Annotated in this window: 44 protein-coding genes and 3 pseudogenes (1 of these 47 running past the window's edge); 26 read left to right on the top strand and 21 right to left on the bottom strand. The window is 68.9% G+C overall.

Annotation, left to right across the window (positions count from 1 at the left end):
- Positions 1 to 36, bottom strand: the beginning of a protein-coding gene (locus Ato02nite_RS12710; protein WP_246606748.1) for a class F sortase. Its footprint begins 789 nt before the window's first position; only the first 36 of its 825 coding nucleotides appear in the window; its start codon is at positions 34 to 36; the stop codon falls past the left edge of the window.
- 8 nt (positions 37 to 44) lie between these two features.
- Positions 45 to 533, bottom strand: coding sequence for a hypothetical protein (locus Ato02nite_RS12705; protein WP_213006676.1), 489 nt, complete (start codon positions 531 to 533; stop codon positions 45 to 47).
- Between the two features lie 202 nt (positions 534 to 735).
- On the opposite strand from Ato02nite_RS12705, the gene ctaJ reads away from it, so the two are divergent.
- The 3 genes from ctaJ (at position 736) to Ato02nite_RS12690 (ending at position 2,185) form a co-directional block, all read left to right on the top strand.
- Positions 736 to 1,020 (top strand): aa3-type cytochrome oxidase subunit CtaJ, encoded by a 285-nt coding sequence (gene ctaJ, locus Ato02nite_RS12700; RefSeq protein ID WP_246606743.1) that lies wholly within the window; start codon positions 736 to 738, stop codon positions 1,018 to 1,020.
- Between the two features lie 64 nt (positions 1,021 to 1,084).
- Positions 1,085 to 1,492: a DUF5130 family protein gene (locus Ato02nite_RS12695; RefSeq protein ID WP_213006682.1), complete on the top strand. Its 408-nt coding sequence runs from the start codon at positions 1,085 to 1,087 to the stop codon at positions 1,490 to 1,492.
- A 126-nt stretch (positions 1,493 to 1,618) separates the two neighbouring features.
- A complete protein-coding gene (locus tag Ato02nite_RS12690; protein WP_213006675.1) occupies positions 1,619 to 2,185 on the top strand; it encodes a Uma2 family endonuclease in 567 nt (188 codons plus the stop codon).
- On the opposite strand, the gene pepN is transcribed toward Ato02nite_RS12690, so the two are convergent.
- Positions 2,182 to 4,740, bottom strand: coding sequence for an aminopeptidase N (gene pepN, locus Ato02nite_RS12685; RefSeq protein ID WP_213006674.1), 2,559 nt, complete (start codon positions 4,738 to 4,740; stop codon positions 2,182 to 2,184). The two genes, Ato02nite_RS12690 and pepN, sit on opposite strands and share 4 nt — an antisense overlap.
- A gap of 167 nt (positions 4,741 to 4,907) precedes the next feature.
- Between pepN and Ato02nite_RS12680 the strand changes: the two genes are divergently transcribed.
- Genes Ato02nite_RS12680 through Ato02nite_RS12665 form a run of 4 tightly spaced genes read left to right on the top strand, consistent with a single transcriptional unit; the run spans position 4,908 to position 7,712 of the window.
- Entirely contained in the window at positions 4,908 to 5,120 is a 213-nt protein-coding gene (locus tag Ato02nite_RS12680) for a hypothetical protein (protein WP_213006673.1), read from the top strand.
- A 10-nt stretch (positions 5,121 to 5,130) separates the two neighbouring features.
- The gene (locus tag Ato02nite_RS12675; RefSeq protein WP_213006672.1) at positions 5,131 to 6,327 is read left to right on the top strand and encodes a DUF1015 family protein; all 1,197 of its coding nucleotides are present in this window, start codon (positions 5,131 to 5,133) and stop codon (positions 6,325 to 6,327) included.
- A complete protein-coding gene (locus Ato02nite_RS12670; RefSeq protein WP_213006671.1) occupies positions 6,327 to 7,229 on the top strand; it encodes an alpha/beta hydrolase in 903 nt (300 codons plus the stop codon). Before Ato02nite_RS12675 ends, Ato02nite_RS12670 begins: the two co-directional genes overlap by 1 nt.
- Positions 7,230 to 7,241: 12 nt before the next feature.
- The gene (locus Ato02nite_RS12665) at positions 7,242 to 7,712 is read left to right on the top strand and encodes a ribose-5-phosphate isomerase (RefSeq protein ID WP_213006670.1); all 471 of its coding nucleotides are present in this window, start codon (positions 7,242 to 7,244) and stop codon (positions 7,710 to 7,712) included.
- 607 nt (positions 7,713 to 8,319) lie between these two features.
- Here Ato02nite_RS12665 and Ato02nite_RS12660 read toward each other — a convergent pair.
- Positions 8,320 to 8,559: pseudogene (locus tag Ato02nite_RS12660) on the bottom strand (hypothetical protein); the annotation flags it as partial.
- A gap of 503 nt (positions 8,560 to 9,062) precedes the next feature.
- Positions 9,063 to 10,286 carry a GNAT family N-acetyltransferase gene (locus Ato02nite_RS12655; RefSeq protein WP_213006669.1) on the bottom strand — a complete coding sequence of 408 codons (1,224 nt, stop codon included), beginning with the start codon at positions 10,284 to 10,286 and terminating at the stop codon, positions 9,063 to 9,065.
- A gap of 92 nt (positions 10,287 to 10,378) precedes the next feature.
- Here Ato02nite_RS12655 and Ato02nite_RS12650 point away from each other — a divergent pair, with 92 nt between their 5' ends.
- The gene (locus Ato02nite_RS12650; RefSeq protein ID WP_213006668.1) at positions 10,379 to 10,957 is read left to right on the top strand and encodes a DNA-directed RNA polymerase II; all 579 of its coding nucleotides are present in this window, start codon (positions 10,379 to 10,381) and stop codon (positions 10,955 to 10,957) included.
- Here the strand turns inward: Ato02nite_RS12650 and Ato02nite_RS12645 are convergent.
- The 11 genes and pseudogenes from Ato02nite_RS12645 to Ato02nite_RS12600 all read right to left on the bottom strand — a co-directional run bounded on the left by Ato02nite_RS12645 (position 10,954) and on the right by Ato02nite_RS12600 (position 19,209).
- Complete coding sequence (locus Ato02nite_RS12645; RefSeq protein WP_213006667.1) at positions 10,954 to 11,829, bottom strand: SDR family oxidoreductase; 876 nt, start codon at positions 11,827 to 11,829, stop codon at positions 10,954 to 10,956. The two genes, Ato02nite_RS12650 and Ato02nite_RS12645, sit on opposite strands and share 4 nt — an antisense overlap.
- 28 nt (positions 11,830 to 11,857) lie before the next feature.
- On the bottom strand, positions 11,858 to 12,229 hold the full coding sequence (locus Ato02nite_RS12640; RefSeq protein ID WP_213006666.1) for an AtzH-like domain-containing protein: 372 nt from the start codon (positions 12,227 to 12,229) through the stop codon (positions 11,858 to 11,860).
- Positions 12,230 to 12,286: 57 nt separating this feature from the next.
- On the bottom strand, positions 12,287 to 13,909 hold the full coding sequence (locus tag Ato02nite_RS12635; protein WP_213006665.1) for a SulP family inorganic anion transporter: 1,623 nt from the start codon (positions 13,907 to 13,909) through the stop codon (positions 12,287 to 12,289).
- Positions 13,910 to 13,912: 3 nt separating this feature from the next.
- Positions 13,913 to 14,578 (bottom strand): cysteine hydrolase family protein, encoded by a 666-nt coding sequence (locus Ato02nite_RS12630; protein WP_213006664.1) that lies wholly within the window; start codon positions 14,576 to 14,578, stop codon positions 13,913 to 13,915.
- Between the two features lie 2 nt (positions 14,579 to 14,580).
- Positions 14,581 to 15,273 (bottom strand): biuret amidohydrolase, encoded by a 693-nt coding sequence (gene biuH / locus Ato02nite_RS12625; protein WP_213006663.1) that lies wholly within the window; start codon positions 15,271 to 15,273, stop codon positions 14,581 to 14,583.
- A complete protein-coding gene (locus Ato02nite_RS53245; RefSeq protein WP_438873039.1) occupies positions 15,273 to 15,404 on the bottom strand; it encodes an allophanate hydrolase-related protein in 132 nt (43 codons plus the stop codon). The genes biuH and Ato02nite_RS53245 overlap by 1 nt, the downstream gene beginning before the upstream one ends.
- Positions 15,405 to 15,439: 35 nt before the next feature.
- Positions 15,440 to 16,576 (bottom strand): annotated as a pseudogene (locus Ato02nite_RS12620) (allophanate hydrolase); the annotation flags it as partial.
- A 149-nt stretch (positions 16,577 to 16,725) separates the two neighbouring features.
- Positions 16,726 to 17,361 (bottom strand): GntR family transcriptional regulator, encoded by a 636-nt coding sequence (locus tag Ato02nite_RS12615; RefSeq protein WP_213006662.1) that lies wholly within the window; start codon positions 17,359 to 17,361, stop codon positions 16,726 to 16,728.
- A 206-nt stretch (positions 17,362 to 17,567) separates the two neighbouring features.
- Positions 17,568 to 18,074: an SRPBCC domain-containing protein gene (locus Ato02nite_RS12610; protein ID WP_213006661.1), complete on the bottom strand. Its 507-nt coding sequence runs from the start codon at positions 18,072 to 18,074 to the stop codon at positions 17,568 to 17,570.
- Positions 18,071 to 18,394: an ArsR/SmtB family transcription factor gene (locus Ato02nite_RS12605; protein WP_213006660.1), complete on the bottom strand. Its 324-nt coding sequence runs from the start codon at positions 18,392 to 18,394 to the stop codon at positions 18,071 to 18,073. Before Ato02nite_RS12605 ends, Ato02nite_RS12610 begins: the two co-directional genes overlap by 4 nt.
- A 308-nt stretch (positions 18,395 to 18,702) precedes the next feature.
- Positions 18,703 to 19,209 (bottom strand): hypothetical protein, encoded by a 507-nt coding sequence (locus tag Ato02nite_RS12600; protein ID WP_213006659.1) that lies wholly within the window; start codon positions 19,207 to 19,209, stop codon positions 18,703 to 18,705.
- Positions 19,210 to 19,269: 60 nt separating this feature from the next.
- On the opposite strand from Ato02nite_RS12600, the gene Ato02nite_RS12595 reads away from it, so the two are divergent.
- Complete coding sequence (locus Ato02nite_RS12595) at positions 19,270 to 20,022, top strand: helix-turn-helix domain-containing protein (protein WP_213006658.1); 753 nt, start codon at positions 19,270 to 19,272, stop codon at positions 20,020 to 20,022.
- Here Ato02nite_RS12595 and Ato02nite_RS12590 read toward each other — a convergent pair.
- Positions 20,010 to 20,444: a MarR family winged helix-turn-helix transcriptional regulator gene (locus Ato02nite_RS12590; RefSeq protein ID WP_213006657.1), complete on the bottom strand. Its 435-nt coding sequence runs from the start codon at positions 20,442 to 20,444 to the stop codon at positions 20,010 to 20,012. The two genes, Ato02nite_RS12595 and Ato02nite_RS12590, sit on opposite strands and share 13 nt — an antisense overlap.
- Positions 20,445 to 20,521: 77 nt before the next feature.
- Between Ato02nite_RS12590 and wrbA the strand changes: the two genes are divergently transcribed.
- Both wrbA and Ato02nite_RS12580 read left to right on the top strand, forming a co-directional pair.
- Positions 20,522 to 21,121, top strand: coding sequence for an NAD(P)H:quinone oxidoreductase (wrbA, locus tag Ato02nite_RS12585; RefSeq protein ID WP_213006656.1), 600 nt, complete (start codon positions 20,522 to 20,524; stop codon positions 21,119 to 21,121).
- Positions 21,118 to 22,515 carry an MFS transporter gene (locus Ato02nite_RS12580; RefSeq protein ID WP_213006655.1) on the top strand — a complete coding sequence of 466 codons (1,398 nt, stop codon included), beginning with the start codon at positions 21,118 to 21,120 and terminating at the stop codon, positions 22,513 to 22,515. The genes wrbA and Ato02nite_RS12580 overlap by 4 nt, the downstream gene beginning before the upstream one ends.
- On the opposite strand, the gene Ato02nite_RS12575 is transcribed toward Ato02nite_RS12580, so the two are convergent.
- The gene (locus Ato02nite_RS12575) at positions 22,506 to 24,296 is read right to left on the bottom strand and encodes a GGDEF domain-containing protein (RefSeq protein ID WP_213006654.1); all 1,791 of its coding nucleotides are present in this window, start codon (positions 24,294 to 24,296) and stop codon (positions 22,506 to 22,508) included. The genes Ato02nite_RS12580 and Ato02nite_RS12575 overlap by 10 nt on opposite strands.
- Positions 24,297 to 24,567: 271 nt before the next feature.
- Here Ato02nite_RS12575 and Ato02nite_RS12570 point away from each other — a divergent pair, with 271 nt between their 5' ends.
- From Ato02nite_RS12570 to Ato02nite_RS12555, 4 genes are all read left to right on the top strand, one after another.
- Complete coding sequence (locus tag Ato02nite_RS12570) at positions 24,568 to 29,568, top strand: family 43 glycosylhydrolase (RefSeq protein ID WP_213006653.1); 5,001 nt, start codon at positions 24,568 to 24,570, stop codon at positions 29,566 to 29,568.
- Between the two features lie 247 nt (positions 29,569 to 29,815).
- Positions 29,816 to 30,082, top strand: a complete 267-nt coding sequence (locus Ato02nite_RS12565; RefSeq protein WP_213006652.1) for a hypothetical protein — start codon at positions 29,816 to 29,818, stop codon at positions 30,080 to 30,082.
- Positions 30,083 to 30,247: 165 nt separating this feature from the next.
- The gene (locus Ato02nite_RS12560; RefSeq protein WP_213006651.1) at positions 30,248 to 31,288 is read left to right on the top strand and encodes a YihY/virulence factor BrkB family protein; all 1,041 of its coding nucleotides are present in this window, start codon (positions 30,248 to 30,250) and stop codon (positions 31,286 to 31,288) included.
- A 182-nt stretch (positions 31,289 to 31,470) separates the two neighbouring features.
- Positions 31,471 to 32,706: a neutral/alkaline non-lysosomal ceramidase N-terminal domain-containing protein gene (locus Ato02nite_RS12555; RefSeq protein ID WP_213006650.1), complete on the top strand. Its 1,236-nt coding sequence runs from the start codon at positions 31,471 to 31,473 to the stop codon at positions 32,704 to 32,706.
- On the opposite strand, the gene Ato02nite_RS12550 is transcribed toward Ato02nite_RS12555, so the two are convergent.
- A complete protein-coding gene (locus tag Ato02nite_RS12550; RefSeq protein WP_213006649.1) occupies positions 32,677 to 33,828 on the bottom strand; it encodes a hypothetical protein in 1,152 nt (383 codons plus the stop codon). The two genes, Ato02nite_RS12555 and Ato02nite_RS12550, sit on opposite strands and share 30 nt — an antisense overlap.
- A gap of 149 nt (positions 33,829 to 33,977) precedes the next feature.
- Between Ato02nite_RS12550 and Ato02nite_RS12545 the strand changes: the two genes are divergently transcribed.
- The 6 genes from Ato02nite_RS12545 (at position 33,978) to Ato02nite_RS12520 (ending at position 40,056) form a co-directional block, all read left to right on the top strand.
- Positions 33,978 to 35,288 carry an ABC transporter substrate-binding protein gene (locus tag Ato02nite_RS12545; protein ID WP_213006648.1) on the top strand — a complete coding sequence of 437 codons (1,311 nt, stop codon included), beginning with the start codon at positions 33,978 to 33,980 and terminating at the stop codon, positions 35,286 to 35,288.
- Between the two features lies 1 nt (position 35,289).
- Complete coding sequence (locus Ato02nite_RS12540) at positions 35,290 to 36,186, top strand: carbohydrate ABC transporter permease (RefSeq protein ID WP_213006647.1); 897 nt, start codon at positions 35,290 to 35,292, stop codon at positions 36,184 to 36,186.
- Positions 36,186 to 37,004 (top strand): carbohydrate ABC transporter permease, encoded by an 819-nt coding sequence (locus Ato02nite_RS12535; protein WP_213006646.1) that lies wholly within the window; start codon positions 36,186 to 36,188, stop codon positions 37,002 to 37,004. Before Ato02nite_RS12540 ends, Ato02nite_RS12535 begins: the two co-directional genes overlap by 1 nt.
- A gap of 45 nt (positions 37,005 to 37,049) precedes the next feature.
- Entirely contained in the window at positions 37,050 to 38,054 is a 1,005-nt protein-coding gene (locus Ato02nite_RS12530) for a MarR family transcriptional regulator (protein WP_213006645.1), read from the top strand.
- A 665-nt stretch (positions 38,055 to 38,719) separates the two neighbouring features.
- On the top strand, positions 38,720 to 39,595 hold the full coding sequence (locus tag Ato02nite_RS12525; protein WP_213006644.1) for a DUF2637 domain-containing protein: 876 nt from the start codon (positions 38,720 to 38,722) through the stop codon (positions 39,593 to 39,595).
- 26 nt (positions 39,596 to 39,621) lie between these two features.
- Positions 39,622 to 40,056: a hypothetical protein gene (locus Ato02nite_RS12520; protein WP_213006643.1), complete on the top strand. Its 435-nt coding sequence runs from the start codon at positions 39,622 to 39,624 to the stop codon at positions 40,054 to 40,056.
- Between the two features lie 260 nt (positions 40,057 to 40,316).
- On the opposite strand, the gene Ato02nite_RS52965 is transcribed toward Ato02nite_RS12520, so the two are convergent.
- Entirely contained in the window at positions 40,317 to 40,799 is a 483-nt protein-coding gene (locus tag Ato02nite_RS52965) for a S1 RNA-binding domain-containing protein (RefSeq protein ID WP_369076918.1), read from the bottom strand.
- A gap of 528 nt (positions 40,800 to 41,327) precedes the next feature.
- Between Ato02nite_RS52965 and Ato02nite_RS12510 the strand changes: the two genes are divergently transcribed.
- From Ato02nite_RS12510 to Ato02nite_RS12490, 5 genes are all read left to right on the top strand, one after another.
- Positions 41,328 to 41,525 carry a hypothetical protein gene (locus Ato02nite_RS12510; protein WP_213006641.1) on the top strand — a complete coding sequence of 66 codons (198 nt, stop codon included), beginning with the start codon at positions 41,328 to 41,330 and terminating at the stop codon, positions 41,523 to 41,525.
- Positions 41,526 to 41,953: 428 nt separating this feature from the next.
- The gene (locus tag Ato02nite_RS12505) at positions 41,954 to 42,091 is read left to right on the top strand and encodes a hypothetical protein (protein ID WP_213006640.1); all 138 of its coding nucleotides are present in this window, start codon (positions 41,954 to 41,956) and stop codon (positions 42,089 to 42,091) included.
- A gap of 259 nt (positions 42,092 to 42,350) precedes the next feature.
- Positions 42,351 to 48,644 carry an NIDO-like domain-containing protein gene (locus Ato02nite_RS12500; protein WP_246606738.1) on the top strand — a complete coding sequence of 2,098 codons (6,294 nt, stop codon included), beginning with the start codon at positions 42,351 to 42,353 and terminating at the stop codon, positions 48,642 to 48,644.
- Between the two features lie 60 nt (positions 48,645 to 48,704).
- The gene (locus Ato02nite_RS12495; protein WP_213006639.1) at positions 48,705 to 55,400 is read left to right on the top strand and encodes an RHS repeat-associated core domain-containing protein; all 6,696 of its coding nucleotides are present in this window, start codon (positions 48,705 to 48,707) and stop codon (positions 55,398 to 55,400) included.
- Positions 55,401 to 55,406: 6 nt separating this feature from the next.
- Positions 55,407 to 56,033, top strand: a complete 627-nt coding sequence (locus tag Ato02nite_RS12490; protein ID WP_213006638.1) for a hypothetical protein — start codon at positions 55,407 to 55,409, stop codon at positions 56,031 to 56,033.
- A gap of 611 nt (positions 56,034 to 56,644) precedes the next feature.
- On the opposite strand, the pseudogene Ato02nite_RS12480 reads toward Ato02nite_RS12490, so the two are convergent.
- Positions 56,645 to 57,268 (bottom strand): annotated as a pseudogene (locus Ato02nite_RS12480) (helix-turn-helix domain-containing protein); the annotation flags it as partial.
- Between the last annotated feature and the right edge of the window lie 403 nt (positions 57,269 to 57,671).

Here is a 57,671-nt window from a genome sequence, read left to right as displayed (position 1 = left end):
GCGCGCGCCGGTCACCGGCGGCGGTCGGCGGGGCACGGGCGGCCTCAGCCGAAGCGACGGCGTCGCAGGGCCACGACCCAGAGGGCTAATCCGGCGCCGATGACGGCCAGCCCCGAACCGATCAGCATCGGCGCGCTGCGGCCGGGCGCCATGCCACCTCCGCCGGTGGCCGGGCCACGGGCCGGTTCGACCTTGGCGACCACGTGCAGCGTGGCCGAGGCGGTCTTGCCGTCCGGGCAGCGCAGGTCGACCTTGTAGTCACCGGGCCGGGTGCCGGACGGGATCCGCACCGTGGCCGTCAGCAGGCCGTACTGCGGCGTCACGGTGGCCGCGCCGAACAGCGCGGAGGAGACCGTCGCCGATTTGAGGTTGTCGTCACACGAGGCGCGCAGCCCGACCTGATCACCGGCCGGCACCGTGCTGGGGTTGATCTCGAGGTAGATGGCCGCGGCGCGGGCCGCGGGGGCGTCCACGAACAGGACGAACAGGCCCATGAGCAGCGCCGACAGGGCGGCGGGGACGGACAGGCGCATGAGATCCCCCTCCTGCCGTTCGTTGTCACGAGGGCACGAACGGCGCGTGAGGGTGATTTTCGCATCTCCATGCCATCTCCGCGTAGATCCCGACGGCGTGGAACATCGGTTTCGACACCCGACGGTCCGGCACGTCTCGCTCTCCGCTACCGTGACTCTTGTTCGGATCAACTGGGAATACAGGCGCCTGGGGGCGTTGAGGTTGTCGATATCAAGCACCGTTCTGGTCTTCGTGGTCATCCCGGCGGGTGTCATCCTCCTGGTGGCGGCGCTCGTGCTGTCCGGCGGCGACCGCGCCAAGCCCACCCGTCGCTACCGTCCGGGCCGGCCGTACGACTTCCAGCCGATCTGGTTCCTGGCCTCGCCGGAACAGGTCATCGGAGTGGCGCACCCCGACCGGGCCGCGATCGAGGCACCGTTCCTCGAGGACGCTTCGGGCGCTCGGGTCCTCCCCGGCCCTACAGGAGGCGCAAGTGACAGTTGGTGACATTCAGGCCGAGCAGGGGTCGCCGCAGGGTCAGACCGCGCTGGCGAAACCGGGCGGCGACACATTGTCGGCCGCGCCCGAGCAGACCCGGCCGGCCATCGGCGACCCGGCTGCCGACGGTCCCTTCACGACCCGGCAGCTGCTGCGTCTCGACGAGGCGCTGCGGGTGGCCGACCGGCAGACCGGTCTGACGTTCAGCGTCTACATCGGCGAGATGGAGACCCCGAGCCGGGCGTACGCCGAGAAGCTGCAGAAGCAGATCGAGGGCGCCGACCGCGCCGTACTCATCGCGGTGTCACCCAACCAGCGCAAGCTGGAGATCGTCACCGGCAACGAGGCGCGCAAGCGCATCTCGGACCGGGACGCCAAGCTGGCGGGTCTGTCGATGGCCGCCGCGTTCGCGGGCGGCGACCTGGCCGGGGGCGTCCTGGCCGGCATCGACCAGCTGGCCTCGCACGCCGGCCGGCACTGACCGACTTCTCGAAAAGGGGCCCCGCGTGGGCCCCTTTTTCATGTGCCAAATCAACCGGAAACCGGGCGGCAACAACCGACTGTTAGTAGGCTTGCACTCCGCGTACACCCCAATGACGGAGGTGTGATGACGACGCAGGCCGCTAGTCCGCCGGTCCGCTGGAGTGCTCCCGAGGGCGTCTGGACCGAGCCCGACCTCCATCTCTTCCCGCAGGACGGCCACCGCTACGAGATCGTCGACGGTTGCCTGCACGCCGGGCCGCCGCCGCCCGAGTCGCACGAGGCCATCGTCCGCGCCGTCGTCACCACGCTGCGCGCGGCCGCGCCGCCCGGCTGGTGGGTCTGCGACCGGCGCGGCATCGTGATCGGCGACAGCAACCTGGTTCCCGACGTCACCGTGCTGCGGCCGCGCTCGTCCGGTTCGATCTGGACCGATCCGGCCGATGTGGCGCTCGTGGTCGAGGTGGAGACCCCGGCCACCCGCCGCTACGACCGCATCCTCAAGCCCACGCTCTACGCCGAGGCGGGCATCCACGCGTACTGGCGGGTCGAACCGGGCCACGTCACGCCGGTGCTGCGCACCTACCTGCTCAGCGGCGGCCGCTACCGCAGCGACCACAGCATCGAGGGCGCCGAGCCGGTCAAGCTCGACGCCCCCTATCCGATTCGGATCGCCGCGGCGGCCTTGGCCTAGGAGGCGGCCCGGTCGCGGGCGCGTGCCTTGATCGCCCGCACCACCCCGTCGCGGCCCTCGGCCACGAGCCGGCGCAGCGAGGCCGGCTGCCCCTCGCGAGCCAGCCAGGCGTCGGTCAGCTCGATCGTCTCCGGGTTGATCTGCAGGTACGGGTAACCCATCATCACGAACTCCTGGGCCGGCTCCGAGTCCGAGCGGGCCCAGACGTCCCCGACCACGTCGAAGAACTTCGCGGCGTACGGCGCGGTCAGCTCCACCTGCTTGATGCTCTGGAAGCCGGACAGCAGCGAACGGTTGAGCCAGTTCGGGATCTCGGTCTCGCCGGTCAGCTCGGCCCACACCGCCGCCTTGTTCGCCGCGGTCGGGATCAGCGCGCGGGCGACCGCCGCTTCCCGCTCGCCGCTGGCGGTGCGGTCGCCGGTCAGCTCGTCCTCGATCTCCTCGACCGACACCGCGCCCAGCCCGGCCAGCGCCTGCAGCAGGCTCCAGCGCAGCTCGGTGTCGACGACCAGGCCCTCCGGCACGCCCTCGCCGTTCAGCCAGCCGCGCAGCACGGCCTGCTCGGCCTCGGTGCGGGTGGCGGAGATCAGCGCCCGGGCCCAGCTCAGCTGCCAGCCGCTGCCCGGTTCGGCGGCGGCCAGCGAGGTGCGGGCCAGCTGGGCCAGTTTCGCCCAGCCCTCCGGCTGCCAGGCCGGGTCGGCGTACTGCGCGACCGCGCTGGCGGCCTGCCGGGCCGTCCAGGTGGTCAGGTTGATGTCGGTCTCCCGGGGCAGGCCCGAGCAGACCAGGGTGACGTAGTCGCGGGCGGCCAGCTCGGAGTCGCGCAGCATGTCCCACGCCGCGTTCCAGACGAGCGCCCGGGCCAGCGACGAGTCGATGCCGCCGATGTGGGTGACCACCGCGCTCATCGACCGCTCGTCGAGGCGCAGCTTCGTGTACGACAGGTCGTCGTCGTTGAGCAGCAGCACGTCCGCGGCGCGCACCCCGGTCAAGGCGGGGATCTCGGTGTGCTCGCCGGTGACGTCGACCTCGAGCAGGTCGCGGCGGACCAGCCGGTTGCCCTCGACGTCGTAGAGCCCGATCCCGATGCGGTGGGTGCGCAGCGTCGGGTAATCGGCCGGGGCCTCCTGCTGCACGACCACGCTCGCGTAGGTGCCGTCGCCGGCCAGCGTGATCAGCGGGCGCAGGGTGTTGACCTGGGCGGTCTCCAGCCACTGGGCGGCGAACTTGCGCAACTCCCGGCCGGACGCGGCTTCCAGCTCGGTGAGCAGGTCGTCGAAGGTGGCGTTGCCCCACGCGTGCTTGGCGAAGTACGACTTGAGGCCGGTCAGGAACGAGTCGAGACCGACGTACGCGACCAGCTGCTTGATGACGCCGGCGCCCTTGGCGTACGTGATGCCGTCGAAGTTGACCTCGACGGCCTCCAGGTCGGGCATCTCGGTGTAGACCGGGTGCGTCGAGGACAGCTGGTCCTGCCGGTAACCCCAGCTCTTGCGCACCGACAGGAACGTCGTCCAGGCGTCGGTGAACCGGGTGGCCTCGGAGTTGCACCAGTGGCTGGCCCACTCGGCGAACGACTCGTTCAGCCACAGGTCGTTCCACCAGCGCATGGTGACCAGGTCGCCGAACCACATGTGCGCGAGCTCGTGCAGGATCGTGTTGGCCCGCTGCTCGTACTCGAAGTCGGTGACCTGCGAGCGGAAGATGTAGTGCGCCTCGGCGTGGGTGACGCAGCCGAAGTTCTCCATCGCGCCGGCGTTGAAGTCGGGCACCCACAGCTGGTCGTACTTCGGCAGCGGGTAGCGCACCCCGAACTGCTCCTGGAAGAAGTCGAAGCCCTGGGTGGTGACCAGGTGCAGGTCGTCCGCGTCCAGGTACTGCGACATCGAGGCGCGGCAGAAGTAGCCCATGTCGATGCCGTCGTGGGTCTGCCGAACCTCGTAGTACGGCCCCGCGCAGATCGCCGTGATGTAGGTGCTCATCGGCGGCGACGCCTGGAAGTGCACGGTCTTGGCGCCCGGCCCGGCCTCGGCCTCGGCGCCGGCCGGCATGTTGGACATGACCTTCCAGTGCTTCGGCACGGTCGCGTGCCAGGTGTAGACGCTCTTCAGGTCGGGCTGGTCGAAGCACGCGTAGACCCGCTGCGCGTCGGCCGTCTCGAACTGGCTGTAGAGGTAGATCTCCTTGTCCACCGGGTCGAGGCTGCGCTGCAGCCCCTGCCCGCTCGCCGAGTAGGCGAAGTCGGCGTCGACCACCAGCTCGTTCTCGGCGGCCAGGCCGGGCAGGGTCAGGCCCTTCTCGGCGGAGAAGCCGGCCAGGTCGAGCGGCGTGCCGTTCAGCGTGGCCGAGCGCACCGACTGGGCGGCGGCCTCGATGAAGGTCTCGGCCCCCGGCTCGGTGCACCGGAAGGTGACGGTGGTGATGGAGCGGAAGGTGCCGTCGCCCGGATTGCCGTACCCATCGGTCAGGTCCAGCGAGATGTCGTATCCGGTCACCTCGAGCAGGCGGGCGCGATCGGCGGCCTCCACCTGGGTCAAGTTTCGAACTCCGGCCACAGCCACTCTCCTTAAGAGCGCACAAGCATTCCCCGCCAGACTAAGCGGACGGGGCATGTCCAGGCGCACCCGGAGTGCATGGTTCTGGCGTAAACGCACCACCCACGCGGACTACCAGTCGTTGGATGGGGGTAGGAGACCCGACATGAACGACCGGAGGCAGCCAGATGTCCGAGACCGAGACGGTCGCGTCGTCAAGCATCGCCGTGCACCGCGGCGACTGGGGCGATCTGACGCCCGAGCTGGCGGCCATGGTCGCGCCCGCGGTGAGCGTCTCGGCGACGCCCGTCGACCGGCCGGTCGGAGCGTGGCGAAAAGCACAGTTAGCCAGGTCACGCGGGAACATGCCGGTTGCGCGTCATCAGCGGCCGAACAGGTAAATTGCGCGCCATGACGACGGTCGTGCATTCGATCAGCCGGGCCTGGCTCACCACCGGGGCCACCGGCGCGCAGAACTACGACGAGTTCGCCGACGACGCCGAAATCACCGCCATCATCTCCGCCAACCCGCACAGCGCTCTCGCCGTCGAGATGCCGCACCTCGCGCCCGACAGCCTGGGCAAGTCCTTCACCGACTCGCTGCCCGACGCGATCGCCCGGCTCGCGCTGGAGCGCGCCGAGGGCGGCTACGCACCCGCCGAGCACGTCGTCGTGCTCTACCGGATCACCGCGCCGGGCGAACCGGCCGCCTACGGCCTGTGGAGCATGGTCGACACCGACCAGATCTCGGCCAGCGCCGACGAGGCGGGCCTGGTCATCCGCAACGAGGAAGTGTTCATCGAGAAGGTCCGGGAGCGGGTCGCCCTGGCCGGCGCCCTGAGCACGCTTCTGTCACCCGTACTCCTGCTGCAGACCGCCAAGGGTGACGAGCTGCACGCGGCCCTCGCCGCCGCGACCGAGGCGGCGGGCGAGCCCGCCGCGACCGACACCGACCAGACCGGCCGCACCCACGCGATCTGGCCGGTCGGCCCCGGTGCCCTGCAGGACGAGCTCACCGCGCTCGCCGGCGGCGGCGAGCTGGTGGTGGCCGACGGCAACCACCGCAGCCTGGCCGCACAGACCGGCCGCCTGCCCCGCTTCCTGGCCGTGGTCACCACCCCGGCCTCGGTCGCGATCCAGCCCTACAACCGGCTGGTCAGCGAGCTGCCGATGCCGCCCGAGGAGTTCCTGACCCGGCTGCGCGGCTCGGGCGCCGAGGTGATCGAGCTCGCCGAGCTGGAAGCCCTGGTGAAGGGCACGATCCAGATCTACCTGGACGGCCGCACCTTCGGCGTCCAGCTGCCGGTCGACAAAAATCTGCCGGACGTGGAAAACCTGGACCACGCGCTGGTCGAGCGGGAACTGCTGGGCGACGTGCTCGGCCTCGACCCGGGCGACAAGCGGATCTCCTACATCGGCGGCGACTACTCGGCCGAGTGGCTGCGCGGCGAGGTCGACGCCGCCCGCGCCGAGCTGGCCGTGCTGATCGCACCGGTCACCGTCGACGACTTCGTGGCGGTCAACCTGGAACGGCAGAAGCTGCCCCGCAAGAGCACCTGGTTCACGCCGAAGGCGCGCGGCGGCCTCGTCCTGGCCCAGCTCGACTAATGCTGCACCCTCAGGTGACGGCGGCGGAGAAGCTCCGCCGCCGTCCTCCGGCGGACGGTGACCCGTACGAACGCCTGGTGCAGTCCCGGGCCGCCATGGAAGAGGCGGTCGACCTCGAGTGCGGCCCGGCCGTCCCGCTGCCGGTGGTGGTGGACGTGGACGCGGACGGCGTCCCGTGCCGCCTGTATGCGACAAAGCCGGATTCGCCGCTCTTCGTCTATCTGCACGGCGGCGGCTGGTGCTACGGCAGCATCGAGACGGTCGATCGGGTCTGCCGCCGGATCGCCGACCGTTCCGGTTGCGCGGTCCTGTCGGTCGGCTACCGCCTGGCCCCGGAGCACGTCTTCCCGGCCGCCCTGGACGATGCGGAAACCGTCATCTCCTACGCCCGCAAATCAGACTTGGGCGTAGATTCCACCCGGCTAGCCATCGGCGGCGACAGTGCCGGCGCGCAACTGGCCACGATCGCGGCCCGCCGGCAACGCGACGCGGCCACTCCGCTGGACTACCAGGTCCTGATCTATCCGGCCCTGGATCCGATGACCGCCGCCGAATCCTACGAAGAGCTCGGCCGATACGGACTCGACCGCGCCTCGATGAAGCTGGCCTGGGAGACCTACGTCCCCGACCCGATGCGGCGGATCACCCCCGACGTGGCCATCTTCGCGACCGCCGACCTGGCCGGCATGCCACCCACGCTGATCATCACGGCCGAGTACGACGCCCTGCGCGACGAGGGCGCCGACTACGCGGACGCCCTGGCCACCGCCGGTGTCCCGGTGGTTCACACCCGCTACATGGGGGTCAACCACGGCTTCGCCCGCAAGCTCGCGGTGATCGACGCCGCACGCGCCGCGACGGATCAAGTCGCGTCCTCGCTGCGCGCGGCCCTGACCTTCTGAGAGACTTCGGACATGCGTGTCTACCTGGGTTCGGACCATGCCGGTTACGAACTGAAGATGCACCTCGTCAACCACCTGATCAAGCAGGGGCACGACGTAGTCGACGTGGGACCGCACGTCTACGACCCGGAGGACGATTACCCGGCCTTCTGCCTGCACACCGGGGCGAAGGTGGTCGCCGACGAGGGTTCACTCGGCATCGTCATCGGCGGTTCCGGCAACGGCGAGCAGATCGCCGCCAACAAGGTCGAAGGCGTCCGCGCGGCCCTGGTCTGGCGCACCGAGATCGCCCAACTGGCCCGCCAGCACAACGACGCCAACGTGATCAGCATCGGCGCCCGCGAGCACACCCTCGACGACGCCACATCCTTCGTCGAGGCATTCCTGGCCACGCCGTTCTCCGGCAACCCGCGCCACGCCCGCCGCATCGCCCAACTAACCGAGTGGGAAAGCACGCGAAAGCTGCCCGACCTGCCGTCCTAATTTCAAAATCACCAGAAAAATACGGGCATCAAAAGTCCCGTGGCGCACGGCCCGGCCGGGTGGGCGGCAAGCCCGCCACCCGGCTTCCGGCCCGTCCCCGGTGGTCCCCCGAGCTCGCGGGCTGCGCCCGCGTCGCCCACGCCGGCCCGCGTCGCCCACGCCGGCCCGCGTCGCCCGCGTCGGCCCGCGTCGCCCGCGTCGGCCCGCGTAGGCCGCACCGGGCCTGTGTAGCCCGGGTCGCGTAGCGCGTCGGCCAGCTTGGCTCGACCCAGTTGCCGTGCAGCCGGGCTATGCCCGTCTGGCAGCGCATTCGTTCCCGGATAGTGGGCGCGGGGTTCACTGATCGGGCGCCTGTCTCAGAGGATGGCTCCGCTCCCGAACTATGGACGAAGGGTCCACTCCGTGGTCCCACAGTGCCGGATAAATGAGGGCTTTGCCGATATGTCGGTGAGCCCAATGTCGATCTTGTTAACTTCCGGTTCGCTCCGAACACGAACTCTCCAAGTTCGGCGCGGTGCGGCGCGGGTGCGGTGTGTGTCGGTCGGCTCTGGCGTGCGATCGCCATGGGACTGCCCGCCATGGGATTGCCCGCCATGGGGCGGCCCCACTAGCGGTTTCGCGGAAGTTCCTCGCGTGGCACCCAGTTGCGGCGGACGATCACCAGGTTGCGATCGGCGTCGGCCAGATGCTCGTCGCTGGGTCGGGCCGCGTCTCGAGCGCGCAGCGCCGCACCCACGCTGACCTGCGACGAACCCGAACCGACCAGCCCTCGCAGACCCCGCTCAGACTCGCGGTCGTCGCCGGCCGGCGCGGAAGCCCCGGCCGGTTGCGGCGCACTTGCCGGGCGCCGGGGAAAGGCCGGGCGGGACCGCTCGCCGTTCTCCGGCCGAGGTCGCTCGCCGTTCTCAGGCCGGGGCCGCTCGGCGCCTTCTGGGCGGGGCGGCTCGGCGCCTTCCGGCCGTGGCCGCTCGGCGCCTTCCGGGCGGGGCGGCTCGGCGCCTTCCGGCCGTGGACGCTCCGCGCCATTCGGCCGTGGGCGCACCGCGCCTTCCGGACGGGAGCGCTCCTCACTTTCGAGCTGGGGTCGGTCGCTGTTCCTCGGGTGGGGTCGTTCGGCGGTTGCGGAGCGGGGGCGTTCGAGCATGTCCGGGCGGGGGCGGACCGGGGGGTCCGATTGCTGCTCGGGGTCGGCTACCGGGCTCGTTTCCGCGCTTCCCGCGGACGGGACGGCGGGCGCGTCGTCCGTGGGTGGCGCGGCCGGTGCCGCACCGGACGACGAGGGGGGACGCACGCGGCGGCGTCGGCGTTCGGGCTCGGCCATGTCGCCGACGGTACCGCCGCGGAGGTCACTCAGAACACCTCGATGGGATTCGGCAGGCGGTCCCAGCCGAACGCGGCGGCCGGGAAGTTGTCAGTCAGGCGGTGTACGCGGCCGGCCGCGGCCAGTGCGCCCAGCGTGGTGCCGCCCAGGTAGACCGCGCCCAGTTCGGTGATCGAGCAGGCCAGGTCGGCCGGGTCGGTGGTGCGCACGCAGGTGGTCTTGTCGGGGCCGGCGGTCAGACGCCAGCGGCCGCTGTTCGCGCTGATCAGCGGGTCGGTCACGTCGAACACCACGTCGAACGAGGTCAGGTAGCGGCGCGCCTCGAGAGCGGCCGGCAGGTCGACCACGCGGATCCACAGCGCGTCGCTGAAGCCACGCCCGAGCCGGCGCGGCTCGTCGACCAGGTATTGCAGCGGCTCGTCGAGCGCGGCGAAGTCGTAGGTCGCGCTGCGGACCAGGTCGATGCCGAACAGGAAACGCCAGAGCGCCGCGTAGACCCCGGGGTCGTCGGCGACGATCTCGGTGACTCGCACCTGGCCGTTCGGACCGTAGTCGTCCCAGCCGTCCTTGACCCGCCACATCGCGTAGCCCTCGGGGCCGTTCGGGCCTTCGAAGAGCACGCCCTTGCGGGTGGTGGCACCGTCGCGCCAGGCCGACGGGTCCCGGAGCCGGCGGTCCCACCAGGCGCCGGGGCGGCTCGACCACCCGACGCGGCCGGGGCGCGCCCGCTCGTACACCGTCTTGAGCTCTTCTACCGCCCCGGCGGGGTCGATGAGCCGCAGCCGGCCGTCGGCCGGCGGCGCGGCGGGGGTGATGTGCACCTCACGGGTCATCGCGTTCAGTTCTAGGCGGGCGGCCGCCGGGCCATAACCGAAGCGGGGGTAGATGGTGGTCTCGCTGGCCCAGAGCACCGCGACCGGTTCTCGGCCGGCCTCGGCGAGCTCGGCGAGCTGGCGATGCATCATCGCGGTCAGCAGGCCGCGGCGGCGGTGGGTGGGCAGCACGCCGACGCCGGTGACGTGAGCGGCGGGAATGACCGCGCCCGGTACGGTGAGATCTCGGGTCAGCGCGGTGGTGTGGCCGACGACCGTGCCGTTGTCGTCGGCGACCAGGGAGCGCTCGGGCTCGAAGAGTCGGCGGTCGAGCTCGCGGGCGTCGTCGTCGAAGTCGTGATGGAAGACGTAGCCCTCGACCTCGAGGATCGCGGCGTGGTCATCGGCGGTGGCCTGACGCAGGCGCACGGAATCGTCCATGTGCATCTGTGTAACGGACGGAGCGCTCCGCGGCCAATGATTTGTTGGCTCGCTACTCTCGTGGTGGGGGCCGAAGCGAATTGGGGGAACAGATGCCGGAGCAACCGCAGTGGTCTGAGCGGACGCTCGACATGCCGCCGCAGGATCCGTGGGCCGACCAGCCCACGGCGCCGGGGCCGGTGGCACCACCCGGTCCGGACGCGGCGCCGTTCAGCCGGGGTCGCGCGCAGGTCAATCCGCAGATCCAGCACACGCAGCGCTATGCCGAGCACGAGCCGACCGGCATCGGGTGGCCGGGCGCCGAGGCGCCGCCGCACCGGGGGATGAGCTGGCGTTGGAGCGAGCTCCGCCGCGGCAGTGAGTGGACCACCGCGGCGGTGCTGTTCGCGTTCGTCTGCTGGGGCGTCTGGTCGCTGTCGTCCGGCGGCGGGGTGCTGGGCACCCCGATGATCGTGTTCGCGGTCACCCTGGCCGTCGCGGTCGGCGTGTTCTGCCTGGCCCGAGTCGTCGGCTACTACGTGCTGGAGCGCAGTTTCGGGCGCCAGCGCCGCACGGCCCGCGGCTCTCACCTGATCACCGCGCTGTTCCTGGCCGGTGTCGGCGTCGCCGACCTGCAGCAGACCCAATGGGTCATGGACGCCGTCCACTGGGTGACCGGCCAGATCAATTAGCTGACCGGTTTGCCGCCGGTGACGCCGAGCACCTCGCCGGTGGTGTAACTGGCGTCGTCGCTCGCGAAGTAGACGTAGGCCGGCGCCACCTCGGCGGGCTGTCCGGCCCGGCCGAGCGGGGTGTCGGCGCCGAACTTCTCGACCTTCTCGTCGGTCATGGTCGACGGGATCAGCGGCGTCCAGATCGGCCCGGGTGCCACCGCGTTGACCCGGACGCCCTTCTCGGCGAGATCTTCGGCGAGCGCCTTGGTGAAGGCGACGATGCCGCCCTTGGTGGTGGCGTAATCGAGCAGGGCCGCCGACGACTGGTAGGCCTGGATCGACGCGGTGTTGATGATCGTCGATCCGGGTCGCAGGTGCGGCACGGCGGCCCGGCACAGCCAGAACATCGCGTACAGATTGGTCTTCATCACCCGGTCGAACTGCTCGGTGGTGATCGCGGTGATCCCGTCCGGCTGCTGCATCTGGTAGGCGGCGTTGTTGACCAGGATGTCCAGCCCACCCAGGTCGGTCACGGCCCGCTCGATCAGCGCCGCGCAGTGCTGCTCGTCGCGGATGTCGCCGGCCATGGTCACCGCCTTGCGGCCGGCCTTCTCCACGTACGCCGCGGTGTCGCGCGCGTCGGCCTCCTCCTCGGCCAGGTGCGAGATGAGCACGTCGGCGCCCTCCCGGGCGTACGCGATGGCCACCGCCCGCCCGATGCCGGAGTCCCCGCCGGTGATCAACGCCTTGCGGCCGGTCAGCCGGCCGCTGCCCTGGTAGCTGTCCTCGCCGTGGTCGGGCCGGTCGGGCATGGCGCTGGTGGAGCCGGGCGGCTGCTGGTCGCCGCCGTCGAGGGCGGGCTTGGGGTATTTGCTGCGCGGATCGGTCATGCCCGAGGTATGCCCTGGTGGGCGACGTTTATGCGGCCGGTTCGGAGACGTGGGCGTGCACGATTCGCCAGCCCTCGGGCAGCCGCACCCAGGTCTGGGACTGGCGGCCCAGCACATCGCTGCCTGGGTAGCCGAACAACGTCGTGACGATCGCGGTGCTTACGCCGTACGCCTGGATGTCGGTGTCCTTGAGGCGACGGCCCGGCGGCAGGCCGCCCTGCGCGAGCCGCCACTCGGCCTGTTCCTCGATGCCGGCCTGCTGGTCGGCGATGCCGTAGCGGAGCGCGCGGGGTGCGAAGAAGCCGAGGATGGCCTCGGCGTCGTTGGCCACCAGCGCGCGTTCGTAGGCCTCGAAGGCGGCGCCGACCTCGGCGATGACGTCCGGCCGGTCGATCTCCACGCTCGTTCCCTTCGGTCGGGGGCGGCCCGGCCCTCCGGCCAGGCCGCCGGAAAGATGTCAGGCCTTGGCGGGAACCGGGACGCCGCCTTCGGGAGCCTCGGTGAAGGTGTTGCCCTGGACTTCCTCCGACTCGAGGAGCTTCAGTTCCTCGGCGTCGGGAACTCGCGCCTCCGGCTTGGTGAGAGCGAAGAGTACGCACACCACGGCGAGGAACAGATATCCCAGAGTGACCTGCCCGTTCGCGTTGAACTGCACCTTCGCGGCGTGGATCAGGCCGACGAAGGTGAGCACCGCGCCCGAGCCCGCGAAGATCGCGGCGTGCCAGAACCGCTTGTCGATGATGAACGCGACGATCGCGCCCAGCACCAGACCGGCCAGGATGGCACCCTCGCCGAGCGTTTTCAGGCCGTCGTAGACGACCCCGGCGCCGGCCAGGGCCTCCGTGCCGACCTGCGCGGCGGTGGTGCCCGCCGCGGACAGGGCGTTGTCCATCATCCCGGTGACCCACTGGGCGATGTTCGGCACCAGCGCCGCCACCACGGCCGCGGCGTGCGCCCGGGGGGTGGCCTGGAACGCCTGCGCGCCGATCAGCAGTCCGATGTAGAGCAGGATGGGCACGATCGCCGGGGTCGGGAAGATCGCGCCGAGCAGGCCGAACAGGCCGAAGAAGCAGAGCAGGGCGATGACCACGCCGGTCGCCATCGAGTAACCGGTGCGGCCGCCGGCCGCCTTCCAGCCGGGGTGGCCGACGTAGACGGCGGGCGGGAACGGCGAGCCGAGGCAGGAGCCGATGATCGCGCCGGCGCCGTCGGCCAGCAGCACGCTGCGCAGGTTGTAGCGGTCGCCGGCGGTGGCGGCGCTCTCCACGTTGGTCATCGCCTCGGTGAAGTTGTAGACGCCCAGCGGGATCGCGGTGGCCAGCAGCGGGGCCATGTCCTTGAGGCCGTCGATCAGCAGGTCGAACTTGAGGTGCGGGAACGCGAAGGCGATGTCCTTGGCGGCGGAGGTCACGTCCGGCACGCTCATCGCACCGCCGATCCAGCCGATCGCGGTGCCGACCAGCAGCGCGGCCAGGCCGATCGGGAAGTTGAAGGGCAGCCGGATGTCGGTGAGCAGACCGATCAGCAGCAGGCCGAAGACGGGCAGGGCGATCCAGGCGGCCTTCCACATGTTGCCGGCCGGGTTCATCGAGATGAAGGTGATCGAGATGCCGGCCAGGGTGCCGAGCATCGCGGCCTTCGGGGCGTACTTGCGGATGTACGGTCCGACGAACGCGCCGATCAGCACGATGACACCGATGATGAACGCCCAGGCGATGCCCGCGGTCCACGCCTGGATCGGGTTCTTGGTGGTCAGGTAGATCGGCAGCATGATCACGAAGATGACGATGAACATGTGCGGGACGCTCGGCCCGTACGGCATGGCCGTGACGTCGGACCGGTTCTCCTTGGCGGCCAGTCGCCGCGCGAGGTAGGTGTAGTAGACGTTCCCGGCGACCAGGGCGATGCCGAGGGCCGGGAGGATGACGCCGAAGACGTCGCCGGCCGGCATCTTGATGACGCCGATGCAGAGGCCGGTGAGGGTGAGGACGTTGACCAGGACGTTGACGCCGAAGCCGAAGAAGGCGTTGGTGTCTCCGCGAACCCAATACGGCAGCTTGGCCGTGGTTATCGTGCTCATCTTCTACTCCTGAATGGCGGCGATCACTGCGGGGGATTCGGCGACCCAACCGAAGATGCCGCCCTGGGCGGCGATCATCTTGAGGCCGACCTGCTGGAACTCGGGGAAGTAGGAGCCGACGCAGTCGGCCAGGACCAGGCACTCGTAGCCGCGGTCGTTGGCTTCCCGGACGGTGGTGTGGACGCAGACCTCAGTCGTCACGCCGGTGACGATCAAGCTTTTGGTGCCGAATTTGTCCAGGATGTCGCTCAGCTCGGTGGCGTAGAACGCGCCCTTGCCCGGCTTGTCGATGACGACCTCGCCCTCGATGGGCTGAAGCTCGTCGATGATGTCGTGGCCGTATTCGCCCTGGATCAGGATGCGGCCGAACGCTCCGGGATCGCCGATGCGCATGCTCGGTGCGCCGCGGCTGAGCTTCGCCGGAGGACAGTCGGAAAGGTCGGGTTTGTGGCCCTCGCGGGTGTGGATGATCGGCAGCCCGGCCGCCCGCCACGCCGCGAGGAGAGCCGCCAGCGGCTCGATCGTCCGGCGCAGTTGGGACACGTCGTTGCCGAGACTCTCGCCGAAACCGCCCGGCAGCAGGAAGTCCCGCTGCATGTCGATCACGACGAGGGCGGTGCTTTCCAACCGGAAATCGAAGGGCCCCGGTTGGGCGTCCACGTTGGGCATCGTCAGACCTCCGTAGCCGCGATCACGTCGTCGGAAGTGGCGACGCAGCCGAAGACGCCGCCCTGCATGGTGACCATGTGCAGTGCGGCGGTGTGGTTGGCCGGATCGGTGGCCCCCGTGCAGTCGCTGAGGATCAGGCACTCGTAACCGCGGTCATTGGCCTCCCGCATGGTGGTGTGCACGCACACGTCCGTCGTGATGCCGGTGAGGATGATGTGGGTGATGCCGTGCGTGCGCAGCACCAGGTCGAGGTTGGTGGCGTAGAACGCGCCCTTGCCCGGCTTGTCGACGATTACCTCGCCCGCGACGGGTGCCACCTCGGGAACGATCTCCCAGCCCGGCTCGCCGCGGACCAGGATCCGGCCGCACGGGCCGTCCCCGCCGATCTCGGCGCCGATCCGGGCCGACCGCCAGCGCTTGTTGGCCGGCAGGTCGGACAGGTCCGGGTCGTGTCCCTCACGGGTGTGGATGACGAGCATCCCCAGGCCACGTACGTGGTCGAGCAGCTTGGCGGTGGCCGGCAGCCCGGCCCGGGTCAGTTCGATGTCGTAACCCATCGAGTCGACGTAACCGCCCTTGCCGCAGAAGTCGACCTGCCAGTCGATGCAGATCAGCGCGGTCCTGCTAACGGGAACCGACCCGTCGTAGGGCCACCGATACGGGTTGGCCTCGACCGGCCCGATCATCGCGGTCATCAGTTCGCTCCTTTCAACCGGAAGTTCCGCCGGCCGCCGCCGGCGGTGATGTCCTGGGCGCCGGTCACCGCGTATCCCTCGCAGCGGAAGCCGGTGACCTCGGTGCCGTCCTCGAGTGCGACCCGGCCCAGACCGAGCGGGCGTAGAGCATCAGCGTCTCGTCGCTGAAGGCCGGGCCGAACAGGGTCAGCGACGCGGGCCGGCCGTCGGCGGTGAACCCGTTCGGCACGGTCACCGCGGCCATGTCGAGCAGATTCGCGAACTGGGTGTACCGGCCCAGGTCGAGATTGCGGCCGATCGGATCCTCGGCGATCTCGGCGTGCGTGTAGGTCGTCCCGATCGTCGGCAGGACGAGTACGTCGGCCCGCTGCCAGATCCGGTCGGCCGCTCGTCTCAGCTCCTGGAGGCGGTGCTGGGCGCGGAAGGCATCGGCGGCGCTGAAGCCGTACCCCGTCTCCAGAATTTGTTTGGTGATCGGCAGGACCGCCTCGGGGTGCCCGGCGAGGAACTCGCCGAGGTCGGCCAGCCGCTCGGCCACCCACGGCCCGCGATAGAGCAGGTCACCGGCCTCCAACAAAGGTCCGATGTCGACGGTCAGGTCCCCGGTGAACCGAGCGAACGCTTTTTCCTGTCCGGCATCACCAAAAAAATCCAGGCTTTCCGGTACGGCGACCCTCGGCGCCGCGATCAGGGGTCGATCCCCCTCGCGTGACCACGGATCCGTCTCGACCCGGCCACGTGTCGTCCGCAGCACCCGGTCGGCCAGGTCGAGGTCGGGTGCGAAGATCGAGACGCAGTCCAGCGATCGGCAGGCCGGCACGACGCCGAGGGTGCTGAGCAGGCCGCGGGTCGGCTTGATCCCGACGATCCCGTTGAGGGCGGCCGGCACCCGGCCCGACCCGGCCGTGTCGGTGCCGAGCGAGAACGCGACGGTCCTGTCGGCGACCGCGACCGCCGAACCGGAACTCGACCCGCCGGAGATCAGCCCACCGCCGAAGACGCTCTGCGGAGTGCCGTAGGGGGAGCGGGCGCCGGTCAGCCCGGTGGCGAACTGGTCGAGATTGGTCTTGCCGACCACGATCGCGCCGGCGTCGAGCAGTTTCTGCACGACCGGGGCGTTCCGCTCCGGCCGGTAGGCGAAGCCGGGGCAGGCGGCCGTGGTGGGCAGCCCGGCGACGTCGATGTTGTCCTTGACCGCGAACGTCAATCCGGCCAGGGGCAGCGCAGGGTCGATCTCGTTCGCGCGTTCGTGCAGCTGAGCGGCGGTGAAGGTGCTGATCCAGACACCCTCACTCGCACCCACCGGGGCGAGCGTTTCCTCGACGACCTCGTGTGCTTCCACACCGTCGATTGTCGACAATCCTGTTTCGATAACAGCTTCGTTGTGTAACGGGACGGTTTCTCGGCGCTTTTACCCGGGCGTTCTACGCGCTTGCCGCTTCCTGCCGCGGTCTACGCGAGGTAGGCGCGCGCGCCGTGGGCGCCCAGGGCCTCGATGATCCCGGCGGTATCGCCACGCTCCACCGCCGCGAACAGGCGCTCGTGCCGTGCCACCCCGTCCTCGGCGCGTGCGGTCTCCGCCTCCCGGCGCATGTTGACCGCCATGTAGAGCTGGATCCGCACCAGGACCGACCCGTACAGATCGGCCAGCTGACGGTTGCCGCCCAGCCGGACCACCTCGGTGTGGAATCGCCGGTGCGCGTTGGCCAGCTCCAGCCGGTCATCGGCCTCGGTGGCCTTGCGCATCACCTCGAGCGCCGCCCGCAGCCCGGTCAGGTCGGGCCGCTCCGGCATGGCCGCGACGGCGTGCCGCTCCAGAACGTCGCGAACCTCGTAGAGCTCCTGCACGTCCTCGTCGGAGAGGGTGGCCACCCGTGCGCCCCGGCGCGGGATGTGCTCGACCAGCCCCTGCTGGGCGAGCAGTCGCATGGCCTCGCGCAACGGGGCCCGGCTGATGCCCAGACGGCGGGTCAGCTGCTCCTCGACGAGACGTTCGCCGGGATCGCTCCGCCCGCTCAAAATGTCTCGCCGCAGCCGGTCGACGGCAAGCTCGACGAGGCTGTACGTCTCCAGCTCTTCGTCGCTCACCCTTGGCAGTGTGCCAGCCCGGGGGAAATCGCTATCCGACGCCTTCCTCGTTTTCGTCTTTCTTCTTCCGGCCACGGATGCTCGGCCAGAACGCGGCCACGATCATGGCTGCGCCGATCACGATGAGTGAACTCCAGAGCCAGGTCATTCGCGGAGGTTACCCGGCCCGGCCCACCGTTGTCGGTGGGCCGAACCGGCACCATGCGTCACTCGGCGAGGTTCTTACCCGTTTCGACCAGCGTCTTCAGGTCGCTCAGGATCCACGCCCAACCGCCGCCGGCCCCGCTGTCCTCGGTCCCGGCGACCATCGCCGCAGTGGCCGGCGCACCGGTCAGCTCGTGCGTGACGGTCAGCTTGTAGACGCCCGGCTGCATCTTCGCTTCTTCGATCTCGTAGGTGAGCGTCGTGAACGGCTCGGCCGCCGTGGTGGGGTCCATCAGCATCCGCCAGGTCTGCACCAGGCGCCGCGGCGGATCGGCCTCGAGCACCTCGCCGTCCACGATCGTGTCCGGCACCTCGAACCCGTTCGCCTTGCCGAACTCCTTCATCTCCGTGGTGGCGGCCGCACGATACGACCCGCCCTTCTGCAACTCGTAGTAACCGGGCGACTGGTACGCATACCCAGAGTTCCACTCCGGATCCGTGATGGCCGCCCAGATCCGCTCCGGCGTTGCCTTGATCCAGACCCGGTAGACCTGAGTCGTGTCGCTCATGGTTCGTCCTCCTCCAGCGCGTTCTTGAGATCGATGAGGGTCGTGACGTGGTGCTCGGTGTACTTGTCGATCCACCGGTCGTGGATCAGCCGGATCGGGACGGGGTTGAGGAAATGCCGCTTCTCCCGCCCGGACCGGCGGGGGACGACGAGACCCGCCTCCTCGAGCACCTTGAGGTGCTTGGCCACCCCGAAACGGGTCATGGCGAGCTCGGACTCCAGCTCGCCGAGGGTGCGGCCGTCCCGCTCGAAGAGCAGGTCAAGCAGGAAGCGACGGCTCGGGTCGGCAAGTGCCTTGAACACTCGGTCGTCGTCATCCATGACGCTAAGTTAGGTGACCAAATGGTCACATGTCAAGGGTGTTGCCGTGGGTGACGAGTTGCTGATTCCCGGTCAGATTTAAGGACCCCCTAATGGACGCGCATCGAAGATGGGCGTTACGTTGGCGGCCGGATTACTGGAAACCTTCAAGATTGGAAGTGCTCCCAGATCCGCCGGCACGCCCCGCTCGTCGGGGCGCCAGATACTCCCCGGCGTCGGAGTTCTTCCTCTTCGTCGGTGTTGAGACGGCACAGCGCCGGGTGGCGGCCCGGCGCTGTGCCCCAAATTGGCTTTTCAGTCGGGGCGTTCTATCGCCGGCGCGCCAGCATCTCCTGCTCGAGCCGCCAGGTCGCGCCGCCATCGTCGGAGACATAGCCCAGCCAGCGGAAGCTCTCCCCGGTGACCTCGGTGAACAGCCATCGGATCGGCCGGCCGTCGGGCTGCGTGCCCTCCTGGACGATGTCCCCGCCGTCGCCGGCCCGCCCGGTCAGCGTGAAGACGGTTCCGGTCGTCGCGAACCACACGACGGTCCAGCTCTTGGCGGCCGGGTCGTAGTGCCGCACCGCGCTACCGGTGACCCGCTGTGGGTATCCGTCCGGCCCCGGCGCGGTGAACCACATGACGTCCTGCACGGCGTGCCCCGCGAGAATCCAGCCGAACGTCCACACCGCCGTCCCGGCGACCCACTCGTCCCGCTCCTCGACGAAATAGCGGTTGACCACGTCCCACGTGCCGGCCAGCCGCCCGTACAGCTCCATCTCCGGCTCGCGCCCCACCCAGGGCCCGTCCGCGACAAGTTCCTCGATCAGTGTCATGCGGTCAGCGTCCGGGCGGGACCCCTCGCCGTCTTGAACGTTCTTGTCTACCGTGGCCGTGTGCTCGACCGCAGCCTCCTGGTGGAGACGCCCTTCGCCCGGGTGGTGACCGTCCACTGTCCCGGCGGGCGGGCCGGCTGGAGCCCCGAGGAGGAGGTCACCGGCGCTTCGCTGGTCCTGGTCCGGCGGGGCGTGTTCCTGCGCAGTGCGGATGGCCGGGCCGCGGTGGCCGACGTGACCATCGGCTACCTCCAGCGCCCGGGGCAGTGTCAGCGCGTCGCGCATCCCGGGGGTCCCGACGTCTGCACCTCGGTCGGCATCGGTGATGACCTGGCCGACCGGTTCGCTCACGCCCGTACCCATGTGCACGTCTCCCCGGCCGCCGACCTGGCCCACCGCCGCCTGCGGGCGGCGGCCGCCGCGGACCGGGCCGACCTCGCGGCCGACCTGATCGCGGCACTGCTGCCGACCGATTCCGGCCCGGCGGCGCTGCCCGCGGCGATCGACGACGTCCGCGCCCGGCTGCACGCCGACCCGGCCGGCGACCTGGCCGGCCTGGCGGCCGCCGTGGGCTGGTCACCGTGGCATCTGTCCCGCATGTTTCGCCGCGCAACCGGCTGCACGCTGAGCACCTATCGCCGGCGCCTGCGGGTCCGCGCGGCTCTCGACGAACTACCGGACGCCCCGGACCTGGCCGCCTTGGCCATCCGCACCGGCTTCGCCGACCAGTCCCACATGACCCGGGCGATCCGGCTGGAGACCGGACGCACTCCGGCGGTCCTGTCCCGGGAGTTGCGCGCCTACCGGGCCTGATTCACATTGCCGACCATGGTCATCAGGATCCCCGGCAGCGCCGCGGCCGTCTCGGGGGAGAGGCCGGCCACGGTTTCCTCGGCGAGGCCGACCCAGAGCCGCTTGATCTGATCGGCCAGGGCCCGGCCGCTGTCGGTGAGCTCGACGACGCTGGCGCGCCGATCGCCGGGCGCGGCCGCCCGGCGGATGTGGCCGGCCGCCTCGAGCTTGCGGGTCATCAAGGTGATGCTCGGCGGTTCGCAGCCGAGCGCCTCGCTGAGCTGCGCCTGAATCCGTGGACCGGACCGGTCCAGCTCCAGCAGGAGGGCTTCCTGGCCCGGGTGCAGGCCGAGCGGCGCCAGCAGCTCCGCGGCGCGCCCGCGGTGACTGAGGCTCAGCAGCCGGATCGCCTGGTTGAGGGCACCGGCGTACGCGAAGTCCATGACCGCTCCCTTGACCGGAGTTAGTTATGCGCATAATGATTATGTGCATAACTAACTCTACCAACGGGGAGCCGGACATGACCGTCAAGGTCGCCGTCATCTACTACAGCGCCACCGGCACCGTGCACGCCCTCGCCCAGGCCGTCGCCGAGGGCGCCGTCTCGACCGGCGCCGAGGTGCGGCTGCGGCGAGTCGCCGAACTCGCACCGGAGAGCGCGATCGACCAGAACCCGCGGTGGCGACGCCACGCCGACGCCACCGCCTCGGCCGAGCCCGCCGCGATCGACGACCTGGCCTGGGCCGACGCGTACGCGTTCGGGACGCCGACCCGGTTCGGCACGCCGGCCGCCCAGCTCAAGCAGTTCATCGACCAGGCCGGCGGGCTCTGGCGGGAGGGGCGGCTGGCCGACAAGCCGGTGACCGCCTTCACCTCGGCGTTCCACCGGCACGGCGGCAGCGAGGCGACCCTCCTAGCGCTGGGCAACGTCTTCTACCACTGGGGTTCGCTGATCGTCCCGCCCGGCTTCACCGACCCGGCGGTGTCCGCCGCCGGCGGCAATCCCTACGGCACCGCGGCGACCGGCCAGGGCGCCGACGCCGCCGCCCTGGAGGCCGCGCGGTACCAGGGACGACGGCTCGCCCGGATCGCGATCCGGATGAGCTCGGTGGTCGCGTGAAGCCCGGCCGGCTCGTGCTCTGGCTGGCCTGCGTCTGCCAGTTCGTGGTGATCCTGGACGTCGCCATCGTCAACGTCGCCCTGCCGTCGGTGCAGCGCGATCTCGGCTTCAGCGCCACCGGCCTGACCTGGGTGGTGAACGGCTACGTGCTCGCCTTCGCCGGCTTCATGCTGCTCGGCGGCCGCGCCGCCGACCTGTACGGACACCGCCGGATCCTGGTCGCCGGACTGGCGCTGTTCTCCGCCGCGAGCCTGGCCGCGGGTCTGGCCGCCGGCCCGGAGTGGCTGGTCGGCGCCCGGGTGGCGCAGGGCCTCGGCGGCGCGATGCTGGCCCCGGCCACCCTCGCCGTGCTCAATTCCCGGTTCACCGGCGCGGCCCGGGCCCGGGCGTTCGGCGCGTGGTCGGCGGCCGGCGGGCTGGGCGGGATGGCCGGCGCGGTGGCCGGCGGGGTCCTGACCACCGGCCTGTCGTGGCGATGGATCTTCCTGATCAACGTGCCGATCGGGGTGGTGCTGATGGTCGGGGCGCGGACCGCGCTGACCGGCGCGCGGCCCGGCGCCCGTGAACCGCTCGACCTCGCCGGCGCGCTCACCGGGACGGCCGGACTGGCCATGTTGATCTACGGGGTCATCCAGCGGGCGGCCGGCCCGGTCGTGGCGGGTCTGCTGCTGCTCGCCGCGTTCGTGGTGGTGGAGAAGTGGTTCGCCGCCCGGCCGCTGGTGCCGTTGCGGCTGTTCGCGAACCGCGGGCTGGTGGCCGGCAACGGCCTGCTGGTGCTGTTCGGCGGTATCACCGTGGCCATGTGGTTCTTCACCTCGCTGTTCATGCAGGAGGTGCTGGGCTACACCGCGCTGGCGGCCGGGCTGGGACAGACACCCGCCGCGGTGACGTTCGTGCTGGTCGCGCGATTCGCGGCCGGCGCACGGCCGCTCGTGTCACCCGGCTGCGCCGCCCTGGTCGCCGGCTTCGGGTGGCTCGCGGCGGCCGGCCCGCACAGCACGTACCTCGCCGGCCTGCTCGGCCCCACGCTGCTTGTCGCGAGCGGGATCGGCCTGGTCTTTCCCACCCTGATGGTGGCGGCGACCGCCGGGGTGCCGGCCGCCGACGCGGGCATCGCGGGCGGACTGGCGAACACCGCGAGCCAGGCCGGCGCGGCCGTGGCGTTGGCGGTGCTGACGGTGGCCGGAGACCAGGTTTTCCTGATCGCGGCCGGGCTCGGCGTGGCCATCGCGGCGGCCGCTCGGCTGCTGCCGCGGCGTGGTGCCGAGGGAACGCCGTCCACGGTGCTGAACGCGATCGCCAACCTCGCGGGCTCGGGCGCTCAAACCGGCTGCGCGGGACGCGAAGGTTGTCAGCCGTCACCAGAAGGCGACGCCCGGGACACTCATGGCTGAGTTATCGCCGGTGCGGCAGCGACGGTCGCCTTGGTGGTGCGTTTGTCGGCATAGAGGTCGGCGTCGGCGTGCGCGTACAGGGCGGTGAAGTCGTCACCGTCGCGGCCGAGGACCGCCGTGCCGAAGCTCGCGCCGGTTCGCTGCGCCAAGGCGACACGGAGACGATCGGAAACCGAAGGGTCGTTCCGGGTGAGCAGGGCGACGAACTCGTCGCCGCCGAACCGGCCCACCACGTCGTGCGGGAGCAGACACCCGGTCAGGGTGCCGGCCACCCAACGCAGCAGGTCGTCACCGGCCTCGTGGCCGAACCGGTCGTTGATCTGCTTGAAGCCGTCCAGGTCCACGATCACCAGCGTGGTGTCCCCGCCTTTCGCGAGTTCCTCCGCGCAGCGGTGCTCGAAGCCGCGGCGATTGAGTATCTCGGTCAGCGGGTCCCGGCGGGACAGCTCGGTCAGCCGGCGGCGCTGCCGTCCCGCCGTCCGGCCCTGCACCGCGCAGACCGCGCAGACGACCGCGGTGCCGCCCAGATGCAGCGCCACGTACCAGCCGCCGGGCGAGCCGGCCAGGACGGCCACGACGAGATAGACCGCGGCGAGCAGGCCGCCCACCCACACCGACACACGCAGCGGGCTGGTGAGCGCGATCAGTGGCATCGGCACGAGCAGGGCCAGCGCGCAGACGCCACTCACCCCGCCGTCCAGCGCGGCCATACCGCCGATCAGGGCGGCCTCGACCACCGCGGCGGCGAAGATGACCAGGCGAGCCCGGGCGAACCGGCTGACCGGTCCGGCCCCGACCATCAGCCCGGCCCCGGCGGTGAACAGCAGGGTGGCCAGCACGACGATCGCAGGCTGCCACGCCGCGAACGCCAGCGCGTACAGCACACCGCATCCGCCGCCGAGCATCGACATCCAGCCGATGTCCGCCACCGATCGGCGGCGGCGCTCACTCGCCGATACCCGTGGCGCCCTGCCGGTACGGACCTGTGCGGCCGCGGCGACCGCCTCGGCCGACGGCGGCCGACGGTCACGGGACTGCTTGTCCTGGTAGACCCGGGCGTCGGCCACCCGGCGCAGCTCGTCCAAGGTGACGCCGTCGGCCGGGAAGGACGCGTAGCCGACACTGGCGGGTGCCAGATCGGCCAGCGCCGCACGTAAGCGTTCGGTCAGGGCGGCGGCCTCGCCGGGGCGCACGCCGGGAAGTACGGCCGCGAACTCGTCGCCGCCGATCCGCCCGACCCCGTCCCCGGGACGCAACCCCTGCTCCAGGCGGCCGGCCACAGCAGCCAGCAGCTGGTCACCCGCCTGGTGCCCGTACACATCGTTGACCTGCTTGAAGAGGTCCAGGTCGGCCAGCACCAGGGTGGTCGGCCGGCCTCCGGCGAGTTCGGACTGCAAGCGCTCGTCAAAGCCACGGCGGTTCAACGCGCCGGTCAGCGGATCGGTGCCGGAGACCCGGGCGAGCCGCCGGCGCAGCGAGGCGAGCGCGGCGGTGTGTTTCATGCAGAGATACGAGACACCGGCGAAGCCCAGGGTGCAGGCCACCGCGTACCCGGGAGGGGCCGGCTCGCCGAGCAGCGCATCGACCCAGTAGACGATCAGCGCGACCGCGGCGACCACCAGGAACCGCCGTGGCCGGGCGCGCAACGCGAGGATCACCATGCCGAACGGGAGAAGCCCGCCGAACGGTCCGCCCACCCCGCCGTACACCAGGGCGGGCAGCGCGGCGGCCAGCACAAGGACGATCTGTACCGGAGTAGCGCACCGCACCTCCCACCGCATGCTCCGACCTATCGACCGGAACGGCCGCGACCTGAGTTTCCGCATGGCAGAACGACGAACGCGATCATCGCGTGAACTTTCCACCGCACCCGCGAAGGCATCATCTCGATGACCGCCCGCCACGACCCCACCCCCAGGCCCGGACGGGTCTTGTCGCAGGCGGGTTTCACGCTTGTGAATACCTTGACACGTGAATTGTTATCGTTAACACTTCCCGGCAATCAGCGCCGGGCTTCGGCTGGCGTACCCCCGTCCCGCGATAGAGGCCGCCATGGTTGCCGCTGCCCGCCGTGCGTTCGCCCGCGCCGTCACCGTCGTCACCGTCACCGCTGTCGCCCTGGTCGGCAGTCGTCTGCCCGCGTCCGCCGACGTCACCGACGGGCTCGTTCTTCGCTACGACCTCACCCAGACCGCGGGCACCGCGGTGGTCGACGACTCCGGTCACGGGCACGGCGGCACGCTGGTGGGCGATGCTTCCTGGTCGGCGTCGGGCGGCCTGAAACTGGGCGGCACCAATGGGTATGTCCGGCTGCCGAACGACATCCTGTCCGGCCTGCGGCAGATCACCGTCTCGGCCGACGTACTGATCGATCCCGCACAGGCCACGCCGTACATGATCTGGGCGATGGGGAACACCGACGCCGCGGGCGTCGGAAACGGCTATGTGTTCACCACGGGCGACACCTACCGGGCGTCGATCGCGAGCGGTAACTGGTCGACCGAGCAGACCGCGCGCTCCGCCTCGCCGTTGCCGCGCGGGGTATGGGTGAGCATCGCGTACACGCTGGACGGTTCCGGTGTGGCCACCGCCTACTTGAACGGCACGGCGGTCGCCACCCAGACCGGCGTCACCCTCACCCCGGCCGGCCTCGGCGGCGGTACGACAACCGCCAACTACCTGGGCCGTTCGGTGTACAACGCGGACGCCTACCTGCGCGGGCAGGTCCGCAACTTCCGGATCTACGACCGGGCGCTGAGCGCTACCGAGGCGGGCGGCATCGCCATCACCGACAGCGTGCGGGTGGCGGCCGACCGGGCGGCGTTGACGCTCGGCGACACCAGCGCGGTGACCACCGACCTCACCCTTCCGGCGACCGGAGCGGTCTACGGCAGCGCCATCACTTGGTCGTCGTCCGATCCCGCGGTGATCAGCGACCGCGGTGTGGTGACCCGGCAGTCCACCGACTCGCAGGTCACCCTCACCGCGACGATCAGCAGCGGCGACGTCAAGGACACCCGTGCATTCCCGGTGACCGTGCCGGCCGACCTCTCCGACGCCGCGAAGGCGACCGAGGCGGCCGCGGCGCTCACCGTCGCCAACCTCGACGACGTACGCGGAAACCTCACCCTCCCGGCGACCGGTCGCTACCAGAGCCGGATCTCCTGGGCCTCGGCCGACCCGGCGATCATCACCGGCACCGGCGAGGTGCATCGGCCCGCCGCCGGGAGCGCCACCCGTAAGGTCGAGCTCACCGCCACGGTGCGGGTCGGGTCGGCCACCACCACCCGGACGCTGACCGCCACCGTGCCGCCGCTGCCCGCCGCGTCGCCGCTCGCCGGCTACACCTTCGCCTACTTCACCGGCAACACCGTCGCCGGCGAGAAGATCTATTTCGCGGCGAGCGAGGGCAACAACGCTCTGAAGTGGAAGGAACTCAACGGCGGCAACCCGGCCCTCGCCTCGACCCTGGGCACCAAGGGACTGCGCGACCCGTTCCTGATCCGCTCCCCGGAGGGCGACAAGTTCTATCTCATCGCCACCGACCTGTCGATCGGCGGCGGCACGTCGTGGGATGCCTCGCAGCGTCAGGGCAGCCGCTACATCGAGGTCTGGGAGTCCACCGACCTGGTCAGCTGGGGGCAGCAGCGGCACGTGCTGGTCTCCCCGCCCACGGCCGGCAACACCTGGGCGCCCGAGGCGTTCTGGTCGGCGGAGCTCGGGTCGTACGTCGTCTACTGGGCCTCGAAGATCTATGCCGAGTCGGACCCCGGGCATACCGGCAACACCTACAACAAGATGCTGTACGCGACCACGCGTGACTTCGTCACCTTCAGCGACGCCCGGGTGTGGCAGGACTTCGGCGCCTCCCGCATCGACAGCACGGTCATCGCGGAGAACGGCGTCTACCACCGGTTCACCAAGGACGAGGGTGGCGTCACCGGATGCAGCGACATCATCCAGGAACGCGCCGACTCACTCGTGGCGGTCGACGACGCGGCCGACCCGGCCTGGGACCCGGACAACCCGAAGTGGAAGATCGTCGCGTCCTGCATCGGCAAGGCCGCCGGCACGTCGGCGGTCGAGGGCCCGACCGTCTTCAAGGCCAACCCCGGCGACACCTCCGGCAACAAGTACTACCTGTTCGTCGACGAGTACGGCGGCCGCGGTTACATTCCGCTCGGCACCGACGACCTGAACCAGCCGCAGTGGAAGGTGCCGGCTTCCTACACGCTTCCGGCCAGCCCCCGGCACGGCACCGTGCTGCCGGTCACCAAGGCCGAACTCGACCGGCTCACCGGCGCTCCGCGGCCGCTCCCGGCGAGTGCGGACGGGCTGATCGCCCGCTACCCGCTGGACACCGGCACCGCCGACGCCTCCGGCAACGGCAACAACGGCCAGCTGGTGGGTGGTGCCACGTTCGCCGACGGCAGCCTCACGTTCGGCGGGACGAACGGCTACGTCAAGCTGCCGGACAACGCGATGGCCGGGCTGGACGCCATGACGGTCTCGGCCGAGGTGTGGGTCGATCCGGCCCAGACGACCCCGTACTTCCTGTGGGGCATGGGCAACACTTCCTCCGGCGCGGGCAACGGCTACGTCTTCAGCACCGGCGACAGCGCCTACCGCGCCGCGATCGCCTCCGGGAACTGGACGACCGAGCAGAACGCCACCGGCGGCAGTGCGCTGGCCCGCGGGGCCTGGCACACGCTCACGTACACCCTCGGTGCCGGAACGGCGACGCTCTACCTCGACGGCCGCCAGGTCGGGAGCAACACCGCGGTCACCCTGACCCCGGGCTCGATCGGTGGCGGCGTCACCACCGCGAACTACCTCGGACGGTCGGTGTACACCGGCGACAAGTACTTCAAGGGCAGGATGCGCGACTTCCGCCTCTACAACCGGTCGCTGGCGGCCGGCGAGGTGGCGCAGCTCGGCGCGAACGCCACCACGGTGACCGCGGTGGCGCTGGACAGCCTCAAGGCTCCGGCACTGATCGACGGCGATGCGGGCACCATCGTGCTCCCCGTCAAGCCCGGCACCGACCTGCGCAACCTCGCGCCGGTCTTCACCGTCGCCGCCGGCTCGTCGGTCACCGGGGCGGAGGCGGGCGACTGGTCCGCGGCCCGGCGCATCACCGTCACCAGCCCGGCCGGGGCGACCCGCGGGTACACGGTGACGACCCGGGTGATGCGGTCGCCGATCCTGCCCGGCCTGTACGCCGATCCGAACATCGTGCGGTTCGGCGACACCTACTACATCTACGCGACGACGGACGGCTTCGACGGCTGGAGCGGTACGACGTTCACGGTCTGGTCCTCCACCGACCTGGCCACCTGGACGAAGCACGGCACGATCCTCGACCTGGCCGACGTGTCGTGGGCGCACACCAACGCCTGGGCGCCCTCGGCGGCGTACGCGAACGGGAAGTACTACTTCTACTTCTGCGCCGCCGGCAACATCGGGGTGGCGACCTCGGACTCGCCGACCGGCCCGTTCACAGATTCCGGGGCGCCGCTGGTCGACCGCCAGGACTTCGGCGGCGCACAGCAGATCGACCCGGCGGCGTTCACCGACGACGACGGCCGCAGCTACCTGTACTGGGGCAACGGCACCGCGTATGTGGCCCCGCTGAACGCGGACATGACCTCGCTGGGGGAGCGGCGCACCATCACCGGGCTCACCGACTTCCGCGAGGGCCTGTTCATGAACAAGCGGAACGGCGTCTACCACCTGACCTACTCGATCGACGACACCCGCAGCGAGAACTACCGGGTCGGCTACGCCACCGCGACCAGTCCCTACGGCCCGTTCACCGCGCGCGGCGTGATCCTCGCCAAGGACCGCTCGCTGGGCATCCTGGGCACCGGACACAGCTCGATCGTGCAGGTGGCCGGCGTCGACGAGTGGTACATCGCCTACCACCGCTTCGCCATCCCCGGCGGCGACGGGACGCACCGCGAGACGACGCTCGACCGGCTCTACTTCGGCGACGACGGACTCATCCGCCCGGTGGTGCCGACGCTGGAGAGCGTTGACCCGCTCACCTACACCGGCGTGCTGCCTACCTCCAACCTTCCCGCTTCGGGCTGGCTGGGCTCGGGTGCGGCACTCACGCTCACCGGCGGGGCCGGCAACAGCGAGCTTCAGTACGCGGTGACGCCCGGCAACTGGGTCACGTACACCGGTCCGGTCGCCCTACCCGCGGGCAGCTACACCGTGTCGTACCGGGCACGGGGCACCAACCGCATCCTCAGCGCCCCGGTCGACGTCCGGGTGCAGGTCGACGCGGAGGCCCCGATGACCGCGGCGAAGGCGACCACCAGCGGCACGACATCGACGGTGACGCTGAGCGCACAGGACACCGAGTCCGGTGTCGCCGCCATCGCCTACCGGGTAGGCAGCGATGCCTGGCAGGACTACCGGCAGCCGTTCACCGTTGACGGAATCCAGCAGGTGCAGTTCCGGGCCACCGACCGGGCCGGGAACGTCTCGCAGGTGCAGACCATCAGCGTCCCGCTGGTGCGCGACACGACCGGCCCGGCGGTCGCCGCGACTACCAGTCCGGCGCGGCCTACCGGCACGACCGGCTGGTTCACCTCGGCGGTATCGGTGATCGTGACGGCGTCCGACCCGTCCGGCGTCACGCTCCGCGAGTACCGCGTCGACGGCGGCGGGTGGCGCACGTACACCGGCCCGATCCCGGTACGCGACGGCATCACGACCGTGTCGGTCCGCGCCTCCGACAGCTGGGGAAACCAGTCGCCGGTGAAGGTCCTGACCGTCAAACGCGACACGGTGAAGCCGTCCGCGAGCGCGAAGGTGACCAGGGCGAAACGGTCGTCGACGGTCCGGCTGACCGCCGCGGACGCGACCTCCGGCGTCCGGCTCATCCAGTACCGGCTGGACGGCGACCGCACCTGGCACACCTATGGCAAGCCGCTCACGGTGTCCGAGAAGGGGCTGCACATGATCTGGTATCGCGCTGTCGACCAGGCCGGGAACGTGAGCAGCCCCCGTCCGAAGCTGTTCCAGGTGCTATCGAGGAGGTAGCCGCAACGCCTCGCACCCGCGGCCGGCACACCGCCCGGCCTCGGACAGGTGGGTCCGGCGTCGTTCCCCAACAGATCCCTCCGGCTTCATTTTTAGGGGTGTCTCACGGCCGGATTCTGGTGACCCCCAGAAGATCGAACTGGCTCGATCGGTCGGCATGCACGATCCGGTCGATCTCCGGGGAGAACGAGATTTGGCACGAGAGGGGCCGTTCGGCACTATCGACGTCCGGTAGTGCGGCGCCGGCGTGCTCGTGCTGGCGATGATGTGGTTCGCCGAGTTCCCCCTCGCCCAACACACCGCATCTGGCGAGGCCAGCGGATCGTCCAATCCGATCACCGATGGCTCATCTGACACCAGCACCGACGCCGGCTCCTTCCTTCGGGGAGGAGTCGGCGTATCCGTGAGGCGTCGCTCGAGACCCCGGTGGCCCGTGAAGGTCGTCAAGCAGTACGAGCAGGGTGTTCTCTTCCGCCTCGGCCGGCCGGCCGTAACCAACGGCAAGACCTACTAAGTCCGCGGTAAGCACCTTTCGGGCGTACGCCGGCGGCGGCCCGTCAAGTCGTTTACCTTCGCCGCATCGGGGCATAGCTTCTGCGAGCGCCCTTAGCAGGTCGATCCCAGCCTGGACAGCACCCCGACCGACGACCACGCGCGCCGGCGTGAGAGGTCATGTTTGATGAACGGCTCTGGTCGGGTTGACAGGTTCCAGCGGGAACACGCCTGGACGGGATTCCCGCTGGCCGTGTTGTACAAGTTCTTCGACGACCAGGGCAGTTATCTGGCAGCACTGATCGCCTATTATGCGTTCGTCTCGATGTTTCCGTTGCTGCTGCTGGCCGCGACGATTCTGGGTTACGTTCTGTCCGGAAATCCGGACCTGCAGCAGCACATCCTCACCTCCGCATTGAGTCAGTTCCCGGTCGTCGGCAGCCAGCTGCACGATCCCTCCCGGATCGGTGGCGGAGCCACCGGTCTGGTGATAGGCATTCTCGGAGCGCTTTATGGCGGTCTCGGAGTCGCGCAAGCGGTCCAGTACGCCATGAATTCAGTCTGGCGGGTCCCGCGCAACAATCGTCCCAACCCGTTCAAAGCCCGCGGCCGCAGCCTGCTCCTGCTTCTAACCGCCGGCGTCGCCGTTATCGGGACGACCACGCTGTCCACGTTCGGCAGCAGCGACGCGGGCTCTCTCGCCGGCGTACTGAAAATTGTCCTGCTGGTGGCGTCGGTCGTGATCAACGCGGTCGTTTTCGTCTTCTTTTTCCGGCTCGCGACCGCCCGGCATCTGAGCGTGATCGATGTCGCGCCCGGCGCGCTCGGTGCGGCGGTGGTCTGGCAGTTGTTGCAGACCTTCGGGGTGGCCTACGTCGGGCATGTGGTGAAGGGCGCCAGCGCCACCAACGGCGTGTTCGCGCTGGTGCTCGGCCTGCTGGCCTTCTTCTACGTGACCGCGGTCGCGGTGGTGCTGTGTGCCGAGATCAATGTCGTACGCGTCGAGCGGCTCTATCCACGAGCGCTGCTCACTCCGTTCACCGACAACGTTGAATTGACCAGGGGTGACCATCGCGCCTACACAGGCCAAGCCGTCGCTCAGCGCAGCAAAGGCTTCGAGACCGTCGCTGTCACCTTCAACAAGCCCGATCCTGCGGTCGAAGCCAAGGACAAGTCGGCCGTTGAGGTTGACCACTCCGGACCCGACGGTGGCCCCACCACTCGCTGATTGACCAGAGCGTCGCAGAACGCCCTCTGAGGCGCTCGTACCAGTTCACCCTGCGGCTTTCTGGTTGACAAAGTCACCGTGGTGAAAGCTTAGGTTGCGATCTGCGTCCGGGTGCCGCGCGCCGGTCAGCCCCTGCGCTGTTTAGTTTCGTTGACAAACCCACCCATGAGGAGACGTCAACGATGGCTTTCACGGCAGGGGCCGCCAAGGTCGACATCACGCCGGCCGACCTGACGGCGCTCAATCCGATAGGCGGTACGTCGTTTGTCGGCGTGCACGACCCGATCCATGTCCGAGCCCTGGTCCTGCACGACGGGGTGAGCGAGGTGGCGCTGATCTCGGCGGATCTGATCGAGTGTGGCGACATGCGCCCGCTGCGGGCCCGGATCGAGGCCGAGCTGGGCATCCCGGCGGCGCACGTCATGATCACCGCGACGCACACCCACAACGCGCCACGGCTCGGGACGGTGTCGCCGGGCGCGCTGGCGCACAACGGCGGTCCGGAGTCGGCGGCGTACACCGGCTGGGTCTTCGACCAGGTCCTGGCGGCCCTGCGCGCGGCGCGCGCGGCCGCGCGTCCGGCGCGCTTCGGGATCAGTTCCGGGCATGCGGCGATCAACGTCAACCGCGAGATGTACGCCGATGGCGGCTGGCGCCTGGGGTACAACCTGGACGGGCCGACGGATCCGCGGGTCTGGGTGCTCCGCCTCGCCTCGATGGCCGGAGACCCGATCGCCGTCGTGGCCAACTACGCGGTGCACTCGACGGTGGCGTTGTGGACCCGCGAGGTGAGCGGGGATCTGGCCGGCGCGGCGATGCGGCATGTCGAGGAGATGATCGGCGGCGTGGCAATGTTCACGCCGGGAGCGCTCGGTGACCAGAACCCGCGGGTGTCGCTGGAGGGTTTCGCCGGCGGGTTCGGCCCGCACGGCCGGATGCCCACCGAGGCGGAACGGGCGTTCGCCTACGCGGCGGTCGCCGCGCAGGGGCTGGTGCTCGGCGCCGAGGTCGTCCGGGTGGCGGGCGGCATCGGCGAGCTGGTGCCGGAGGTGCGCCTGCGGGCGGCCGAGGAGGTCGTGCCGTGCCCGGTGAAGAAGGGGCGCGATGTGCTGGCGAGCATGGTGCAGGCCGAGGTCGACAGCGTGGACCTGCGGCTGTCGCTGATCCTGATCGGTGACGTAGCGCTGGCCGGGGTGTCGGGGGAGGTGACCACGACGGTCTACCGGCGCCTGGCCGCACGGTCGCCGCTGGCGCGGACGATCCTGGTGTCGATCGCCAACGACCGGATCGGATATCTGCCGGCCGACGAGGCGTTCGACCGGCCGGTGCACTCGGTGAACGGCTGCCCGATCGTGCGCGGCCACGCGGAGCCGGGGATCGTGGACGGGCTAAGCCGGATGATCCGCGAGGCCTCGTAGGGTTTCGACGAGACGGGTGGCCACGAGTTCGGCGCTGCCCGCCGCGTACTTCGAGTTCATCGCGGCGTACGTGATGCGCCCGTAGCTTCCCGCGTCGGCCAGGTACTTCGCCGCCCCGTTGGCCATTGTCACCACGAACGTGGCCGGGAACGGTGAGTTGTCCTTGATCCACCGGCCGGTCACGCAGGTGAGCTCCGCCTGCACGGCGGCGATCGCCAGGCCGCCGATGCGGACCGCCCACAGCGGCACGGCCGTGACACCCGCCGCCCGGTAGTCGTAGGCGCGTTGCGGCCGGATGTCCTCGCGCCGTGGCAGCGGCTGCGCCCCGACCTCGACCTTGTCGTGCACGAGCCGGATCCGGGGCGTCGCGACGGTGCCGGTCGCGCACTCAACCGCATCGACCGCGGCGGCACCGAGGTGTTCGCCGGTCCGGGTGGGTGCCTGATCGCCGGCCGCGCCGACCAGGAACAGGGCCACGGCACCGGGGTAGGCCTGTTCGACGTGGGCGGCCGCGGCGCCGGCGAGGTCGGCGCTGACCACCTTCTCGCCGGAGTCGTGCACCGCGGAGGCCTGGACCGCGTAGTTCATCAGCACGGCGATCGGGTTGCCGTGCTCGTCGTCGATCCGCAGGATCCCCAGTTCCTTGTCGGACGGCCCGGTCTCGTTCGCGCCGAGCCACCAGCCGTCGGGCGTCGGTACGTCCCGGTTGACGTTGACGTCGGCGGTTCCGGTCGCGAACCCGATCCGGGCCGGTCGCATCCGGGCGGCCCGGCGGGCGGCGTCCTCGACGGCGTCCTCGAGCGCGCGCTGCAGTTCCGGCGGACCGTCCGGCACGACGTGCGGCGCCGAGAACGTGTGGCTGGCGCAGACGAGCACCTGTGTGGGGCCCACCTCGGCTGCCCGGGTCAGGGCGCTGATGATCCCGGCCAGCGAGTCGGCCCCGATCGAGGTCTGGTCGAGGACGGCCAGGGCGATCCGGCGTCCGTCCCGTTCGAGGAGCACGACCCGGGCGTGCAGCGGATCACGCTCGGCCACGAAGCCGTCGACGGGGAAGAGTTCGGCGGGCAGAGCGATCCGGGTGCGGCCGGCGCCGGCGAGCAGGGACGAAGTGATCTCGGGCATCCGTCTCGTCTATCAGACCCGGGCTCGGGAGGAGGCTCTACGAGCGCGCAACCTAAGCGTGCGTACGCCTCGGTTAAAAAATAGTTTTGCCAGCAATACCGTCGGGCTACACCTGCAACTTCGGTGACTTCGACGAGGAGAGATGAAAGATGAGGACATCGATCCGGCGGTCCGCGCTCGCGGCATCCGTCGTTGCGGGGCTCGCCGTCTCCGCCTGCGGCGGCGGCTCGTCCGACACCCCCGCCGCCGTGAACACCGCGGGCAGCGCCCCGACCGGCGTGACGCTCACCCTGTGGCACAACACGGCCGATCCCCAGGCCCTGCTCGACCTTTACCAAAAGTACGAAACAGCCTCCGGCAACACCATCCAGCTCGTCGACGTCCCGTCCGCGACCTATCCGCCGACGATCCAGTCGAAGTGGGCGACCGGCGAACGACCCGATCTGCTCGAATGGCACGGCAACAAGACCGACCTGCTCGCGCTGAACGGTGCGAACACCATGCTCGACCTGAGCAGTCTGGCCTTCGTCGCCAAAGAGGGCGACCTGGCCAAGGTCGCCGGCAACATCGACGGCAAGGTGTACGCCGCGTCGATCGGCTTCCCGTCGGTGTCCGGCCTCTTCTACAACAAGCAGGTCCTGGCCAAGGCCGGCATCGCCGCGCCGACCAGCTACGCCGACCTGACTGCGGACTGCGCCAAGCTGAAGACGGCCGGCGTCACCCCGATCTACGTGGCCGGCGGTGACGGGTGGCCGCCGCAGATCCTGGCCGGCTGGAACTACATGGCCGAGTCCAACGTCGGCGCCGCCTACTCCGACGACGTCAACGCCGGCAGGGCGAAAGTCAGCGACAGGAACGGGCCACTCGTCGCCGGGCTCAAGGCGTTCGACTCGCTGCGCACCTCCGGATGCTTCAACGCAGACGCCACCACCGCCAAGTGGACCGACTCGCTGAAGGCGCTGCTGGACGGCAGGACGGCCTTCGTCGCGCAGAACTCCGACAGCATCAGCCAGCTCGACACCATCGCGGGCGGCGACACGAAGAAGGTCGACGACGCCATCGGCTTCGTCGGCGTCTCGGCGACCAAGCAGCTCGCCAACTACGCGCCCACCGTCCTGGGCACGTTCTACGCGCCCAAGACCGGTGACGCCATGAAGGAACGGGCGGCCGCCGACTTCGTCGACTTCATCACCGGCAAGGGCTACGCCGACTACGTCCAGGCCTCCGGCGCCCCGCCGACCCTCAGCGGTACGGGTGGCCCGCAGTTGCAGGGGCTGTGGCAGGAGGTGCAGGCCGCCTACCAGGCCGGTGCCGGGCTGACGGTCATCTCGCAGCTGCCCGGTTTCAACAACTTCGGCCCGGAGGTCGACAAGCTGCTCGCCGGCCAGGAGAACCCGCAGCAGACCGCGGACAAGATGCAGACCTATCTCCTGCAGGCCCAGGCCGCGATGGGCAAGTGAAATGGCCACCGTCGCCGAACGCTCCAGGACCGGGCGGCTCCGGCCGGGCCTCGCCCTCTTCGCGCTGCCGTCGGTCGTACTCGTGCTGGTGTTCTTTCTGGTGCCCTTCCTGGCGAATGCGGTCTTCGCGTTCGTCCGGTGGACCGGCTACAGCGACACCCTCAGCTGGACCGGGCTGACCAACTTCGAGCTGCTCAACCAGCTCGGCATCCTCGGCCACGCGATCCGGATCACGGTGATCTACGCGGTCATCACCATGGCCGTGCAGAACGGCGTCGGACTCGCCCTGGCCACGGCCCTCGAAAAGACGAACCGGGTGAACACCATCTTCCGGTCGATCTTCTTCATCCCGGTCCTGATGTCGCCGCTCGCCGCCGGTTACATCTGGTCGGCTGTGCTCAGCCCGGACGGGCCGGCCAACGACTTCCTCAGCGCCGTGCTGCCCGGCTCGATCCACTACGCCTACCTCGGGCACGGCGTCTCGGCGCTGGTCACGGTCGCCTGCATCGACGCCTGGAAGTGGAGCGGGCTGGCCACGCTCGTCTACATCGCCGGGCTCAACCGGATCCCGGCCCAGCTGACCGAGGCCGCCCGGATCGACGGCGCCGGCCCGTGGCGCCGCTTCTGGTCGGTCAAGTTCCCGCTGCTCGCCCCGGCCGTGACGTTCAACGTGGTAATCACGCTGGTCGGCGCGTTCAGTGCGCTCGACGCCGTCTTCGCCACCACCGGCGGCGGCCCCGGGGATGCCACCACCCTGCTCAACGTGGCCCTCTACCTGCAGTACGGGCAGAGCTACTTCGGGCAGGCCAGCGCGCTCGGCCTAGTCGTCACCCTGCTGGTCGTGGTCACCGCCGTACCGCTGATCACCTGGCTGCGTCGCCGAGAGGTACCGATGTGATGGCCGCCGCCCGCCGCTACGTCCTGTTGTCGCTGTTCGCGATCCCGTGGATCGTGCTGCCTCTCTGGCTCCTGGTGGTCAACTCGGTCAAGACCGAGAGCGACGCCTCACTCCTGTCGATCGGCCTGCCGTCGCACTTCAACGGCGGCGCGAACTACTCCACCGTCCTGCATCAGGGCCGATATCTGGTGGGCCTCGGCAACAGCCTGCTGATGGCGGTACCGAGCATCCTCGTCGTGCTGCTGCTCGGCTCGATGGCGGCCTGGGCCTACGCCAGATCGCCGCGCCGTTCGCTGCGCGTCACCTACTACGTCTCGGTGCTCTCGGTCGTCCTGCCGCCGGCGATCATCCCGACCGTCTACACGCTGACCCAGCTCGGCCTCAACGGATCCCGTCTCGGCTACCTGCTGACCATCGTCGGCACCCGCCTCGGCATGGTCATTTTCTTGTGTACGGGCTTCGTGCGCTCCCTGCCGACCGACTGGGAGGAGGCCGCCCAGCTCGACGGGGCCGGCCGCTGGCAGGTATACCGGCGCATCGTGCTTCCGCTGCTGTCGCCCGCGCTGTTCACCGGGGCTGTCCTGCTGGTGATCAACGTGTGGAACGACTTCTTCTTCGCGCTGTTCCTGCTCCAGGGGCCGGGCCGGGTCACGCTCCCGCTCACGCTCTATCAGTTCGCGTCGTCATCGACGTACGGCCTGCGCTGGAATCTGGTTTTTGCCCACGTGATCCTGACCAGCCTGCCGCTGCTGGCCGCGTACATCATCATGCAGCGCCGGGTGCTGGCCGGCCTGACCGAAGGCGGCACGACCGGCTGACCGTGCCGGTCTGCCATCTCAAACCAATCGACGAAAGGACTCTTCATGCGACTCGGACCGCTGTCCGGCATGGACTCGGAGCAGGCCGAGCTGATCGACCGGATCATCGGCCGGCGCGGGCCGCTGAACGGGCCGTTCAGCGTGCTGATGCGCAGCCCGCAACTGTGCGAGCGAGTCGAGCTGCTGTCCTCGTTCTGCCTGTACGAGTCGTCCCTGCCACCTCGGCTGCGCGAGCTGGCCCTGCTGGTCACGGCCCGCCACTACGGTGCCGACCACTCGTGGCTCGCCCACCTCGGCAAGGCGGCCGAAGCCGGGGTGGATGCCAGCGCGCTGCAGCGCCTGGCAGACGGCCTGCCGCCCGAATTTCCCGCCGCGGACGAGGCGGACCTCTACCGGTTCACCAGCGAACTGCTCACCCGGCACACCATCACCGACGAAACGTACGCCGCCGCCCGTGACCGGTTCGGCGAACCGGGCCTCGTCGAGCTCGTCGCGGCGCTCGGCACCTTCGCCATGCTGGCGATGCTGCTCAACGCATTCGAGGTGGACCTGCCCGCCGGCGCCCAATCGCCGTTCTCCGCCCCCGACGCCGACACTCCGAAGCATCTCGCCCACCTGCTACCGGCGCTGTGGCGCGGCGTCTACGACGCCACCAAAGGCTCGGAGGAGATGCCGGCCATGGAGTCGCAGGTACAGATCCTGCGCAAGCTCGTGTCCGGTGGTGAGCTGTCCCCGGCCCGTCTCGCCGAGGAACTCCGGCTGGCTCGGCCGACCGTCAGCAACTCCCTGCGCGTTCTGGTGACGGACGGCCTGGTGGAGCGGGAACGGTCGGCGGCCGACGGTCGCTCGGTGCTGCTTCGAGCCACCGAACACGGCCAGGACGTGCTCCACACGTTCCGTCAGGGCCGCGCGGAAGTGCTCGCCGAGGTGCTCGCCGAGTTGCCCGCCGACGACCAGGAACGGCTCGTGGCCGCGCTGCCGTCGCTCGACCGCCTGCTGGAGGGACTGGAGGCCCGCGCCGACGCGGAGTGGAACAGCCGGCGTCGGTAGCCGGTCTGACGCCAAACTTTAGGTCCGTCGCGGTATGAGCCTGATCTGCGTTGGCGGTCCCAGCATATGGATCGGCCCGGGAAGCCCTGCTCGGTCGGCGTTCGTGGCGGTTGGAGGGGGACCGCTGTGAGCTGGGGCTGAACGGGATGCGTCGCCGGCTCGCGTGTTGCGTGGGGGCCTGATCAAGTTCTGTTGATCATGCCGCCTAGCAGGTCAAACGTGGAGCGGGCGACGAGAATCGAACTCGCGTAATCAGTTTGGAAGAACCGCTTGGTTCGTCCGGCTCGGTCGGGTTCAGTCCTGAAAAGGGCCTCTGAGCTGCGGCTGCGTTGCAGCGGCTTCCGGCTCGGTCCGGCCTCGTACGGGTAGGTCCGGCGTCGTTCCCCAACAATTTCCCCAACAAATTTGGTGGGGAGCGGCGCCGCTTCGGGGCCTCCAAGACGGAGGTCAACTATGCAGTTAACTACCATATGTACGTTTTCGTGGTCCGGCGCTGCTCGCGGACTTGACCGTTCTGGTAACACCAGACAGCCAGGTGTCTGCGAAGTGAGTGTGGCATCTGACCGTTGCCAGGCCGCTTCCGTTCCGACTGCAGGGCTGGTAGCGGTAACGCTGCCTCTGCCGGTGTCGGCTGAACGTTTGGCCATCATGGTGGCGGGTGCGCGATGAGCACCTGGGAGAGGGTCTCGGAGTTCGCGGAGCGAGTGCCTCCGGGAGTCTGGGTGGTGGTCCTGGTGGCCGCCAATCTGGTCGCCACCCTCGTGACGTGGTCCAGCGCGCGGCGGCGGATGCGGCGGGCCGGCGAGCGGGCTGCCGACCCGCACCTGGTGGGCGGTGACGCCGCTCGGAAGCGGGATGCAGCGTTGACGGTGGCCGCCCTGATCCCGGCCGGGTTGTGCTGGGCGATGGTGCTGGCCGGCTCGTTCCATGGACTGATCGCCTTCGGCCGGGACGTACTGGGCTGGCACGACGGCTGGGAATACCTGGTCCCGGGCACCCTGGACGGGGTCAGCGTGACGTTCGCGTTCCTCGCCTTCCGCGCGGTACGCATGCGGAAAGCCCCGGATCGCTGCTACCGGGTGGTGTGGGGTGCCGCGGTCGCCTCGGCGACGGTGAACTTCGCCTACGAGTACACCCACTCCGGTCACAACCTGATCGCGGGCGGCTACCTCGCGCTGTTGAGTCTGTTCGGCATGGTCATGCTGCACGAGTTCCTGGCGCAGTTCGAGGAAGGCGCGGCCTACGTCAAGCGCAGCAACCCCAGGTTCGGGGCGCGGTGGATCGCCTGGCCCACGAACACGTTCTGCGCCGCGGTGGCCTGGCGCAACTACCCGCCGGCCGAAGGCATGCCGGCCACGGTCCTGAACGCGATCGCCAATCTCAACCGGGTTCGAGCGCTAAAGCGGGCGGTGCGGGAGGCGAAGATCATCAACCGTCATCAGGAGGCTCTGGCCGCGGCACGGCGACACGAGGAACTTCAAGCGGCACAAGCGGGCCTTGAAACGGCCGTAGACGCCGCAGAGGGACGTGAAGGGGTTTGACGGGCACGGTCAGTGTTCCCGCCCCAGTGGAGAGCGTTCTGGGCTGGCTGGCCGAGGCGCCGGGGGAAGGTTTGGCGCTGACTGTCGCGGCCCGGCCGGTTACGCCCGCGCCGCGCGGGCCGTCCAGGCTGGACAAGGAGGCGGGCGCCGAGCCTCGGGTTGCTGGGATGCGGGTGCCAGCGACGGCGGCGACGACCGCCGAGTGGGCAGCTCTGTGGGTGCCGATGTGCTCGGAGGGGGATTCGGTGTTGGGTCCGCTCAACGATGATGTTGCTCGGGCCCGGTATGCCCTGACCGCCAAGCAGCTGCGCAACGTCCGCAACGCTGCGACCTCGGGCGTCTTGCGGCAGAAGGCGGCCATGCTCGGTGTGGAGCTGCCGGAAGAGTACGTGGACAACCCGATGGACGGCCGGGTCGATGGCAAAGTTGGCCGACGCGACGGCGTAGGAGGGCACATTTAGCGGGGCGGAAGTTTGCAGCGGAAAAATCCGAAAAAAGCGGTGCAATAGCGATCCCGCAAGACGCTTCCACCGAGGCTTCCATCGGCCGACATGCCGCACCCCGACCGACCGCACCTGCCGCGACGCCCATGCACCTACCAGAAGATCGATTGAAGCGACATGTTGCCACGGCTAACGGCAACCATGACGGCGACATGGGCGACCAACGACGGACAGCCGCGCGCGAACACACACCCGAGCCGCTTGAGCCGGCTGCCAGATCAGTCCGGCAAGTCAAATTGCTCTTTGACAGTTCCAGGCGCGGTGGCCAGTAGTTCTTCCGCTAGCTTTCTATCCGAGGAGTGCCACGGACACGCCAGTGCCCACCGCAGCAGCGGAACAGCGCTCGGGGAAGAAAGGAACGCATCACGGGCGGCTGAATTGCCCGGCCCAGCTACCTTAAGCGCGTCCCAATACCCAAATTCGGCTTGGGGGTCCTCCAGTGCCGTTACAACCCTTATGTCCCGATCGCGCATACTCAATCGCCAACGACCCATCTGAGTAGGCCCGAGAACGACAGCCATCACGGTTATCCCAACTGATGGCCAGTCACCCGAATCAACTGGACGGTCTGCAACATCGGAAGAATCAACAAAGCCCTCAACGCCGTTTTCCAAGTGCAGGAGCAGGCCATACTTCTTATGGTCAGCAACAACGCCTGAAACCGTGGAGTATCTCCGCAACTGATTCTCGGGGGAATTCATTGGCCTGGCCTCCAATGCTTGCGTCCGAAGTTGTTGAACTCCGGAATCAATTTCGGGAATCAAGTTTTCTTTCTGACTGCCGAGGCCATCCCGAATTTCTATGTCGTCGTTGTCTTGAATCCACTGTGCTGGAATCCTGACCTTAAACCCATCGCCTGCCCGATGCGAGTTATTGGCCGCAAAGGCTGTCGTCTCTCACTATTTCCGAAATGCGCTGAGCCTGTCGCGATGTCGCTGTTCTCATCGAAATCAGGAAAGTCGTCAGGGTCCAGCCCTTGAACGCGCTCCTTATGGCCCCTACTCGGTGGAGAAACCCGGCAAAGATCAAGGCTCCCACCTGTGTTGTGTACGAGCACCGGGGTCCGCCCGGCGAGCACATAGTACGTGTGGATGACGGCGACGCTGAGGTTGTGCATCGTCTCGTGGCCTTGGAAGGCGTGGACGGTCAGGACGGTTGCCAGTGCCGCGGGGGCGGGGGGCTGCATTGCGTCGCCGGGGTTCAGGTCGGCGGCGTTGGTCCATTGGTGAGTGGACGGGGTTCCAGAACGGGTGTTCCGGGGTGGTGTGCACGGTTGCGATCGTGCCGTCGCCCGATTTGATCGTTACGTCGACCAGGTCGGTGTCGGTGTTGGCGATCAGGGCGGTTACTACCACGGCTGCGGTAGGGTCGGTGGCCAGGACCTCGTCGCCACCTGGACGTCGCCGATCGCCTTCTGGGTGCGGTAGTCCAGCAAGACTGGGGCGTCCACCGAGAACCTGTTCTTGTACCCGACAGCCTGCTCGCCGGTGTCGCGCAATGATGCCCGGAAGCTGCCCTGTTCGGCGGCGTGGCCTCGGGGTCATCTTCGCCGCTCCTATGCGGTGGGTCAGCAGGGCATCGGCGACCAGGAGCGTGACGTGGCCTGCGCATTCGCTGTTTGAGGTCGCCGCAGCCGATTGACTTCATTGCTCCTGGCAACCGCTGATTACGCCGAACTGGCAGATGGTGGTGTTCTAGGAAAGCTTCAACTGCTGCTTGCCCATGTTGGTGACCGCGTTGGAGGCTGCCTTGCAGTGGCCGCCGCCGAAGCCGGGCGGGAATGGAACGTAGCCGGTGTAGTCGTGCATGACCTTGTTCAGGTTCCAGGCGCCTTGACCTGGTCCTTGAGGTCCCGATGAAGGTGCTGCCGAATCTCTTGCCGTTGCTGCCGCTGATGTCGCCGCCGTTGCCCCGGCCCGAGCCGCCGCAGTTGCCCTTGCTGCCGCCGTTGCCGCCGCTGTTGCCGCCGCCACCGCCGATCGGGAAGTTGTAGGGGGCGGTACCGAGGTCTCGCGCTGGCACTGCAGGCCGGTGGCAACCCTCTGAGAGCCGAACTGGGATGGTGACTTGCGCCACATTTCGTTCTGAGCTGTGGCGGATTGGAGGTTCTGACCAGCGAATGCGGTTGCGTGCTTACTGTCGCTCAGCGATCGACTCAAAACTCTCTGTTTACATCCGTGATCTTGCATGTGTTAATTCTTCGCGACTGAGCTGGTGTCGCGGGGGATGTGTCGATGGCTGCTGTCAGGTTCGTGAATCGTCGTGTGGTCATCGCTGCCGTCGCAGCCACGATCGTCTCCGGGTTGTCGGTGCCGGCCGGTGCCGAGCCGGCTGTGGCGGCTCTGCCGCCGGCGCGGTGTGTGACCGAACAGCCTGACGAGGCGGCGGCCGTGCGGATGGCCCGTGTGTGCCGGGGCCGGGTGGAGAACCTCGCCGAGCGCACCGAGCACGCGCAGGTCTTCGTCAATCCGGACGGATCGCGCACGCTCGACGAGACCGTCGAGCCGGCCCGGGTGCGCGACGGCAAGAACTGGATTCCGGTCGACACCCGCCTACGCGCGACCGCGGCCGGTATCGCTCCGAAGGCCACCGTTTTGCCGATGGTGTTCTCAGCGGGTGGCGACACCCTGGTCGGGCGGCTGGGGGACCGCGACCGCGAGCTGACGGTGACCTGGCCGGAGAAGCTGCCGAAGCCGGCGCTCGCCGGGTCGACCGCGCTCTACAAGGGGGTGCTGCCCGGAGTCGACCTGCGGGTGACCGCGCAGGCGACCGGTTTCTCCGAAGTGCTGGTCGTGCACGACCGTAAGGCGGCGGCCAACCCGAAACTGGCGAAGCTCAAGTTCGGCATGTCGGCCAAGGGTGTCAAGGTCAAGGCCGCGACCGGCGGCGGCCTGGTGGCCCGGGACGCCAAGGGCGCCGCGGTGTTCACCGCGCCCGCCCCGCTGATGTGGGACTCCACCGAGTCGTCGTCGCCCTCGTCGCCCGCCGAGCAGTCACGGCCGGACATCACCGCCGAGGGCGAGGCGAAGCGCCGGGCCGTGATGCCGCTGCGGGTGACCGGCTCGGCGATCACGGTCACCCCGGACCGGGCGATGCTGACCGACCCGCGCACGAGGTACCCGGTGTACATCGACCCGGCGGTGACCGGTGGCCTGGTCGACAACGAGTGGACCTCGGTGTGGAGCAAGTATCCGTCCAGCTCGTTCTGGAAGAACACGACAGCGCTGACCGACGGGGCGGCGCGCGGCTCGGCCGGGGCCGGCCGGACCGAGGACTGTTCCGGCTGTTCCGACCACATCATCCGGTCGCTGTTCCGGATGGACACCAGCAAGGTCAAGGCCACCCAGATCCTCGGCGCCCAGTTCCGGATCGAGCAGCGGTGGTCGTGGACGTGCAGCCCGGTGACCAACGCGAAGCTGTGGTTGACCGGCGGGTTCTCGAAGACAACCACCTGGAACAGTCAGCCGACCTGGAACAACAGCTACACCGCGCAGACCAAGGGCGACCGCAAGGTCGGCGGGGTGCACGGCTGCTACGGCCCCGGCACGATCGAGTTCGACGTGAAGTCGATGGTGGCGCTGGGCGCGTCGAAGAACTGGACCAGCGTGAGCGTGGGCCTGCGCGCTGTCGACGAGGGCACGTTGTCGCAGTGGAAGCGGTACAACCCGTCCACGGCGAAGCTGTCGGTCACGTACAACCGGGCGCCGAACGCCGCCACCAACCGCATCGCCGACACCAAGGCGTGCGCCACCGGTAGCGGCCGCCCGTACGTGCTGTCGCCGACGCCAACCCTGGCCGCCATGCAGTCCGACCCGGACACCGACGAGCAGAGCCTGACCACCGATTTCTACTGGTGGCAGTACGGCGGTGCGCGCAGCGAGTCGAACAAGGTGTCGCAGACCAACGGTAACAACGCCTCCGTCGCCAAGGCTGTCCCGGCCGGGAAGCTGGCCGACGGCACAACGTACGTCTGGCAGACCAAGACGTCCGACGGAAACCTGTCGACCTGGTCGGGCACCTGCGAGTTCACCGTCGACGCGACCCCGCCCGCGAAGCCAGGTGGGGTCACTTCGACCGACTATCCGAGTGGTGTCTTCCGAGGTGGCGTGGGAATACCCGGTACCTTCACGATCACGCCGCCCGGGTCGACGGAGCATCCGGAGGAGGTCGTCTCCTACGCCTGGACGCTGGACTCCGGGCAGCAACTCGCCGCGCCGACGGTGCCAGCCGCCTCTAACTACGGCGCGACGATTACCGTCACGCCGCAGCATGACGGCCTCAACGTGCTGCACGTCTGGTCCAAGGACCGGGCCGGCCGCTTGTCGGCGCTGTCCAGGGACTACTCGTTCTCCGTGAACGCGGGCACCGGCCCGGCCGCCCGATGGACTTTCGAGGAGGCGACCGGAACCAGTACCGCCGCCGACATCAGCCAGCACAACAACACCCTCACGCTGGCCGGCGGTGCGACCCGGGTCGCCGGGCGGGGGAATGAGGGCAGTGCCCTGTGGGTGAACGGCAGCACCGGATACGCGACCACGGCGAGCGCTCCGACCTACCCGCACCCGGACACCGGTGCCGCCACGGCGGTCCGCACCGACAGCAGCTTCACCGTCTCGGCCTGGGTAAAGATCGATTCTGTCGACAACCCCGTGCAATCCACGGCAGTCGGAGCCGCAGGCAACGCCACCTACGCGTACGCCCTGGGATTCGCCGGTCATCTCAAGAAATGGCGCTTCTACATCACCGCGAGCGACACCGAGAACGCGGCTGTGTACCAGGTGTACTCCGACGCGCTTTCTGTCGCGAATAAGTGGACGCACCTCACCGGCGTCTACAACGGGACGACCCGCACGATGACGCTCTACGTCAACGGCGTCCGGCAGGCCGGCAGCGCCACCGTCACGGCCGGCACCGGCTTCAACGCGACCGGGCCGGTCCTGGTCGGCAAGCACATGTGGCACGACGGCAATGAGGCCTACTTCAACGGCGCCATCGACGACGTCCGGATTTACAACTTCATCGAGACCGACGCGAACATTGCCACCCTAGCGCTGCCGCTGAAACCACAACTCAGCCTGCCGAACGGCCCCGAGATCGTGGCCGGTGGCACGGTGGCGGTCACGTTCGACGCCCGTGGTGACACCAACGTCACCAAGTTCAAGTACAGCCTCGACAACAGCACGCTCGATCTCATGGTGAACGCCATCGAGCCTGGCGGCACCGCTACGGTGAACCTGCCGGTCGGCACGTTCACCGGCGAACGGACGGTGTTCGCGGTGGCGGTCGACGCCGGCGGCCGGACCGGCCCGAAGGCCCAGATTCAGCTCCGCGTCAAGCCGGCTACCAGCGTGACCGGCGTGGTGCTCGACACCACCTGGCTCCCGGCTCCCGGGGCCGTCGTCAAGCTGCAGCCGGGCGGGTACACCGCCACCGCCGACGCCAACGGGGCATTCGGGTTCGCGAACATCCCGATCGACTTCTACACCATCACCGCGACCTACGGCGGCCGCTGCGGCCTGGTCTCCGACCAGCAACTGCTGATCGACGGCGAAGGCATGATCGTGCAGATCCTGCTGATGCGAGCAGGCAGCAACCTCGGCCATGTCTGCGCCGAGAACACCACCACGTTCTCGGCCGCGGCCACGACTCTCGCTCTGACCGGCGACGATGCAGTCGCCACCGTGAACCTGCCGTTCGCCTTCCCGTTCTACGGCGGCGCGTACCGCACGGCATGGGTCGACACCAACGGCCTGCTGTCGTTCGTCGATCCGCAGGGTTCGCACCCGCACACTGCCGGCACACCGCTGGTCTCCGGTGCCGATCCGAACGCGGTGATCGCACCGTTCTGGGACGACCTGGTGGTCGACGCGTCGGCGAGCGTGCGTACCTCGGTCGTCGGGTCCGGTGCAACGCAGCGGTTCCTGATCGAGTGGCGCAACGTCTACCGCAAGGGCAACACCGGGCAGCGTCTGTCCTTCGAGGTGTTGCTCAGCCCGGACGGCACCGTCACCACTAACTACGACGGTCTGGACAACGCGGCCGAGCGGGGCGCGAACGCGCTCGTCGGGATCGAGTCCTCCGACGGCGAGGACGGTTTCGCCTACTCCACCGAGGAGGCGTCCCTGGTCAGCGGGAAGGCGCTGGTGTTCACCCCGCCCGAGGTGACCGGCTCGTTCGAGACCCACACGCTCAGCGGCACCCTGACCAACGCCGCCGGCGCCGCGGTCGGCGGCGCCACCGTGACCCTCGACCCGAGCGGCATGACCACCACCACGGCCGCCAATGGCAGCTATGCCTTCGACGGGGCGGTGGCCGACAGTTACACGGTGTCGGCGTCGCTGCCCGGCCGGTGCGCGATCACGGTCGCCGATCAGGTCGAGTTGCTCGCCGACACAGTGCATGACCTGCACGCTGGGCCCAATTACGGCGAGATGGGGTACGCCTGCTCGACCGGTGCCTCCGGATACGTGGCGGCCGGCACTGTGTTGCCGCTGACCGACGACTGGGTGTCCACCACGGTGACCGCGCCGTTCCCGGTGCGGTTGCACGGCGCTAGTTCGAGCACGCTGACCGTCTATGACGATGGTTTTGTTCAGGTCGCCGGTGGGACGGTCGCCCCGTTCTGGGACGACTTCTGGATCGACGGCTCGGCCAGTGTGCGGACGCAGGCGGCGGGTACGGCACCGAACCGCACGTTCACCGTGGAATGGCGCAACGTTCTGTTCGTCGACACGGACGAGCGGGTGACGTTCGAGGCGGTCTTCCACGAGAACGGCAGCTATGCCTTCCACTACGGCGCGATGACCAGCGCCCGGCAGCGCGGCAGCGCCGCCTCCGTCGGATTGAAGAGCCCGGACGGTTGGAGCTGGGAGCTGTACTCCTACCAGGAGGCCGCGCTCACCGCGAACAGTTCGATCACGTACACCCCCGCGCCGGCCGGTGTCGTCCGTGGTGTGTTGACCGAGGGGTGGACCACTGAGCCGGTGGCCGGTGCCACGATCACCATGAACCCCGGCGGCCGCAGCACGGTAACCGGCGCCGACGGCAGCTACCAGTTCGCGAACACCCCGGTCGGTGCGTACACGCTGGCGGTCAACACCGGCACTGATGGCTGCACCGGGCAGTACGCGACCGCGACCGGCTACAAGAGCTCCGGCGACCTGTCGGTGGACCTGTCGGTCAGCCCCAAGAACGACGATTTCTACACCTGCACGGTCGGCACCCAGGGGGTGATCCCCGGCGACACTGTCCGGGACTGGACCGGCGACGACGCGGTGTGGCAGGTGCCGGTGCCCTTCCCGATCAAGCTGTACGGCGAGGTCAACACCACATCCGCGTGGATCGGCAGCAACGGCTTCATCTCCTTCGCCCCGACCAGCCCCTGGTCGTACCCGGACAGCGAGATCCCGTCCGGCACCTGGGCCCCGGCCTCGCCGAACAACGTGGTCTTCCCGTTCTTCGATGACCTGGACATCGACAACGACGCGGCGATGCTCACCAAGATCAGCGGCACCGCCCCGAACCGGCAGTGGATCGTCGAGTGGCGCAACGCCAAGATCTGGGGCGGCGACAACGAACGGGTCACCTTCGAGGTGATCTTCACCGAGAACGGTGGCGTCACCTTCGCCTACGACGACATCGACCCGCTCGCCGACCTCGAACGCGGCGCCCGTGCCGCGGTCGGCGTGGAGGGTGCCGCCGGCGTGGGTGGCTTCCAGTACCTCTTCCGCGCGCCGCAGTTGGCCACCGGTAGGAGCATCACCTTCACCGCCGACGCGCCGGCCACCAACACCATCGAGGGCAGGGTCACCTGCGGCGACGACCCGGTCGAAGGGGCCACGGTGAAGGCCGCCGGCCTGTCGGTGACCAGCGACGAGAACGGCTGGTACGAGCTGGTCGGTGTGCCGGCGAAGACCTGGAACGTGGTGGCCACCATCCCGAGCGGCGACTGCGCGTACTCGATGGCCTGGCCGGCCCTGGTCGGCCGGGACACGGTGGCGATGAACTGGCCCGCCGAACCCGGCGACGGTTACCGCATCGCCGAGCAGGCAGTCCCCTACACCGCACTGTCCGGGACCTCGCTGTTCGGCGGTCATGACCAGCAGTCGACGCTCACCCTGCCGTTCCCGATCACCCTGTACGGCACGGCGAACACGTCGGCCCTTGTCTTCACGGGCGGCTACCTCGACTTCGGCAGCGGCTACGTGGCGCCGTTCAGCGGCGACTGGGAGGCCGACGAGAACTCGACCATCCTGACCGGTGTCCGCGGAACCGCCCCGAACCGCCAATACGTCGTCGAGTGGCGCAACGTGCGCCCGTACAACGACGACGGGTCGACGAGGGTCACGTTCCAGGCGATCTTCGACGAGACCGGTGGCGGCATCAGCTTCGCCTACCCGACCAACGACGGCACCTTCATCCGCTCCGGCGGCGCCGCCCGGATCGGTATCGCCCCCAAGGACGACACGTCGGAGCTCATCTGGTCCGACCAGCTGGGCGTCCTACGGCCCGGCTACGGCCTTCGCCTCCAGCCGTCCCACTCCTGACCTTTCCGCCCCTCCCGCCAACGCCCCGAGGAGTGTTCGGTGAGCTCGACCTTGTCTGAGATGTTCCGCCCGAGAGTCGCGGCGATCATGTCCGCGGCCCTGATCGCCGGCCTTCTCCAGGCGCCCGCCGCGCACGCGGCCAAGCCCGGCCCGTACACACCACCTGCCGCCAAACCGGTGCCGACCGTGCCGGTCAAGGCGCCCAAGGCCCAGCCGGCCGTCGCCGAGAAGGCCCTGCCGCAGGCCTCGGCCCGCCCGGCCCCGGTGTGGCCGAAGGCGAGCACCCAGGTGGTCGACACGGCCGCCGCGACCTCGACGGGTCTGCCCGTCCGAGTGGCCCGGTCGGCCCAGCCCGGCCCGTCCCGGGTCCGGGTGGAGATGCTGGATCGCCCGGCCACCGAGCGGGCGGGGATCCGGGGCGTCCTGATGCGGGTGGCCCGCGCGGACGGAGCATCGGCGGCTGCGCCGGCGAAGGTGTCGGTGGACTACCGCTCGTTCGCCACCGCCTACGGCGCCGACTGGTCGAGCCGCCTGCGGCTGGTGTCACTGCCCGCATGCGCCCTGACCACACCGGCCAAGGCGGAATGCGCAGCGACCCCCCTGAAGTCCACCAACGACCTCAAGGCACAGACCGTCTCAGCCGACCTCGCAGTCAGCAGCACCCAGACCCTGGTAGCGGCAACAGCGGCACCCTCCGGTCCGGCGGGCAGCTACGGGGCGAGCACGCTGAGCCCGTCCTCGACCTGGTCGGCCGGCCGCAACACCGGCGAGTTCACCTGGTCGTACGCCATGCGAACACCGCCCGGCCTGGGCGGTCCGGCGCCGGACGTGGCGCTGAACTATTCCTCGCAGTCCGTCGACGGCATGCACGCAGCATCGAACAACCAGCCCTCCTGGGTAGGCGAAGGCTTCGCGACCAGCGCCGGCGGGTTCATCGAACGCAGCTACCAGAGCTGCGCCGAGGACATGGACGGGTCGGCCAACAACACCCAGAAGACCGGCGACCTCTGCTGGGAAACCAGCAACGCCACACTGTCGCTGTCCGGCCACTCCGGCGAACTGCTCTACAACGCCGCCGAGGACCGGTGGCACCTGCGCAGCGACGACGGCTCCCGGATCGAACGCAAGACCGGAGCCACCAACGGCGACAACGACGGCGAGTACTGGGTGGTCACCACCACCGACGGCGTCCAGTACTGGTTCGGTCTCAACCGGCTCCCCGGCTGGGCGTCCGGCAACGAGGTCACCAACTCGACCCTGACCGTGCCGGTGTTCGGTAACGACCCCGGCGAGCCGTGCCACGCCACCACGTTCGCCGACTCCGACTGCACCCAGGCATGGCGGTGGAACCTCGACTACGTCGTCGACCCGCGCGGCAACTCCATGTCCCTCTGGTACCAGAAGGAGACCAACAAGTACGCCCGCAACCTCGAGACCACCGACGCGGCCTCCTACGACCGGGCGTCCTGGCTCGACCACATCGACTACGGCACCCGGAAGATCAACAGCGTCGACTCGGTCCTGAGTACCACGCCGCCGATGCGCGTCGACTTCGCCGTGGCCGACCGGTGCCTGAGCGACTGCGCAACCCACGACGCCACGCACTGGTCCGACGTGCCCTGGGACCTGTCCTGCACCGGCACCACCTGCGCCGACGACTTCTCGCCGACGTTCTGGTCGACCAAGCGCCTCGCCTCGGTCACCACCCAGGTGCGACGCGGCTCCTCGCTCAGCGATGTCGAGCGGTGGACGCTGACCCACACCTACCCCGACCCCGGTGACGGCACCCGGGCCGGACTGTGGCTGTCGAAGCTGTCGCACGTCGGCCTGGTCGGCGGGTCCGCGACGGTCCCGGACGTCGAGTTCACCCCGGTGCAGATGGCCAACCGGGTCGACACCATCGACTTCGCCGCGGCGATGAACTGGATGCGGATCACCCGGATCCGCACCGACAGCGGCGGGTCGATCAGCGTCAACTACTCCGAGCAAGACTGCAAAGCGGGCGAGACCCGCCCGACACCGGAAACCAACACCCGCCGCTGTTACCCCGTGCGATGGGTGCCGGAGGGCTACACCGATCCGGTCACCGACTGGTTCAACAAGTACGTCGTGACCACGATCTACGAGAACGACAACACCGGTGGCCTCCCTCCCGGCGGCAGCCCCCGCATCGCCTACTCCTACTCCTACCTCGACGGTGCGGCCTGGCATTACACCGACGACGACGGCATGGTCAAGAAGAATTACAAGACCTGGTCGGACTACCGCGGCTACGGCCGGGTCGGAGTGACGATCGGCGACGCAGGCGAGCAGACCTACACCGAGACCCGGTACTTCCGGGGCATGAACGGCGACCGCCTCAACGCCGCCGGTGGCAGCAAGCCGGTAAGCGTGGACGGCATCGCCGACGACGACTGGTTCGCGGGTGCCACCCGCGAGACGAAGACCCTCAACGGCCCGGCCGGCACGGTCGTGTCCCGCATGCTCAACACCCCGTGGGCGTCGGCGGCGACCGCCACCCGCACCATCAACGGCGACACCGTCACCGCCCGATTCAGCGACACCGGCACCACGACCTCGCACGTGACTCTGGACGGCGGCCGCGGCGAACGGGTAGCCAGGACCGTCACCTCGTTCGACTCCTACGGCATGCCGACCGCCGTCGACGACCTCGGGCTGGACGGAGTCGCCGGTGACGAGCAGTGCACGCTCACCGACTACGTCCGCAACACCGGCACCTGGATTATCAGCCGGGTCCAGCGGGAGCGCAGGTTCGCGGTCAAATGTGCCGACACCGGCGGCACGCTCACCGAGGCCGACGTGATCGGCGAGACCCGGACCAGCTACGACGGCCAGGCCTACGGCGCCGCACCCACCAAGGGCCTGCCGACCCAGACGCAGCAGCTGACCGCCTGGAACAGCGGCTCGCCGACCTTCGGCCCGCTCAGCAAAGCCAGCTACGACGTGCACGGACGGCCGACCACCATCTGGGACCCGCTGAACAACACCTCCACCACCGCGTACACGCCAGCCTCGGACGGGCCGGTCACCGCGACCAGCGGCAAGAACCCGCTACTGCACGAGACGAAGACCACGCTGGAGCCGGCCTGGGGCCTGCCGATCGCGGCCGTCGACCCCAACGCCAAACGCACCGACATCACATACGACCCACTTGGCCGCACGACCGCGCTCTGGGCACCCGGCCGGACCAAGGACGTCGACACCGCCACGGCGAACTACGCCTACACCCTCAGCACCGTCAGCCCCAACGTGGTCGCCACCTCGGCCCTGAACGCGGCCGGCGCCTACAACACCTCCTACACCCTCTACGACGGCCTGCTGCGGCAACGGCAGACCCAGTCTCCCTCACCGTCCGGCGGGCGCATCATCACCGAGCAGTTCTACGACACCGCTGGCCGGGAATCCCTCAGCTTCGGCAGCTACCACACCACCGGCGAACCCGGCGGCAGCCTGCTGACCGCGACCGACAAGGCGTTCGTTCCCCGGCAGAGCAGGACCGTCTACGACGGCGCCGGCCGGACCACGGCCGCGATCTTCCAGCCGTACGGCGTGGAACGCTGGCGCACGACCACCGGCTACGGCGGCGACCGGGTCGATGTGACGCCGCCGACCGGCGGGACGGCGGCCTCGACCGTCACCGATGTCCGCGGCCGTACCGTCGAACTGCGGCAGTACCACGGCACGGCGCCCACCCCGCAGACCGCCGGGACCTGGGACGCGACCACCTACACCTTCGACCGGCGTGGGTATCAGACAGCGGTCACCGATGCTCTCGGCAACACCTGGACCTCGACATACGACGTCCGCGGCCGGACGCTGCAGACGATCGACCCGGACAAGGGCAAGTCCACGTTCACGTACGACAACGCCGGCAACGTGGTGACCGCTACCGACGCCCGCGAAAAGAAGATCGCCTACGCGTACGACCCTCTGAACCGTAAACGTGCCGCGTACGACAATCAGGTCGGTGGCACCGCACGGGCCGCATGGCTCTACGACACGGTCGCCAAGGGGTACCTCACCGCGTCGACGAGGTACTTCGGATCGGCCGGCTACCAATTCAGCGTCGCCGAATACAACGACAACTACCAACCCACGAAGTCGCAGTACATCATTCCGGCGACGGAGACCGGCCTCGCCGGAACCTACAGCTACAGCACGGCCTACAACGTCGACGGGTCGGTCAAGCTCAGCAAGATGCCGTCGACCAACACCGGTCTGGAGGCGGAAGAACTCGACTACGGCTACAACGCCCTCGGGATGCCCACCACCCTCAACAGCGTCTACGGCGAGCAGAATCTGTCCTACGTTGATGGCGTCGATTACAGCGCTCTCGGCGAGCTCGAACAGATCGGCCGGTACCTGGGAAGCGGCGGACACGTCTATACCGCCTACACCCGCGAGCTGGAGACCGGCCGAGTCACCGGCATCCGGACCGACCGCGACACCGTCACCCCGAACACGCTGTCGGACACCACCTACTCGTACAACCCTGCCAGCAACATCACCAAGATCACCGACGTAGCCCCCGACCCGGTCGACGACACCCAATGCTTCAGCTACGACTACCTGTCCCGGCTGACCGAGGCCTGGACACCGGCCGCCGGCGACTGCGCGGCAGCTGCGTCGACGTCCCTGCTGGGCGGCCCGGCCGCGTACTGGAACAGCTGGCAATACGACGCGATCGGCAACCGCACCAAGCAGACCGTCCACTCATCGTCCGGCGACGCCACCACCGACTACACCTACCCGGCATCCGGCCTCACCGCGGTACGCCCGCACGCCCTGACCGGCACCACCGGCGACACCACCGGCAGCTACACCTACGACGCCACCGGCAACATGCTCACCCGCCCGACGGTATCGGCCGGCACCCAGACAATGACCTGGGACCCCGAGGGCCACCTCGACACCACCACCGACACCACCGGCCAGACCACCTACATCTACGACGCCGACGGCAACCGCCTGGTCAGCCGCGACCCCACCGGCCGCACGCTGTACCTGCCCGGCCAGGAAATCCGCTACAACACCAGCACCGCGACCACGTCCTGCACCCGCTACTACAGCCTCGGCAGCACCCTGATCGCCTCCCGGACCAGCACGGCCCTGACCTGGCTGGCGTCCGACGGCCAGGGAACAGCACAGGTGGCGGTCGACGTCGGCACCCAGCAGGCGACCGTCCGCCGGCAGACTCCGTTCGGCACGGAACGAGGCACCGCCGGCGCCTGGCCCAACAACAAGGGCTTCCTGGGCGGAACCAAGGACAACACCGGGCTGACCCATCTGGGTGCCCGCGAATACGACCCCGCCACGGGCCGGTTCATCTCGGTCGACCCCATCCAGGATCTGGCCGACCCACAACAGTGGAACGCCTACGCCTACGCCAACAACAGCCCCGTCGCCCACTCCGACCCGACCGGCCTGCGCATCGACTCGGACGGCAACGCCGGAGACACGGACTTCGCCGGCACCCCCGGCGTCTACCGGAAGAACATCTCCACCGGCTCCGACCCGTCGGACAGCGACGACGACTCGGGCAGCGGTGGCAGTGGCTCCAAGGGCACGAGCGTGGCCGGCTCCGCGCTCGGCGGGCTCAAGGGTTACTACAAGGGCATGGGCAGGGCGTTCTCCGACGCCACCGTTGGCGTCTGGTACGGCCTGAAGGCGCAGTACGAGAACACGCAGGCGAAGGCAGAGAGCGACGCGAACGCCTATCTAAATGGCGAAATTTCTTACTGGGAGTTGCTGAGGAGAGCAGGCCAGGAAGGGCTGGGCGTCGCCTTCAACGGTGACAACACCTGGCACGCCATCGAGGCGTTGTGGGCCGAGGCAAAGGGCATGGCTACCGGCGCGACCCCGGAAGAGCGGGCCGATCATGCCGGCTACCTGGTGACTAACGTCGTCATGGCGATTGTCGGCTCCAAAGTCAAGTTCGGCCGCGCCTGCAGCTTTGCGGCCGCCACCCTGGTCTTGATGGCTGACGGCACGACGAAGAAAATATCGGAGCTGGGCCGCGGCGACGAGGTCCTCGCCGCCGACCCGGAAACAGGCGAGCAAGGCGCCCGACGCATCGACACGGTCTGGGCCCACGACGACGACCTATATGAGCTGTATGTCGACGGCAACCGTATCGTTACGACCGAGGACCACCCGTTCTGGAACGAGACGGATCACCGCTGGGAGAACGCCGAGGCCCTCGACACCGGCGACCTCGTCCGTACACCAACCGGCTTCGCGCACGTGACAGGCTTCAACGCCGAAGCACACCAGTACGCCGTTGCATACAACCTGACCGTCAACGACATCCACACGTACTATGTGCTCGCCGGCACGACGCCCGTGCTGGTGCACAACTGCGGCGACCTCGTTGGTGACGCTGCGAAGTTTCCTGGGTCACACGTTCTCGACGAGCACGTCAATGTCACTCCGCAGCGAGCGGCCAATCTAGCCGCGGCCAAAGGTGGGCGTAACAGTGTCTTCATTGACGGGCAAACGGCGCAGCAGGTCGTAGACTATGGATTGGCTGGGAACCAGAGGAAGATCCAAAACTGGTTGCGCGGATCGGATCAGCAGCTTCCTCTGCGGGGCAGATTTGGAGCTCCCAACTCAATCGGAACAGTTTATCGCGCGGATGGGTCAAGCTCGCCTGCAGGGAATGGCTATTTCATTCTCCTGCAGCGCGCGAAAGGCCACTCTGGTGGTTATTATGTTCATACGGCATATCCGGAGTAGGTTGTCATGCGTGATCGTTTTACCGAGTTGGACTACGGGCTAAGTTTGCTGTCGTTGATGTATCACCAAGATTGGCGAAGCTCCGGTGACTGGACTGCTGTTCTGGAGATCTTCCTGTGGGAGGATCAGACGCCTCCTGCCGTCTTGGCGCTGTATGAAGACGCGGCAGCTTTCAGCAGCCTATCGCGTGTGGAGATTGAGGATGTATGGACAGCGTCGACCGATGAAAACTTTATCTTTGGCCGAGATGCTGACTCTGGCGACGATTTTCTATCTGTCATTCAAGAGCGCAGCCGCACGTGGCTCGTTGCGAGAGGTATCCCAACGCCTTCGGCTGGAGTTCCGATTCCCAAACGTGCTCCCGCCGAAGCGGTGGGAGCACAGATCGGATCTTTGATGGCGTGGAGCGACGTAGATGGAAGATTAGTTGGCACATTTTCTGTGCTCAAGAGATTCGCAGAAACATCGTCGCCTGATCTTGCGTTTCGACTCTTTCTTCGGATTGTCGATGCAAGGAGGATGGAGATTAGTTCTCAGCTGTACCATGAGTTTGTGCTACTGGGGCGGAGCCTGAATTTTGGTGATTTCGTTGTCTCGTCTTTGGAGTATCTGGTAAGCGACACTAACGGTTAGGCGATCAGCAGCTTGTGCGGTGGCAAGTTGCGCTGTGTGACCGATCGTGGTTGCTGACCGTGACGGTGTCTGTGCGTGTCCGGGATTGTCTGCTCGGGTTGCCGTCGCCGTTGCCGTCAGCGAGGCGATCACATCGATGCGTGACGATTGATGCCACTCGATGGTGACATGCGCTTGGAACAGGTCGCCATGAGTTGGGCGGGTCGCCATGAGTAGGCGTGCGCGCGGAGCCGTAGGCCTTGAGCGCGTACGCGCGGCCCGGCTTCGGCCGGGCCGCCGTCTTGATCCTGTAGAGCAGCTTTGAACAACCTGGACCCGGCTGGTGGCTACTGCTGGGGTTCGCGGGTGCGGCTGCTGCGCCGTTTGATGGGCGCGGCTGGCGGCTCGTCGTCGCTGGTGACTGCTGCGATGGTGGGTGGTTTGGCGAAGTTGCCGTGGTCGGCCTGGTATTTGATCACTTCGTCGATGAGCGGGCCGTGGGTGTCGGCGTGGTCGAGCAGGTCTTGCAGGGCGGCGTTCTTCTCGTCGAGGGTGCGGGCCTGGTGGTAGCGGATGGTGATGGCCTGCTGGTCGGCGAGATAGATCCGTTCGGCGGGGTGTGAGCGCCCACAGTTGACTGCGCCGTGCACGGTGCGGCGCACGTTGGTGCCGGGGGTCAGGATCCGGTGCCGCAGGCCGGTGGGCATCCAGCAGGCACGGACCCGGGCGAGCAGGTCGATGTGGGTTTCGTCTTCGGCCAGGACCACGCTGCCGGCGGGTAGGGCGGTGATGCGTTCGCGGATGGTGGTGCAGATGCTGTCGCGGTTCGGGTCGCTTTTGGCGATCAGGCGGGGCCGGGCCCAGCGGGCTTGTTCCCGGATGCGGCGGCGCATCGTCGACAGGCTGATCGCGGGTCGGCCGAGGGCTCTCCAGATTCGGGTGGTGGTCCAGGCTTTCGGGGTTTGCAGCAGGGTGTGGATACGTTCACCGAGACGCCGGCTGCCTTTGCGTGGGCGTCCGGAGCGGGGCCGGTCGGGTAGTCCGGTGATGCCTTCGGACCGGTGGCGGGCGATCCAGGTCCGAACGGTTTTCGGGTCGTAGTGCAGCAGGTCGGCGATCTCGCTCGGGGACATGCCGGCGGCGGACAACACGACGATGACCATCCGGGTTGCCGTACGCCATGGGCCGTGCAGGGCGGTAATCAGTTCGGTGTGTTGCTGTGCGGACATGCTGGCGTAGACGTGGGCGGGGCGCATACTGTCGGTGACCTCGTCGGGGTTCAGGCTCTTGTGTGGAAACCTGATCCGAACCCACGGCGGGGTCTTTACGTTGGTATGTCCCTCTCTTTGAGCGTGTTCGCGGACAGCCCGTCACCAGTTACGTACCGAACTTCTGCCTACGCGCTTAGGGCCGCGGCGCGCTGGGCGGAGCGTCAGGCGAGTACGGCGGCTCAGACGATGGCGGGACCGGCGGTGCATACCCACCCTGCGACGGATAGCCGCCTGGCGGCGGATACGAACCTGGCGGCGGATACGAACCTGGCGGCGGGTAGGAGACCGGCGGCGGATATGAGCCCGGCTGGGGATGCTGGCCGGAAGGCGGGTAGTAGCCGGGCGCCGATGGATACGGTGGCTCGCTAACGTTCGCTGGTGCCGGAGA

It is taken from the genome of Paractinoplanes toevensis (assembly GCF_018332695.1).
Taxonomy (GTDB): Bacteria; Actinomycetota; Actinomycetes; order Mycobacteriales; family Micromonosporaceae; genus Actinoplanes; species Actinoplanes toevensis.
This window is presented reverse-complemented; position numbering and strand designations above follow the sequence as displayed.

What these genes read in the sequence shown, in the direction of transcription:
- Ato02nite_RS12675 (WP_213006672.1), top strand. Translation starts at nt 5,131, where the DNA reads ATGACGACGGTCGTGCATTCGATCAGCCGGGCCTGGCTCACCACCGGG.
- Ato02nite_RS12545 (WP_213006648.1), top strand. Translation starts at nt 33,978, where the DNA reads ATGAGGACATCGATCCGGCGGTCCGCGCTCGCGGCATCCGTCGTTGCG.
- Ato02nite_RS12540 (WP_213006647.1), top strand. Translation starts at nt 35,290, where the DNA reads ATGGCCACCGTCGCCGAACGCTCCAGGACCGGGCGGCTCCGGCCGGGC.
- Ato02nite_RS12705 (WP_213006676.1), bottom strand. Translation starts at nt 533, where the DNA reads ATGCGCCTGTCCGTCCCCGCCGCCCTGTCGGCGCTGCTCATGGGCCTG.
- Ato02nite_RS12655 (WP_213006669.1), bottom strand. Translation starts at nt 10,286, where the DNA reads ATGGACGATTCCGTGCGCCTGCGTCAGGCCACCGCCGATGACCACGCC.
- Ato02nite_RS12670 (WP_213006671.1), top strand. Translation starts at nt 6,327, where the DNA reads ATGCTGCACCCTCAGGTGACGGCGGCGGAGAAGCTCCGCCGCCGTCCT.
- Ato02nite_RS52965 (WP_369076918.1), bottom strand. Translation starts at nt 40,799, where the DNA reads ATGAATTCCCCCGAGAATCAGTTGCGGAGATACTCCACGGTTTCAGGC.
- Ato02nite_RS12495 (WP_213006639.1), top strand. Translation starts at nt 48,705, where the DNA reads ATGTTCCGCCCGAGAGTCGCGGCGATCATGTCCGCGGCCCTGATCGCC.
- Ato02nite_RS12690 (WP_213006675.1), top strand. Translation starts at nt 1,619, where the DNA reads ATGACGACGCAGGCCGCTAGTCCGCCGGTCCGCTGGAGTGCTCCCGAG.
- Ato02nite_RS12650 (WP_213006668.1), top strand. Translation starts at nt 10,379, where the DNA reads ATGCCGGAGCAACCGCAGTGGTCTGAGCGGACGCTCGACATGCCGCCG.
- wrbA (WP_213006656.1), top strand. Translation starts at nt 20,522, where the DNA reads ATGACCGTCAAGGTCGCCGTCATCTACTACAGCGCCACCGGCACCGTG.
- Ato02nite_RS12505 (WP_213006640.1), top strand. Translation starts at nt 41,954, where the DNA reads ATGAAGGTGCTGCCGAATCTCTTGCCGTTGCTGCCGCTGATGTCGCCG.
- Ato02nite_RS12610 (WP_213006661.1), bottom strand. Translation starts at nt 18,074, where the DNA reads ATGAGCGACACGACTCAGGTCTACCGGGTCTGGATCAAGGCAACGCCG.
- Ato02nite_RS12575 (WP_213006654.1), bottom strand. Translation starts at nt 24,296, where the DNA reads ATGCGGTGGGAGGTGCGGTGCGCTACTCCGGTACAGATCGTCCTTGTG.
- Ato02nite_RS12530 (WP_213006645.1), top strand. Translation starts at nt 37,050, where the DNA reads ATGCGACTCGGACCGCTGTCCGGCATGGACTCGGAGCAGGCCGAGCTG.
- Ato02nite_RS12590 (WP_213006657.1), bottom strand. Translation starts at nt 20,444, where the DNA reads ATGGACTTCGCGTACGCCGGTGCCCTCAACCAGGCGATCCGGCTGCTG.
- Ato02nite_RS12570 (WP_213006653.1), top strand. Translation starts at nt 24,568, where the DNA reads ATGGTTGCCGCTGCCCGCCGTGCGTTCGCCCGCGCCGTCACCGTCGTC.
- Ato02nite_RS12680 (WP_213006673.1), top strand. Translation starts at nt 4,908, where the DNA reads ATGTCCGAGACCGAGACGGTCGCGTCGTCAAGCATCGCCGTGCACCGC.
- Ato02nite_RS12550 (WP_213006649.1), bottom strand. Translation starts at nt 33,828, where the DNA reads ATGCCCGAGATCACTTCGTCCCTGCTCGCCGGCGCCGGCCGCACCCGG.
- Ato02nite_RS12645 (WP_213006667.1), bottom strand. Translation starts at nt 11,829, where the DNA reads ATGACCGATCCGCGCAGCAAATACCCCAAGCCCGCCCTCGACGGCGGC.
- Ato02nite_RS12665 (WP_213006670.1), top strand. Translation starts at nt 7,242, where the DNA reads ATGCGTGTCTACCTGGGTTCGGACCATGCCGGTTACGAACTGAAGATG.
- Ato02nite_RS12630 (WP_213006664.1), bottom strand. Translation starts at nt 14,578, where the DNA reads ATGCCCAACGTGGACGCCCAACCGGGGCCCTTCGATTTCCGGTTGGAA.
- Ato02nite_RS12560 (WP_213006651.1), top strand. Translation starts at nt 30,248, where the DNA reads ATGAACGGCTCTGGTCGGGTTGACAGGTTCCAGCGGGAACACGCCTGG.
- Ato02nite_RS12535 (WP_213006646.1), top strand. Translation starts at nt 36,186, where the DNA reads ATGGCCGCCGCCCGCCGCTACGTCCTGTTGTCGCTGTTCGCGATCCCG.
- Ato02nite_RS12490 (WP_213006638.1), top strand. Translation starts at nt 55,407, where the DNA reads ATGCGTGATCGTTTTACCGAGTTGGACTACGGGCTAAGTTTGCTGTCG.
- Ato02nite_RS12635 (WP_213006665.1), bottom strand. Translation starts at nt 13,909, where the DNA reads ATGAGCACGATAACCACGGCCAAGCTGCCGTATTGGGTTCGCGGAGAC.
- Ato02nite_RS12600 (WP_213006659.1), bottom strand. Translation starts at nt 19,209, where the DNA reads ATGACACTGATCGAGGAACTTGTCGCGGACGGGCCCTGGGTGGGGCGC.
- biuH (WP_213006663.1), bottom strand. Translation starts at nt 15,273, where the DNA reads ATGACCGCGATGATCGGGCCGGTCGAGGCCAACCCGTATCGGTGGCCC.
- Ato02nite_RS12605 (WP_213006660.1), bottom strand. Translation starts at nt 18,394, where the DNA reads ATGGATGACGACGACCGAGTGTTCAAGGCACTTGCCGACCCGAGCCGT.
- Ato02nite_RS12525 (WP_213006644.1), top strand. Translation starts at nt 38,720, where the DNA reads ATGAGCACCTGGGAGAGGGTCTCGGAGTTCGCGGAGCGAGTGCCTCCG.
- Ato02nite_RS12555 (WP_213006650.1), top strand. Translation starts at nt 31,471, where the DNA reads ATGGCTTTCACGGCAGGGGCCGCCAAGGTCGACATCACGCCGGCCGAC.